At 71.6% G+C, this 48,164-nt stretch carries 45 protein-coding genes (1 of these 45 only partly in view); 31 read left to right on the top strand and 14 right to left on the bottom strand.

The genetic code is table 11. The features are described 5' to 3' along the window. The first annotated feature begins 148 nt into the window (after positions 1-148). From N4G70_RS31055 to N4G70_RS30980, 16 genes are all read left to right on the top strand, one after another. Positions 149-1,057 carry an RNA polymerase sigma factor SigF gene (locus N4G70_RS31055; protein ID WP_388722705.1) on the top strand — a complete coding sequence of 303 codons (909 nt, stop codon included), beginning with the start codon at positions 149-151 and terminating at the stop codon, positions 1,055-1,057. A gap of 108 nt (positions 1,058-1,165) precedes the next feature. Next, positions 1,166-1,585 carry an SsgA family sporulation/cell division regulator gene (locus N4G70_RS31050; protein WP_261716096.1) on the top strand — a complete coding sequence of 140 codons (420 nt, stop codon included), beginning with the start codon at positions 1,166-1,168 and terminating at the stop codon, positions 1,583-1,585. Positions 1,586-1,664: 79 nt separating this feature from the next. After that, positions 1,665-1,838: a CsbD family protein gene (locus N4G70_RS31045; RefSeq protein WP_261716095.1), complete on the top strand. Its 174-nt coding sequence runs from the start codon at positions 1,665-1,667 to the stop codon at positions 1,836-1,838. A 108-nt stretch (positions 1,839-1,946) separates the two neighbouring features. After that, positions 1,947-2,297 carry a PRC-barrel domain containing protein gene (locus N4G70_RS31040; protein ID WP_261716094.1) on the top strand — a complete coding sequence of 117 codons (351 nt, stop codon included), beginning with the start codon at positions 1,947-1,949 and terminating at the stop codon, positions 2,295-2,297. 163 nt (positions 2,298-2,460) lie between these two features. Continuing rightward, positions 2,461-2,931 carry a Dps family protein gene (locus N4G70_RS31035; protein WP_261716093.1) on the top strand — a complete coding sequence of 157 codons (471 nt, stop codon included), beginning with the start codon at positions 2,461-2,463 and terminating at the stop codon, positions 2,929-2,931. Between the two features lie 145 nt (positions 2,932-3,076). Beyond that, on the top strand, positions 3,077-3,691 hold the full coding sequence (locus N4G70_RS31030; protein ID WP_261716092.1) for a (2Fe-2S)-binding protein: 615 nt from the start codon (positions 3,077-3,079) through the stop codon (positions 3,689-3,691). Continuing rightward, positions 3,688-4,674: a xanthine dehydrogenase family protein subunit M gene (locus N4G70_RS31025; RefSeq protein ID WP_261716091.1), complete on the top strand. Its 987-nt coding sequence runs from the start codon at positions 3,688-3,690 to the stop codon at positions 4,672-4,674. The genes N4G70_RS31030 and N4G70_RS31025 overlap by 4 nt, the downstream gene beginning before the upstream one ends. A gap of 49 nt (positions 4,675-4,723) precedes the next feature. Next, the gene (locus N4G70_RS31020) at positions 4,724-6,817 is read left to right on the top strand and encodes a xanthine dehydrogenase family protein molybdopterin-binding subunit (RefSeq protein ID WP_261716090.1); all 2,094 of its coding nucleotides are present in this window, start codon (positions 4,724-4,726) and stop codon (positions 6,815-6,817) included. 174 nt (positions 6,818-6,991) lie between these two features. Continuing rightward, on the top strand, positions 6,992-8,212 hold the full coding sequence (locus N4G70_RS31015) for a PP2C family protein-serine/threonine phosphatase (protein WP_261716089.1): 1,221 nt from the start codon (positions 6,992-6,994) through the stop codon (positions 8,210-8,212). Between the two features lie 108 nt (positions 8,213-8,320). Then, positions 8,321-8,965: a flavodoxin family protein gene (locus N4G70_RS31010; RefSeq protein ID WP_261716088.1), complete on the top strand. Its 645-nt coding sequence runs from the start codon at positions 8,321-8,323 to the stop codon at positions 8,963-8,965. Positions 8,966-9,136: 171 nt separating this feature from the next. After that, positions 9,137-9,718: a DUF4142 domain-containing protein gene (locus N4G70_RS31005; protein WP_261716087.1), complete on the top strand. Its 582-nt coding sequence runs from the start codon at positions 9,137-9,139 to the stop codon at positions 9,716-9,718. Between the two features lie 247 nt (positions 9,719-9,965). Then, positions 9,966-10,766 carry a SigB/SigF/SigG family RNA polymerase sigma factor gene (locus tag N4G70_RS31000; protein WP_261716086.1) on the top strand — a complete coding sequence of 267 codons (801 nt, stop codon included), beginning with the start codon at positions 9,966-9,968 and terminating at the stop codon, positions 10,764-10,766. Between the two features lie 675 nt (positions 10,767-11,441). Continuing rightward, complete coding sequence (locus tag N4G70_RS30995) at positions 11,442-12,674, top strand: MFS transporter (protein ID WP_261716085.1); 1,233 nt, start codon at positions 11,442-11,444, stop codon at positions 12,672-12,674. Then, on the top strand, positions 12,671-14,545 hold the full coding sequence (locus N4G70_RS30990) for an alpha/beta fold hydrolase (RefSeq protein WP_261716084.1): 1,875 nt from the start codon (positions 12,671-12,673) through the stop codon (positions 14,543-14,545). Before N4G70_RS30995 ends, N4G70_RS30990 begins: the two co-directional genes overlap by 4 nt. Positions 14,546-14,747: 202 nt before the next feature. Next, the gene (locus N4G70_RS30985) at positions 14,748-16,685 is read left to right on the top strand and encodes a RiPP maturation radical SAM C-methyltransferase (RefSeq protein ID WP_261716083.1); all 1,938 of its coding nucleotides are present in this window, start codon (positions 14,748-14,750) and stop codon (positions 16,683-16,685) included. A gap of 38 nt (positions 16,686-16,723) precedes the next feature. Then, positions 16,724-17,401 carry a DUF5825 family protein gene (locus N4G70_RS30980; protein WP_261716082.1) on the top strand — a complete coding sequence of 226 codons (678 nt, stop codon included), beginning with the start codon at positions 16,724-16,726 and terminating at the stop codon, positions 17,399-17,401. Positions 17,402-17,464: 63 nt separating this feature from the next. Here the strand turns inward: N4G70_RS30980 and N4G70_RS30975 are convergent, their stop codons facing one another. Together N4G70_RS30975 and N4G70_RS30970 are read right to left on the bottom strand one after the other, a co-directional pair. Then, positions 17,465-18,535 (bottom strand): YihY/virulence factor BrkB family protein, encoded by a 1,071-nt coding sequence (locus N4G70_RS30975; protein ID WP_399037483.1) that lies wholly within the window; start codon positions 18,533-18,535, stop codon positions 17,465-17,467. 55 nt (positions 18,536-18,590) lie between these two features. Next, positions 18,591-19,247 (bottom strand): bifunctional 2-polyprenyl-6-hydroxyphenol methylase/3-demethylubiquinol 3-O-methyltransferase UbiG, encoded by a 657-nt coding sequence (locus N4G70_RS30970; protein ID WP_261716081.1) that lies wholly within the window; start codon positions 19,245-19,247, stop codon positions 18,591-18,593. A 360-nt stretch (positions 19,248-19,607) separates the two neighbouring features. Here N4G70_RS30970 and proP point away from each other — a divergent pair, with 360 nt between their 5' ends. Beyond that, on the top strand, positions 19,608-21,164 hold the full coding sequence (gene proP, locus N4G70_RS30965) for a glycine betaine/L-proline transporter ProP (RefSeq protein ID WP_261716080.1): 1,557 nt from the start codon (positions 19,608-19,610) through the stop codon (positions 21,162-21,164). Positions 21,165-21,256: 92 nt separating this feature from the next. On the opposite strand, the gene N4G70_RS30960 is transcribed toward proP, so the two are convergent. Continuing rightward, the gene (locus N4G70_RS30960; protein WP_261716079.1) at positions 21,257-25,996 is read right to left on the bottom strand and encodes a hypothetical protein; all 4,740 of its coding nucleotides are present in this window, start codon (positions 25,994-25,996) and stop codon (positions 21,257-21,259) included. 160 nt (positions 25,997-26,156) lie between these two features. On the opposite strand from N4G70_RS30960, the gene N4G70_RS30955 reads away from it, so the two are divergent. Further along, on the top strand, positions 26,157-27,347 hold the full coding sequence (locus N4G70_RS30955; protein ID WP_261716078.1) for an MFS transporter: 1,191 nt from the start codon (positions 26,157-26,159) through the stop codon (positions 27,345-27,347). A 102-nt stretch (positions 27,348-27,449) separates the two neighbouring features. On the opposite strand, the gene N4G70_RS30950 is transcribed toward N4G70_RS30955, so the two are convergent. Beyond that, the gene (locus N4G70_RS30950) at positions 27,450-29,186 is read right to left on the bottom strand and encodes an MFS transporter (RefSeq protein WP_261716077.1); all 1,737 of its coding nucleotides are present in this window, start codon (positions 29,184-29,186) and stop codon (positions 27,450-27,452) included. A gap of 304 nt (positions 29,187-29,490) precedes the next feature. Between N4G70_RS30950 and N4G70_RS30945 the strand changes: the two genes are divergently transcribed. Continuing rightward, positions 29,491-30,636 (top strand): winged helix DNA-binding domain-containing protein, encoded by a 1,146-nt coding sequence (locus N4G70_RS30945; protein WP_261716076.1) that lies wholly within the window; start codon positions 29,491-29,493, stop codon positions 30,634-30,636. Between the two features lie 32 nt (positions 30,637-30,668). On the opposite strand, the gene N4G70_RS30940 is transcribed toward N4G70_RS30945, so the two are convergent. Further along, positions 30,669-31,421 carry a YafY family protein gene (locus tag N4G70_RS30940; RefSeq protein WP_261716075.1) on the bottom strand — a complete coding sequence of 251 codons (753 nt, stop codon included), beginning with the start codon at positions 31,419-31,421 and terminating at the stop codon, positions 30,669-30,671. 182 nt (positions 31,422-31,603) lie between these two features. Between N4G70_RS30940 and N4G70_RS30935 the strand changes: the two genes are divergently transcribed. The 3 genes from N4G70_RS30935 to N4G70_RS30925 all read left to right on the top strand — a co-directional run bounded on the left by N4G70_RS30935 (position 31,604) and on the right by N4G70_RS30925 (position 35,596). After that, positions 31,604-32,485 (top strand): NAD(P)H-binding protein, encoded by an 882-nt coding sequence (locus tag N4G70_RS30935; protein WP_261716074.1) that lies wholly within the window; start codon positions 31,604-31,606, stop codon positions 32,483-32,485. Between the two features lie 267 nt (positions 32,486-32,752). Beyond that, complete coding sequence (locus tag N4G70_RS30930; RefSeq protein ID WP_261716073.1) at positions 32,753-34,033, top strand: phosphatase PAP2 family protein; 1,281 nt, start codon at positions 32,753-32,755, stop codon at positions 34,031-34,033. Positions 34,034-34,384: 351 nt separating this feature from the next. Then, positions 34,385-35,596, top strand: coding sequence for a serine hydrolase (locus N4G70_RS30925; protein ID WP_261716072.1), 1,212 nt, complete (start codon positions 34,385-34,387; stop codon positions 35,594-35,596). Positions 35,597-35,731: 135 nt separating this feature from the next. Here the strand turns inward: N4G70_RS30925 and N4G70_RS30920 are convergent, their stop codons facing one another. After that, positions 35,732-36,346, bottom strand: a complete 615-nt coding sequence (locus N4G70_RS30920) for a bifunctional 2-polyprenyl-6-hydroxyphenol methylase/3-demethylubiquinol 3-O-methyltransferase UbiG (RefSeq protein ID WP_261716071.1) — start codon at positions 36,344-36,346, stop codon at positions 35,732-35,734. Positions 36,347-36,422: 76 nt separating this feature from the next. Next, positions 36,423-36,737, bottom strand: a complete 315-nt coding sequence (locus tag N4G70_RS30915; RefSeq protein ID WP_261716070.1) for a cupin domain-containing protein — start codon at positions 36,735-36,737, stop codon at positions 36,423-36,425. 263 nt (positions 36,738-37,000) lie between these two features. Here N4G70_RS30915 and N4G70_RS30910 point away from each other — a divergent pair, with 263 nt between their 5' ends. The 8 genes from N4G70_RS30910 (at position 37,001) to N4G70_RS30875 (ending at position 42,690) form a co-directional block, all read left to right on the top strand. Then, positions 37,001-37,234, top strand: a complete 234-nt coding sequence (locus N4G70_RS30910; protein WP_399037465.1) for an Atu4866 domain-containing protein — start codon at positions 37,001-37,003, stop codon at positions 37,232-37,234. Then, complete coding sequence (locus N4G70_RS30905; RefSeq protein ID WP_261716069.1) at positions 37,231-37,968, top strand: SDR family oxidoreductase; 738 nt, start codon at positions 37,231-37,233, stop codon at positions 37,966-37,968. Before N4G70_RS30910 ends, N4G70_RS30905 begins: the two co-directional genes overlap by 4 nt. Positions 37,969-38,054: 86 nt before the next feature. Next, complete coding sequence (locus N4G70_RS30900; RefSeq protein ID WP_120720100.1) at positions 38,055-38,228, top strand: hypothetical protein; 174 nt, start codon at positions 38,055-38,057, stop codon at positions 38,226-38,228. A 317-nt stretch (positions 38,229-38,545) separates the two neighbouring features. After that, complete coding sequence (locus N4G70_RS30895) at positions 38,546-38,803, top strand: hypothetical protein (protein WP_261716068.1); 258 nt, start codon at positions 38,546-38,548, stop codon at positions 38,801-38,803. Positions 38,804-39,246: 443 nt separating this feature from the next. After that, a complete protein-coding gene (locus N4G70_RS30890) occupies positions 39,247-40,137 on the top strand; it encodes an NAD(P)H-binding protein (protein WP_261716099.1) in 891 nt (296 codons plus the stop codon). Positions 40,138-40,250: 113 nt separating this feature from the next. After that, positions 40,251-40,616, top strand: a complete 366-nt coding sequence (locus N4G70_RS30885) for a darcynin family protein (RefSeq protein WP_261716067.1) — start codon at positions 40,251-40,253, stop codon at positions 40,614-40,616. A gap of 95 nt (positions 40,617-40,711) precedes the next feature. Continuing rightward, positions 40,712-41,179, top strand: a complete 468-nt coding sequence (locus N4G70_RS30880; RefSeq protein ID WP_261716066.1) for an SRPBCC family protein — start codon at positions 40,712-40,714, stop codon at positions 41,177-41,179. 287 nt (positions 41,180-41,466) lie between these two features. Continuing rightward, positions 41,467-42,690, top strand: coding sequence for a GNAT family N-acetyltransferase (locus N4G70_RS30875; RefSeq protein WP_261716065.1), 1,224 nt, complete (start codon positions 41,467-41,469; stop codon positions 42,688-42,690). Positions 42,691-42,812: 122 nt separating this feature from the next. On the opposite strand, the gene N4G70_RS30870 is transcribed toward N4G70_RS30875, so the two are convergent. The 4 genes from N4G70_RS30870 to N4G70_RS30855 form a co-directional block, all read right to left on the bottom strand. Next, positions 42,813-42,935, bottom strand: a complete 123-nt coding sequence (locus N4G70_RS30870) for a hypothetical protein (RefSeq protein ID WP_261716064.1) — start codon at positions 42,933-42,935, stop codon at positions 42,813-42,815. A gap of 31 nt (positions 42,936-42,966) precedes the next feature. Then, complete coding sequence (locus tag N4G70_RS30865) at positions 42,967-43,422, bottom strand: hypothetical protein (RefSeq protein WP_261716098.1); 456 nt, start codon at positions 43,420-43,422, stop codon at positions 42,967-42,969. 92 nt (positions 43,423-43,514) lie between these two features. Continuing rightward, on the bottom strand, positions 43,515-43,691 hold the full coding sequence (locus tag N4G70_RS30860) for a hypothetical protein (protein ID WP_261716063.1): 177 nt from the start codon (positions 43,689-43,691) through the stop codon (positions 43,515-43,517). Beyond that, positions 43,688-44,017, bottom strand: coding sequence for a hypothetical protein (locus N4G70_RS30855; protein ID WP_261716062.1), 330 nt, complete (start codon positions 44,015-44,017; stop codon positions 43,688-43,690). Before N4G70_RS30855 ends, N4G70_RS30860 begins: the two co-directional genes overlap by 4 nt. Positions 44,018-44,512: 495 nt before the next feature. On the opposite strand from N4G70_RS30855, the gene N4G70_RS30850 reads away from it, so the two are divergent. Continuing rightward, a complete protein-coding gene (locus N4G70_RS30850; RefSeq protein WP_261716061.1) occupies positions 44,513-45,766 on the top strand; it encodes a transcriptional regulator in 1,254 nt (417 codons plus the stop codon). Here the strand turns inward: N4G70_RS30850 and N4G70_RS30845 are convergent. The 3 genes from N4G70_RS30845 to N4G70_RS30835 form a co-directional block, all read right to left on the bottom strand. Next, entirely contained in the window at positions 45,747-46,412 is a 666-nt protein-coding gene (locus tag N4G70_RS30845; protein ID WP_261716060.1) for an HAD family hydrolase, read from the bottom strand. The two genes, N4G70_RS30850 and N4G70_RS30845, sit on opposite strands and share 20 nt — an antisense overlap. A gap of 368 nt (positions 46,413-46,780) precedes the next feature. Beyond that, entirely contained in the window at positions 46,781-47,296 is a 516-nt protein-coding gene (locus tag N4G70_RS30840) for a hypothetical protein (RefSeq protein WP_261716059.1), read from the bottom strand. A gap of 101 nt (positions 47,297-47,397) precedes the next feature. Further along, positions 47,398-48,164, bottom strand: the 3' portion of a protein-coding gene (locus N4G70_RS30835) for an ABC transporter substrate-binding protein (protein WP_261716058.1). Its footprint extends 352 nt past the window's final position; the window shows 767 of its 1,119 coding nt (coding positions 353-1,119); its start codon lies off the right edge, out of view; it ends in the stop codon at positions 47,398-47,400.

The following is a 48,164-nucleotide window of genomic DNA, read 5'->3' as shown; positions in this document are numbered from 1 at the left end:
GCACTCCGGGACAGCTGCCGAAGCACTCCGGGACACCTGCCGAGTCGCCGGCCTTCGGCCAGTCGGGGGACTCTGTGCATGATCCGGACCGAAGGGGGCACCCGAGGGCTTCGACAGACGAACCACGGTGACTAGGGAGGTTGTCCTCATGGCAGCGGCGCAGGTGACGGGCCTGGATCGGACGGACCGGACGGCAGCCACGACCATGGATCCCGGGGTGGGGGAGTTGCCTTGGGTGGAGGATGCGGGAAAGGTCGCGCCGAAGGACGCCCGCGAGCTCTCGAAGGTGTTCTTCGAGCAGCTCCAGGTACTGGAAGAGGGCACGGCCGAGTACCAGTACGCACGCAACACGCTCATCGAGATGAACCTCTCCCTCGTGCGCTTCGCGGCCGGCCGCTTCCGCAACCGGGGCAGCGGCGAGATGGAGGACGTGATCCAGGTCGGCACCATCGGCCTGATCAAGGCCATCGACCGGTTCGAGCTGTCGCGCGAGGTGGAGTTCACCTCGTTCGCCGTGCCGTACATCGTGGGGGAGATCAAGCGCTTCTTCCGTGACACGACGTGGGCCGTGCACGTGCCCCGCCGCCTTCAGGAGCTGCGGGTGGACATCGCGAAGGCCAAGGAGAGCCTGGCCCGCGATCTTGACCGCGACCCGACGGTGCGCGAGCTCGCGACGCATCTGAACCGGGACGAGGAGGAAGTGGTCGAGGGCCTGGTCGCGGCCAACGGCTACACCGCCGGCTCCCTCGACATGTCCGCCGACGCCGAAGAGGCGGGCGGCACGGCCGGGGGCCGCAGCCGCACGCTCGTGGACTTCATCGGCACGGAGGACCCGGGGATGGAGAAGGTGGAGAACCTTCAGTCCCTGGCACCGCTGATGGGCGAACTCACCGAGCGCGAACGGCGCATCGTCAGCATGCGGTTCGGCGAGGAGCTGACGCAGGCCGAAATCGGTGCCGAACTCGGTGTCTCGCAGATGCAGGTGTCACGCCTGCTCTCGCGCATCCTGACCAAGCTCCGTGCCGGCATGACCGAGGACCAGCCCGCACACGCCTGAGCTCAGGCGGTGTCGCGGCGGGGCCCGAGGCGGACCGGGCCCCGCCGCGGATGGATTCCCCCACGGGCGGGTGCCCGTCCGCCCGAGCCCGGATGCTGGAGGCGATCCGTGAGTTCCCTGTGCGAGACCGTGTTCATGAACCTGGAGATCGACGGATCGGAGCGCGTCCCCGTGGTCACGCGGCTCCTCTACGAGGCGAACGACCCCTTCGCGGTCCGCGTCTGCTTCGAGCTTCAGGAGGACGTGGCCGTCGCCTGGACCATCGAGCGCGACCTCCTGGCCCGGGGCCTGTGGCAGGAGGCCGGCGACGGAGACGTACGCGTCGCGCCCCACACCCTCGCGGGGCGGCGCGAGGTGCGCATCGAGCTCGCCGGGTGCGGCCTCGACGGCGAGTGGGGCAGCGCCGTGTTCTGCGCCTGGGAGCCCGCGCTGCGCGGCTTCCTGGAGCGGGCGTACGACATCGTGCCCCGCGGCGAGGAAACGGTCGATGTCGACGCCTTCCTCGCCGAAGTCCTGGCCGCCGGGTGACCTTGAGACCCGTTTGAAGTCCGCCGAATCGGCCAGGCGCAAGCTGTACCCGCAAAGAAATCATTCTGGAGGCGACGCCATGTCGGCCGAAGAGAACGCCGGTGCCCGGGCCGAACAGGCCAAGGGCAAGGCCAAGGAACTGATCGGCCGCATCACCGGAAACGAACGGCTCACCGCCGAAGGCCGTATCGACCAGGTCAAGGGTGAGACCCGCGAGGAGAAGCAGAAGGCGAACGACGCCTACCACCGCTGATCCCGGGCGGCTCGCCCACCCGACGGACGTGTGAACGCGCGGGCGCCCGCTCATGAAAGCGGCGCGCGCCCGGACGCGATACCCGAAACGGAAAGGGGACACCCTGCGATGAACGAGGACCTGTGGGGTTTCAAGGACACCAGCGGCCATCTCGCCGGGGTCGACCTGCGCGGTTGGAAGGTCGAGGCGGCGGACGGCGACATCGGCAAGGTGGACAACCACTCCGATGAGGTCGGCTCCGCGCACCTCGTGGTCGACACCGGGCCGTGGATCTTCGGGAAGCGGGTGATGCTGCCGGCCGGCACCGTCACCCGGCTCGACCCGGACGACAAGCGGATCCATGTCGCCCTCACCCGGGAGCAGGTGAAGGATTCGCCGGAGTTCCAACCCGCGACCCATCTCGACGACCCCAGTTACCGCGATCTGGTGGGCCGCTACTACGGCGCCCCACTTCTCTGAATTGCCTTGCCGCACCGCTTGGTTGGTGGCCCGCCGGAATGTCCGGCGGGCCACTTCCTTTTTTCCGCACCGCCGGTTTGCGCCCCGCTTTTCGAGGAAGGCGACATATCGGACCGGATGAACGGTTCGGGCCAATAACCGTCATGCGAAATGGAGTGAAGTGGTGTCTGTCGTGAAGAGTTCGCTGTCGGATGCGGAACTGAAGGTCGTCGGCCCGGCCCTGCAGGGAGCCCTCGTCGATCTGGTCGACCTGTCGCTCGTGGCGAAGCAGGTGCACTGGAACGTGGTCGGCCCGCGCTTCCGCTCCGTACACCTCCAGCTCGACGATGTGGTGACCACGGCGCGCCAGCACTCGGACACGGTGGCCGAGCGCGCCTCCGCGCTCGGTGTGAACCCCGACGGGCGCGCGGCCACCGTCGCGGGGAGCAGCGCGATCGGCACGGTGCCCGAGGGCTGGATCAAGGACTCCGAGGCGGTCGAGGTCATGGTCGTGGCGCTCGGCAGGATCGTGGAGCGGATGCGCGAACGCATCGCGGTCACCGACGAGCCCGACCCGGTGAGCCAGGACCTGCTCATCGCCGTGACGGCCGACCTGGAGAAGCACGCCTGGATGTTCCGGGCGGAGAACAGCTGAGAGCCACCGGCCCACGGAACGGGGGCGACCCCGGACGGGTCGCCCCCGCCGGGCCGGCGGCCGCCGGGATGCCGGAGGGGGCGAGCTGTACGAGGCTGGTGATGCGGGCGGCGGCCGGCCGTCCGGATCGAGAGACAGAGGAACGATGGAAAGCAGCGAGGGGCCCCGCAGCGGCCCCGGGACGGCGGCGCGATACGCGCCCTGGCCCCGCCCCAAGGACTCTCCCCCCGGCGCCACCGGATCGCAGGTCACCCTGCGCGTGAACGGCGCCTCCCACGCGGTCGAGGTCGACCACCGCACCACCCTGCTCGACCTGTTGCGCGAGCGGCTCGCCCTGACGGGCTCCAAGAAGGGCTGCGACCACGGTCAGTGCGGGGCGTGCACGGTGCTCGTGGACGGCCGGCGGGCCAACAGCTGTCTCCTTCTCGCCATCGCGATGGACGGCTGCGACGTCGTGACCGTCGAGGGCCTGGCGGAGACGGACGGCACGGACGGCGACCTCCATCCACTGCAACGCGCCTTCCTGGAACGCGACGCCTTCCAGTGCGGCTACTGCACCCCGGGCCAGTTGTGCTCGGCCGTCGGCATGCTGGCCGAGGCCGAGTCCGGCGAGCCCTCCGTGGTCACCGACCCTGAGCGGGCCCCCGGCGACCCGGTGCCGCTGACCGACGACGAGATCCGCGAACGGCTGAGCGGCAACCTGTGCCGGTGCGGGGCCTACCCGCACATCGTCGAAGCGGTGCGGGACGTGATCACGTGAAGCCCGTGTCCTATCTCCGCGCCCACAGTGTGGAAGAGGCGGCGGCCGCGCACGGCGGCCGCGAGGAGGCCCGCTACCTGGGCGGCGGCACCAACCTCGTCGACCTCATGAAGCTGGGCGTGGAGCGCCCCGAGGTCCTCGTCGACATCACCCGCCTCCCCCTGGACCAGGTGGAGGAGCGCCCCGACGGCACGGTGCGCATCGGGGCGACCGTCCGCAACAGCGACCTCGCCGCCCACCCCCTGATCCGCGAGCGCCACCCCCTGCTCTCGCAGGCCGTCCTCAGCGGCGCCTCGGGCCAGTTGCGCAATATGGCGACCACCGGGGGAAACCTCCTCCAGCGCACCCGCTGCGCCTACTTCCAGGACCTGTCCAAGCCCTGCAACAAACGGGTACCGGGCAGCGGTTGCGCGGCGATCGAGGGCGTCCACCACGACCACGCCGTCCTCGGCCACTCGCCGCACTGCGTGGCCACGCACCCCTCCGATCTGTGCGTGGCGCTCGCGGCCAGTGACGCCGTCGTGGAACTGGCGGGCCCCGGAGGCGGCCGGACCGTCCCGATGACCGAGTTCCACCGGCTCCCCGGCGACCACCCCGAACAGGACACCGTGATCCGCCCAGGCGAACTGATCACCGGTGTACTGGTGCCGCCGCTTCCCGACGGCGCCGTCTCCCGCTACCGCAAGGTGCGCGAACGGGCGTCGTACGCCTTCGCCCTCGCCTCCGTGGCGGCCGTGCTCCACGTGGCGGACGGCGAGATCCGGCACGCCGCCATCGCCTTCGGCGGCCTCGCCCACCGGCCCTGGCGCGCCCGGCGCACCGAGGCCGCGCTGCTGGGCACCCGGCCGAGCCCCGAGGCCTTCGCGGAGGCGGTGCGCGCAGAGCTCGACGAGGCCGTACCCCTGCGGGACAACGCCTACAAGGTGTCGCTCGCCCGCGACCTGGCCACCCATGTGCTGGGCTCGCTGACCACTTCGGCCTGAACGCCTCCGACGAGGCCCGCCCCCTGACCCGTCCGGGAGGAGAACCGCCATGGCTTCGCAAGCGAACGCGCTCGGCGCACCCATTGAACGCCGCGAGGGCCGCGCGAAAGTGACCGGCGACGCGCTGTACGCCACCGAGTACACGCCGCCGGGGTGCGTCCACGCCTGGCCGGTGACAGCCACCGTCGCGCGGGGCCGGGTCACCTCGCTCGACACCGCGGCCGCGCTCGGCCTGCCCGGTGTGCTCGCCGTCCTCACCCCCGACACGGCGCCCCGGATCGCCGAGTCCGACGACCCCACGCTCGCCGTGCTCCAGGACTTCCGGGTCCCGCACCACGGATGGCCCATCGCCCTGGTGGTGGCCGAGACTCTGGAGGAGGCCCGCGCCGCGGCCCGGGCCGTGCGCGTCGAGTACGAGACCGAGCCGAACGCCTCGATCCTCGACGACCACCTGGCGGACGCCTACCGTCCCGAGGAGGCAAACGGCGGCCATCCCGCGGAACGCCGTCAGGGCGACCCCGAAGGCGCCTTCGGGGCCGCGCCGGTCACCGTCGATGTGCGCTACCGGGTACCGCCCCTGCACAACCACCCGATGGAGCCGCACGGGGCGACCGCCCGTTGGCACGACGGCCGGCTGACGGCGTACGACACCAGCCAGGGCGCCGACACGGTACGCGCGGTCCTGGCCCAGCTGTTCAAGCTGCCCGAGGACCGGGTCACGGTCGTCAGCGAGCACGTGGGCGGCGGCTTCGGCTCCAAGGGCACGCCGAGGCCCCATGTCGTGCTCGCCTCCATGGCCTCCCTGCACACCGGTCGGCCCGTCAAACTCACCCTCGCCAGGCGGCTGTTGCCGGAGCTGGTCGGCCATCGCGCGCCCACCGACCACCGGTTGCGGCTGGGGTCCGAACCGGACGGCACGCTCCTCTCCGTGATCCACGAGGTCACCACCCACACCTCGCGGGTCAAGGAGTTCGTCGAGCAGGCGGCGGTGCCCGCCCGCGTCATGTACGACGGCAAGAGCATGCTCACCGCGCACCGGGTCGCCGCCCTGGACGTGCCCACCCCTTCCTGGATGCGCGCGCCCGGAGAGGCCCCGGGCATGTACGCCCTGGAGTCCGCGGTCGACGAACTCGCCGACGCGCTCGGCATGGACCCCATCGAGCTCAGGGTCCGCAACGAACCGGGCCACGAGCCGGACAGCGGGCTGCCGTTCAGCAGCCGCCATCTCGTCGAGTGCCTGCGCGAGGGGGCCGAGCGGTTCGGCTGGGCCGAGCGCGACCCCCGGCCCCGAGCCAGGCGTTCGGGCAGCCTGCTCCTGGGCACCGGAGTGGCCGCCGCCACCTACCCGGTCCTCGTCTCGCCGAGCCGCGCCACCGTCACCGCCCACCCCGACGGCCTGTACGTGGTGCGGGTGAACGCCACCGACATCGGAACCGGGGCCCGTACCGTCCTCGCGCAGGTCGCAGCCCAGGCGCTCGGCGTCGGCGTGGAGGCGGTCCGTACCGAGATCGGCACCACCGGGCTGCCCCGCGCACCGCTCGCCGGCGGCTCCTCCGGCACCGCCTCCTGGGGCTGGGCCGTGCACGAGGCGTGCGGTTCGCTCTCCCGCCAACTCCGGGAGCGCACCGGCCCGTTGCCCCCCGAGGGCCTCACCGCCTCCGCCGACACCGAGGGCTCGGCGGACGCGGAGTCGCCGTACGCCCGGCACGCCTTCGGCGCCCACTTCGCGGAGGTGGCCGTCGACACGGACACCGGCGAGGTACGGGTGCGGCGGCTGCTCGGCGTGTACGCGGCCGGGCGCATCCTCAACGCGCGCACCGCCAGGTCCCAGTTCATCGGCGGAATGGTGATGGGGCTCGGCATGGCGCTCACCGAGCGCGGCAGTGTGGACCCGGCGTCCGGCGCCTTCATCGGCAACGACCTCGCGGGCTACCACGTGCCCGCGCACGCCGACGTCCCCGCCATCGAGGCGCACTGGATCGACGAGGAGGACGAGCACCTCAACCCGATGGGCAGCAAGGGCATCGGAGAGATCGGCATCGTCGGCACGGCCGCCGCCATCGGCAACGCGGTCCACCACGCCACGGGCGTCCGCTACCGGGAACTCCCGCTCACACCCGACCGCGTCCACGGCGGGCTGTGACCCGGGGGCCACACGTTCCCCATATGGCCGAGGCGCCCGGGAACGGCCCGTGGCACCGGTCCCGCACGGGCCACCGGGCCGCTCGGGCCCCCGCGCACCCGGGGGGCCCACCTCGCGGCAGGCGGGACGCGGGCCGGGGTGTTTGACTGCCTGACAAGAGGGAGGTGGTCGGCCATGAGCGGGCACGACGCCGGGCAGGCCGGTGGCGGGGAGCGTCTCTTGGAGGAGCTGCTCGCGCAGGCCCACAGCGCCTCACCGATGGGGCTTCCGGTCCTGGTCAACCGCTGCGCCGAGGCGCTGGGTCTCGGCGAGGTCGTCATCTATCTGACCGACCTCCAGCAGCGCCGCCTCGTCGCCCTCACCGACGGCCTCCCCACCCTGGACATCGACGAGTCCGTGGCCGGCTGGTGCTACCGGACCGTGTCCCTGCGCGTCGAGGACGTGGACACCGGCGTCCTGTGCCTGTGGCTGCCGGTGGTCGACGGAGCCGAACGGCTCGGCGTGATGGGCGTACGGACCTGTTCCACGGACACCGTGCGGCTGCGGCGCTGCCGCATGCTGACCGGAATCGTGGCGATGGCCATCACGTCCAAGCGCGCCTACAGCGACAGCTTCGCCCGCCGGGCCCGCGTCGAACGCATGCAGCTCCCCGCCGAGATGCTGCGGGCCTTCCTGCCGCCGCGCACCATCGGCAACGACCACGTCGTCTCGACCGCGGTGCTCGAGCCCGCGTACGAGATCGGCGGCGACGCCTTCGACCACTCGCTCACCCAGTCCACCCTGCACGCGGCGATCCTCGACGCGATGGGCCACGATCTGGCCTCGGGCCTGACGACCTCGGTGGCCCTCGCGGGGTGTCGCAACGCGCGGCGGGCCGGGCTCGGCCTGATCGACCTCGTCGAGACCATCGACCAGGCGCTCGCCCAGTGGCTGCCCGACAAGTACTGCACCGGCATCCTCACCCAACTCGACCTGGATTCGGGGACGTTCCGCTGGTGCAACTGCGGGCATCCGCCGCCCGTCCTGATCCGGGACGGGGGAGTGGTGCGGGGGGCCCTCGAACGGGTGGCCCAGCCGCCGATGGGCCTGCCCGCCCGGTTCAGCGACGAACCCAGGGCCGTCCACGAGGTGGTCCTGGAGCCCGGTGACCGTGTGCTGCTCTACACCGACGGCGTCACCGAGGCGCGCACCGCCGGTGGCAAGGAATTCGGCATGGACCGCTTCACGGACTCGATCATCCTCGCCACCGCCGCGGGCGAACTGGCCGCCGAGTCACTGCGCCGCCTCATCCACGCCATCCTCGACAGCGAGGACAGCGACCTGCGGGACGACGCCACCATGCTGCTCATCGAATGGTGGCCCCCCACGACCAAGCCCACCCCGCGCAGGGGGTGATCCGCCGCTGCCCGAAGACCGTCCACCCTGCCGACCGGCCTGTTCGCGAGAAATATCCCGTATGCACCAAAGTGATAGGAACGCGTGAGCCGGGGCACAGGCATCCGTATGGATACGACTCAGACCCAGGCCAACGCCTCGACCCGTGTTCCGCTGCGCGCCGTCGCGCTCGTGTGCACCCTGTCCCCGTCCCCCGCCCCGTCCAGCTCCCAGCTCCTCGCCGAGCAGACCATGGCCGCGCTCGCCGATCACGGCGTGAGCGGGAAGGTGATCCGGGTGGCGGACCACGACGTCAAGCCCGGCATCTCGACCGATCTGGGGGACGGCGACGCCTGGCCGGAGATCCGCGACAGCATCCTGGGCGCGGACATCCTCGTCATCTCGACGCCGATCTGGCTCGGCCACCCCTCCAGCATCGCCCAGAAGGTCATGGAGCGCCTCAACGCGGAGCTGTCCGAACAGGACGACCAGGGAAGGCCGTTGATGTACGGCAAGGTCGGCGCGGTGTGCGTGGTGGGCAACGAGGACGGAGCGCACAAGGTGAGCGCCGACATCTTCCAGGGCCTCAATGACATCGGCTTCTCCCTCGCCCCGGGAGCCGTCACCTACTGGGTCGGCGAGGCCATGCAGAAGACCGACTACCTCGACCTGGACTCGACGCCCAAGGCCACGGCCGAAGCCACCGTCGCCCTCGCGGCGAACGTGAGCCACCTGGCCCGGCGCCTCAAGGACGCCCCCTACCCGGCCCCGTGAGCCGGCGGTCCGGGGCGCCGCGCGCCGGTGGTGACGGTGAGTGATCTGGAGAGGCGGGCGTCAGGGAGCCGACCTAGGATGACTCGGGTCGGGCCCTGCCCGGACAGGCGTTGACACGCGGTCCGGATGCCGAAGCGGCCCTCATCCGATCCACGCACCCGTGGAGGTCCCATGCGAATCACCCAGACCTGCGCGACGGCGGCCGCCGCCGTGGCGCTCGCCCTCACCGGAACGACCGCGGCGTTCGGCGCGGCAAGCCCCGCCGCCAACCCGGACGCGGCGTTCCTCCAGGCCGTCCACCAGGCCAACCTCACCGAGATCGCCGCCGGCAAGGATGCCCGCGCCCATGCCAAGGGCGACTGTGTGAAACAGGTCGCCGACGTCCTCGTGCGTGACCACACCGCGCTGGACGCCAAGGGCGCCACCCTGGCCAAGACCAAGAACATCTCCATGCCGAAGGCCCCGAGCGCCGCCCAGCAGCGCCAGCTCGACGCGCTGAAGCCGATGAACGGCACGGCCGCCTATGACACCGCCTGGCTGAAGGCCATGAGCAGCGGGCACCGAGAGGTGCTCACGCTGATCGACAAGGAGCTGAAGTCCGGCAAGGACAAGGACATCCAGGCCGCCGCCAAGGAGGCCCGGCCGGTCGTGGCCTCGCACCTGGACATGGTGAAGGACGGCGTCTGCAACGCCTCGCCCCACAGCAGCGCCAGCCCGTCGGCCCACAGCTACAGCAGCCCGTCGCCGAAGTAACCCCGCCGCCGGTTCTGTTCGCGTGCCCCCTCGCCCCTCGTGGGCGAGGGGGCACGTCGTGGTGGGCCCACGGCATCGCTGGGCCGTTTGGGTGGCGAAGGTCAGGGCAGGCGCGCTGTGTGCTTCGGAACGGAGGCACGCCCGCAAGGCCGTTCTCCCGGTCCGTGGCGTGCCGTGTCCGGGCGCGTGCTCGGGGCGGGGCCCAGCGGGGGCCGTGACAGCCGACCCGACGCCCGAGGAGCTCCGTATGCCCACCACCGTCCGCAAGCGTACGAGGAACCACGACGACGCCCCCGACACGGTGGAGGCCTTCGCGCGCCTGGAGACGCTCGAACCGGGTCCGGCGCGCGACGCCCTGCGGGACGACCTGGTGGCGCGGTGGCTCCCCATGGCCCGGCGGCTCGCGGGCCGTTACCGCAACCGCGGCGCGGAGCTCGAAGACCTCCATCAGGTCGCCGCGATGGGCCTCGTCAAGGCCGTCGACCGCTACGAGGCGGCGCGCGGCGCGTTCGAGGCGTACGCGATCCCCACCATCGACGGCGAACTGAAGCGGCACTTCCGCGACCACCTGTGGGCGGTCCATGTCCCGCGCCGGGTACAGCAGTTGCGCAACAAGGTGCGGACCGCCCGCCGCGATCTCCTGGACGCCCGGCCCGGCGAGCCCACCATCTCCGAACTCGCTGTCCGGTGCGGGCTCGACGAACAGGACGTGCGCGAGGGCCTCGAAGCGCTGGAGTCCTACCGCAGTCTCTCCCTCGACGTGGAGTCCCGGGGCGGCGACGGCGACGGGCCGGCCCTGGCCGACACGCTCGGCGCACCCGAGCGGGGCTTCGACACCGTCGTCGACCGCGAGTCGGTCAAGCCGGCCCTGCGCGCCCTGCCCGAACGCGAGTGCCGCATCCTGCACATGCGGTTCTTCCAGGACATGACGCAGCATCAGATCGCCGCGGAGCTGGGGATCTCGCAGATGCATGTGTCGCGTCTGCTGAGCAGCACCTGCACCCGGATCCGGAACCAGGCGCTCGCCGAATACCGCCACGCCGCCTGACCTCTCAACTGCGCTGAGCCAAGGCGGCAGTTGATCGCCCGGGCGTCTCCTTCGGGACCGCGTACGCCCCCGGCGCGATGCTCCGGTGCGTATGTTTTTGGCCAATGAGTGCGCGGGACGGAACCGTTCCGCGCACTCGCGCTCGCGGGGCGCTCCGCGCGCTCGTGGTGGCCTCGCCGGCCGGCCGGGGTGCGTCCCGGGCGGCTGCCCTGCCGGGGCGGGAAGGCAACGGCGGGTTCGCCGCCGGGAAGGCGCATATGCCGGGCCGACTGCGCGAACTCTCCCGCGCGCCCCCGATGTTCGCCACCGCGAAGTGGAGGCGGGGGAGTGGCGGAGGCATCCGCAGACCCCCGGCGGCTCCGCCCCCTTTCCCTTTCGTCCCGGCCGCTGCCCGGGCCGGCGCCGGGCCGTGCCCCGGAGCCGGTAATCGGTTTCTTTGCCTGGCCCTTACGGAGTTCGATTCCGGCCTCGGTGGCGGAACCCTTGTGAGCCGAGCGGGCGCCTGGTTAGGCTCCCGCTCGTTTCGATTCCTGCACATATTCTTCGCAACTTGACCAACTGTGGGGTGGCTGTGCGTGAACCGGAGTCCCTGGGCCTTCCAGGGACCTCTGCAGGGGCGGCGCTCTGATGGCCCCCGGCACCACGGCCGCCGACAGACGGGCGGCCCGTCGGCCGATGTCCCGTGACGTCCGGCTGTTCTGGTGCGCGAGCGCCGGTGACGCGCTCGGCACGCAGGCGTCCGGTGTCGTCCTACCACTGCTGCTCCTCGGCCTCGGCCACTCGGCGGCGACCGTCGGCGTGGTCGCTGGGGTGTCCACGGCGGCCGGTCTGCTGCTCGCCCCGATAGCGGCCGTCCCGGCCGACCGGGGTGCGCGCAAACCCGTGATGTTCTGGTCCGCGACGGTCTCGGCACTCGCCATGGCCGTCCTCACGGCCGCCGTAACCTGGGGCGACCCGCCGCTCGCGCTGCTGCTCGGAACGGTTCTGGTGGAACGGTTCTCCACCGCGGTGTACGAGGCCGCGGCCGCCGGCACCGTGGCGATGATCGCCCCACCCGCGGACTGCCCCCGCGTGGTGGCCGGCCTCTCGGCCGGGGACCAGGGCGCACTGATCCTGGGCCCGGCCCTGGGCGGCGCCCTCTATCAGGCGTCCCGCGCCCTGCCCTTCCTCGCGGACGCGGTGTCGTACGCCGTCGCCGCCGGATGCGTACGGGCGCTGAGTTCGGACCTGAGGCCGCGGCCGGGCACGGGCCCGTTGGCCGCCGCCCCCCGTTCGGAAGCCGTGCCCCGGACCGGCACGGCACGCCGGGTGCGGGACGAGGTGGGGGCCGGGCTGGCCCTGGTCCGCTCATCACCCTTCCTGCGGCTCGTTCTGGCCTGGACCGCCACCGTCAACGGCGTGATCGTCGCGCTCTACTACGGCGCGGTGTTCACCCTTCAGAAGGGCGGCCACGGCGGTGGGCCGATGGGCCTGGTGCTCGCGCTCTCGGGGGCCGCGGGCCTCGTCGGGTCGCTGGCCGCGCCGCGTGTCGTGGGCCGGATCGGTGCGGCCCGGCTGCTGGTGACGGTGTCCTGGCTGCTCGTCCCGCTCGCGGCCGGACTCGCCACGGCCGAGGGGCCCTGGATGTACGGCGCGTTGTTCGGGGCGTTCTGTCTGCTGATGCCGCTGGTCGCCGTGGTGCTCCAGTCCCGCGCCCTTCAGGAGACCCCGCCAAAGCTCCAGGCCCGTACGGGCGCGGTGTTGGCGAGTGCCGCCGGCGGTTCGGCCGCGCTGGCGCCGGTCCTGGCCGGGGTCTTCGTGACCCGCGCCGGCACGGCCGCACCCGCCGCGGTCTGCGCCGGGTCGCTCGCGGTGCTGGCCTGGTGGACGACCGTCGTACGCGGCCGGCTGACGGCGGTGGCGGCATGACCAGGAACTACCAGGTCTACCGCGCCGCGCTGCCCGAGGTGTGCGCCGCCCAGCCCACCAAGATGGTGTTCACCGCCGACGCCGACGGGCGCTGCGAGGTCTTCACCTGGGACGCGTCCACGCGCCGGGCCCGGCAGGTCACCGACCGCCCGCACGGCACCCTGCACGGCGCGATCGACCGGGACGCGCGGGTGTGGTGGTTCGACGAGGACGGCAACGGCTCCGGACGCTGGCGGCACCAGGCCTTCGACGGCGGCCCCGACGAGCCCGGCCTGCTCGGTGTGCCCGAGGGCGAACCGCGCGGCCTCGCCGTCGGCGACGGCGGGCGCGTCGCGATGGGCCTCGGCGACACCCGCTCGACCACCGTCCACGTCGGCCGGCGCGGCGGCGCGGCCCGCGAAGTGACGCGCGTCGACGGGCACGCCACCCTGTCCGGAACCACCCCCGACGCCCGCCTCCTCGCCCTCAGCGGCCCGGCGGGCTCGGCGCGGGCCGTGACCGTCCTCGCCGACGACGGCACCGTCCGCGCGGTGCTGCCGGGCGACGGCCCCGACGGCCGGCTCTGGTCCCTCGGCTTCGCGCCCGTCGTCGACCGCGTCGAGCTCCTCCTCGTGCGTGAGGTCAACGACCGCTATCTGCTGGCCAGTTGGAGCCCGGACGCGGGAGTCGTCACCCACTCCTGGTGCGGCTTCGACACCGAGATCACCGCCCGCTGGCACCCCGAAGGCCACTCGCTCCTGGTGCGCCAGGACCGGCACGGACGCAGCGCCCTGCACCGCGTACACCTGGCGGAGCGCACCGTCGAACCCGTACCGACACCGCGCGGAACCCTTCTCGACGCGGCGCCGCGGAGTGGCTGTGACGTGCACTTCCTGTGGACGGACACGGCGACACCGCCCCGCCTGGTCTCCACCGCGGGCACCGAGCTGCCGCCCACCCACGACCTGCCCGAGCGGGTGCCCGGCGAGCACCGGGACCTGTGGACCCCCGGGCCCGACGGCCCGGTGCACTCCCTGATCGGCCTGCCCGAGGGGCGGCGGGGCGCGGTGCCCGCGGTCTTCCTGGTGCACGGCGGCCCCGCCGACCACGACCGGGACGCCTACGACGGGGTGGTCCACTCGCTGGTCGCCTCCGGCTTCGCCGTCGTCCGCGTCAACTACCGCGGCTCCACCGGTTACGGGCCGCGCTGGCGGCGGGCGTTCGGCGAGGGCGTCGGACTCACCCAGGTGGCCGACCTCGTCGCGGTCCGCGCCGATCTCGTCGAGCGCGGTGTGGTCCGCGCGGACGCGTGCGGAGTGTGGGGCACCTCCTGGGGCGGCTATCTGGTCCTGCTCGCCCTCGGGCTGCACCCGCGCCTGTGGCAGGCGGGCGTCGCGGTCAAACCCGTCGCGGACTGCGCCGCCGCCCACCGCACCACCACCGCGGCCCTGCGCGCCCTGGACGAGCGGCTGTTCGGCGGCGCCCCCGACGAGGTGCCCGAGCGCTACGAGCGAAGCTCGCCCCTGCGCTACGCGGCCGCCGTCGAGGCCCCCCTGCTCGTCGCCGCCGCGACCCGGGACGCCAAGTGCCCGCCCGGCCAGGTGCGCGACTACCTGACCGCCCTTCGACACGCGGGCGTACGCCACGAGTCGATGTGGCTGGACACCGGTCACGACGGCTACGAGGCCGACGACCACGTGGCCGTGCTGCGCCGGGCGGTGGTCTTCCTCGACCGCGAACTGCGGCACGGGCGGCCCCGCACCACCCCCCAGACAACCCGCTCCGACCGGAGCGGGGAGACCGGACGGGCGCGCACATCGGCGCCCGCCGGAACAGGCACCACCCACACAGAAAGGAGTTCCGGCCATGCAGAAGGACATCATCCACAATGACCCGCTCGCGGGTGACGAGGAAAACCGCAAGCCGAGCGTCGGCGTGACCATCAAGGTCCCGTTCCGTAACGCCGAGGACGGCGAAGAGGACTGATCCTTGCCGGCCGGCCCGGCGGTTCGCCGCCGGGCCGGCCGGCAAGACCCCCGACTCCGGCCCCCCGGGCCCCATTCCCTACGTCTCCGCACACCCCGAGGAGCCGACATGCGTGTCCTGCTGGTCAATATGCCCTGGTCGCCCATCGACCTTCCCTCGCTGGCCCTGGGAATCCTCAAGCGCAGCGTGGACGAACGCGTGCCGGGCGCCACCGCCGAAGTGCTGCACGCCAATCTCGAATTCACCGACTGGATCACCGAGCGCACCGAATTCACCGCCGACGACTACGAGTACTACGCGCTCTCCTCCTATTTCATGGGCTGCGGCGACTGGGTGTTCTCCTCCGCCCTCTACGACGACCCCGCCTGGCGCGACGAGGAGTTCGCGGCTGCGATGAAGGGCAAACTCCGCAAGTCGCGACTGCGTATGTCACAGGAACTCCACCGCCAGGTACCGGAGTTCGTCGCGATGATCGCCCAAAGGATCGTGGAGTACGCGCCCGACGTCGTCGGCTTCACCTCCACCTTCCAGCAGAACACCGCGGCCCTCGCCGCCGCCCAGCAGGTCAAGCGGCTCGCCCCGGGCATCGTGACCGTCATGGGCGGCGCCAACTGCGACGGCGAGCAGGGCGAGGCCGTCCACCGCAACTTCCCGTTCGTCGACCATGTCATCCGGGGCGAGGGCGAGTCCGCCTTCCCCCAGCTCCTGACCGCCCTCGCCGAGGGGGCCGGGGCCGACGTCCTGGAGAAGGTGCCGGGCCTGTGCCACCGGGACGAGGAGGGCGCGAGCATCGTCAACCCGATGGCCACGAGCCCCCTGCCGCCGGCCACGATCCTGGCTCCCGACTACAGCGGCTACTTCGAGCGCCTCGCCTCCTCCGTGGCCCGCAACTGGGTCGAGCCCAAGCTCGTGGTGGAGGGTGCGCGCGGCTGCTGGTGGGGCGAGAAGCACCACTGCACGTTCTGCGGCCTCAACGGCTCGTTCATGCAGTTCCGGTCCAAGAGCCCGGACACCTTCTTCGAAGAAATCATGGAACTCGCCCGCCGCCACCGGGTCCTGGACATGTACCTCGTCGACAACATCCTCGACATGGGCTACCTCACCACGGTGCTGCCGCGCATCATGGAGAGCGGCTACGACCTGCGGATGCACATCGAGATCAAGGCCAACATGCGCCGCAGCCAACTGCGTACGCTCGCCGAGGCCGGACTCATCTACGTGCAGCCGGGCATCGAGAGCCTCAACAACCGGGTCCTCGACCTGATGGACAAGGGCGTCAGCGGCTGCCAGAACGTCCGGATGCTCCGCGACGGCGCCGAGACCGGTCTCTCCGTCGCCTGGAACTATCTGCACGGCTTCCCGGGCGAGACCGCCGAGGACTACGACCCCGTCATCGCGCAGATCCCCGCCCTGGAACACCTCAACCCCCCGGTCGACCTGTCCGCGCGGATCGCGATCGAGCGCTTCAGCCCGTACTTCAACCGGCCCGAGCTCGGCTTCGACGGGCTGCGCCCCGAAGAGCACTACCGCTTCACCTACGACCTGCCCGAGTCCGAGCTGTACGACCTCGCCTATGTCTTCGAGGCCCCGCAGCGCGGCATCACCGAGCCCACCGTCACCGCCCTCAACGACGCGCTCGACGCCTGGAAGAAGCACCACGCCGACGCCCGGCTCACCCACACCGACCTCGGCGACCGCATCGTCCTGGTGAGCAGGCGGCGCGCCTTCGACTGGCGCGCGATGGAACTGACCGACCCCTTCGAGCTGGCCGTCTTCCGCCTCCTCGACCAGCCGCACACGGCCCCCGCGCTCACCCGCAAGGCCGCCGCCCGCGCCAAGGGCGCCGAGCGCGAGGAGAGCGCGGTGCAGCGACTCCTGGACTCCTGGCTCGCGCTCGGCCTGGTGTTCACCGACGGCGGCCAGTACGTCCACATCGCGCCCTCGGCCGTCAACGAGGACCTGCTGCGGCTGGACTTCATGCGCCACGCGCAGGCCGCGCTCGACGCCGCCGAACAGCCCGCCCGGCCCGAGCCGTTGAGCGTCTGAGCCCACGTGTCCGACACAGGAGCAGGAGGACAAGACCGATGAGCACCGCCCTCACCACCACGACCGAGTCCCTCACGGTCGCCGCCTGGCGCGACTACGACCCCGAGGCCTGCACGCTGCCCGGGATGTACCTCGGCGAGCGGGAACTGACCGGCTCCATGGGCGAGGAGAGCGACCGCCTGTGGGAGTCGGGCGCCCGCCGGGTGCGGCTGACCGAGCCCATCGACCTCGCCGAGCTCGACGCCCCGGGCGCGGCCGAGCGCGCCGTACGCGGTCTGAGCCTGGTGCGCGACCTGACGGCCCGGGCCGTCCTGGTCGAATGGAAACTGCGCCTGTCCCCGTCGGCCGCCGACGACACCTGGCGCACCCTCAGCCACCTCCAGCCGCCGCAGCGCCTGGAGGGCCCCGCCGACGCGACGGGTGACCTGCGCCGGTGGCGCGAGGGCCACTACCTGTGCAAGTGCCTGTGGCGGCAGGGCCCGGGCTTCGTCCAGATCCGGGACCGCCGATGGGGCGATCTGCGCCGCTTCACCGCCGACGAGCCGGAGTACCGCCACACCATCGAGGCCCTCGCCTACGGGGCCCCGGCGGCCTCGGTGCCCCCGTCCGTGCTGGCCGACTTCACCGGCGAGCGCCTGGTCCTGGAGGTCGGCGAACTCGCCTGGTGGATGCCGTACCGGGTGAACCGCTGGATCCAGGAGGCCATGGCGATCTGAGCACGGGCCGCCCCAACCCCCTTGCCACACCGTGGAGTTGGGGCAGCCGCCCGGCGTCATGGCTCAGGCCTCGACCCCGCCGTCGCGCCGCTTCACCTTGCGCCGCAGCCTGGCCGGCCACGTGCGGGTGTCGCGGGGCTGCACATAGGGCTCCTCGCCCTCGGGGTGCCCGTCGCTGATGGCGCGCTGACGCGCCAACTCCGCATCCAGCTCGAGCCCCAGCAGGATCGCCAGGTTCGACAGCCACAACCAGATCAGGAAGATGATGAGGCCCGCCAGCGTGCCGTACGTCTTGTTGTACGAGCCGAAGTTGGCCACGTACAGCGCGAAACCGGCCGACGCCGCCAGCCACAGCAGTACCGCGAGCAGGCTGCCCGGGCTGAGCCAACGCAGGCCCTGGCCATGGACGTTGGGGGCGCGCCAGAACAGCAGGGCCACCATGAGGACCACCAGTACCAGCAGCACCGGCCACTTGGCGATGTTCCAGGTCGTGACCGCCGCGTCACCCAGTCCGATCGCGTTCCCGGCGCGCTGCGCCAGGGGCCCCGTGAAGACCACGATCACCGCGCTGATGGCGAGCAGCACCATCAGCGTGACCGTCAACGCCAGCCGCAGCGGCGTCAGTTTCCACACCGGCCGGCCCTCCGGCAGGTCGTACACGGCGTTCGCGGCCCGGATGAACGCGGCGACATAACTCGACGCCGACCAGATCGAGGCGATCAGGCTCACCACCGCGATCACCCCGCTGGTGCCGCCGTTGTCCTGCAACTGACGGACCGCGCTGTCGAGCAGATCGTGCACCGGGCCCGGGGTGAGATGGCCCAGGTTGTCCAGGAGCGACTGCGTCGCGCTCCTGCCGACGACGCCCAGCATCGACACCATCACGAGCAGCGCGGGGAACATGGACAGCACGCCGTAATAGGTGAGCGCCGCCGCCCTGTCGGGGAGGTCGTCGTCGAGGAACTCCCGGCCGGTGCGGCGCAGCACCGCCATCCAGGACCGGGCCGGGAGATCGGTGGGGTCGCCGGGCTCCTCTTCCGGCCCCGGACCCGCCGTGTCCCGCTGCGCGGTGCCGGCCAGGTGGGCGCGGAATCGGGTCCAGTACGAACTCCGGGTGTGCGAGGTCTCTGTCATGAGCATCGAGTCCCCTGGAAGACGCCGCTCACGCGCCCGCGCGGCCGTTCCGATGTCACCGGTTGTGCCACACCAGCGTGTAGCGCCAGAACAGGCGCCGCCGCAGCCGGACTCCGGGCAGCACGGTGCGGGCCTCGTCGGCGATGTCGGCGAAGGTCATGGTGGCCGGGCGGGTGGGAGCCGTCATGGAGGCCGGACGCGGAGCCCTGCGGCCGCGGTTCTTGAGCCAGGCCATGGCGACGTTCATCACCAGGGCGGCCATGCCGAGCAAATGGTCGCCGACCGACCGCGCGCGGGCGAGCCCCACGACCACCAGCGTGCCGCCGGGGGAGAGGTGTTGGCGAAAAGCGGTGAGGGTGTCGGAGAACGGCAGATGGTGGAGGGTGGCGACGCAGGTGATGACGTCGTAGGGCCCCTCGGTGATCGCGGCCGGCGCGTCGCCGACGGCGAAGGTCACCGGTGACGCCGACGGGGTGAGTTCTCGCGCTCGGTCGACGATCGCGGGGTCGGCGTCCAGGCCCCGGACTGTGGCGGCCCGGCCGGCCAGAAGCCGGGCCAGGTCGCCCGTGCCCGAACGGACGTCGAGGGCTCTGTCGAAGCGCCGGGGCAGCTGTCTCATGATCCACCGGTGGTAGTGGGCGTTGTGGTCCCAAGGGCGTGCGGCATGGAAGCGGTCGAGGGCCTGGAAGAGGCGGACCGTCGGCGTCGTCATGGCGCAACCCCACCACTCCCGGTTCGCGCGCCGGCCCCCGGGGCCCGGCCACGGATCCCCGGTGCCGGCGATCACGACGGTGCCGGCCGCGAAACGGGCGCCTCGGCCCGCTCCGCGCCGACACGCCCGCGCCGCCGCTTGCGCTGCGCACACCGTGTCCGCAGGGGAGAGTTGAGGTACGTATGCCGGGTACGGGACACGCGGTCCGAAGGCCCGGCAGCACTCCGTACATCGCACCAGGCCTGGTGTGCCACCACCGACGACGACGCACAGGTGCCCATGAAATCAAGCAGGCGGGGGCCCACACCCCCGGGTGATCGAGGTCGAGGGTTCGGCTCGGGAAGCCCGCAGACCGAACGCATGGTCCGGACGCTGCTGCGCCGTCGGAAGATGAGCCTGAGCGCGGACGACGTCAAGGTGGCCGACAAGCCCGCCGTGCGCCGGGCCGTGTCCGCGGCCGCCCTCGGCAACACCATGGAGTGGTTCGACTTCGGTGTCTACGCCTATGTCGCCGCCACCCTCGGCAAGGTCTTCTTCCCGTCCAGCTCGCCGGGCGCCCAGGTCATCTCCACCTTCGCGACGTTCGCCGCCGCCTTCCTCGTCCGGCCGCTCGGCGGCCTGGTGTTCGGCCCGCTCGGCGACCGCGTGGGTCGCCAGAAGGTCCTCGCCGTCACCATGATCATGATGGCGATCAGCACCTTCGCGGTGGGCTTCCTGCCGGGCTACAAGTCCATCGGCCTCGCCGCGCCCGTTCTGCTGCTGATCTGCCGACTGGTGCAGGGCTTCTCGACCGGTGGTGAGTACGCCGGCGCCACCACGTACATCGCCGAGTACTCGCCCGACCGGATGCGGGGCTTCCTCGGCAGTTGGCTCGACTTCGGCACCTTCGTCGGCTACTCGCTCGGCTCCGGCATGGTCACCGTGCTGACCGGACTTCTGACCGAGGACCAGATGGTCGACTGGGGATGGCGGATCCCCTTCTACGTCGCCGGGCCGCTCGGGCTCATCGGCCTCTACATGCGGCTCAAGCTGGACGAGACGCCCGCGTTCCAGGAGGCCGAGGAGCGAGGACGGCAGGAGGCAGCGCGGGGCGGCGTCACCCCCGAGGAGCAGGAACGCCTGGAGCAGGCACGCATGTCGGGCAAGGGCCGGCTCAAGGAGGTCTTCACCCACCACTGGCAGGCCATGCTGGTCTGCATCGGCCTGGTGCTGCTCTACAACGTCACCAACTACATGGTGACGTCCTACCTGCCGACCTATATGAGCACCACCCTGGGCGAGTCCGAACTCACCGCGCAGCTCCTGGTCCTCGGCACCATGGTGCTCGTCGTCCTCACCATTACCGCCGTCGGCCGGTCCTCGGACCGCTACGGACGCCGGCCGCTCTTCCTGTGGGCCGGGGCCGCGATGGTCGTCTTCTCGGTGCCCGTCTTCCAGCTCATCCGCCAGGGCGGCATCGTCCTGCCCGCCATCGGCTGCGCCATCCTCGGCCTCTTCCTGGTGTGCTTCGCCGGGACCAGCGCGGCGACGTTGCCCGCGCTCTTCCCGACCCACCTGCGCTACGGCGGTCTTTCGCTCGCCTTCAACTTCTCCGTGTCCCTGTTCGGCGGCACCACCCCGCTGGTGGCCTCCGCCCTCGTCGACGCGACCGGCAACGAACTCGTGCCCGCCTACTACCTCATGGCCGCGGGAGTGATCGGTGTGATCTCGGCCCTGTTCCTTCGCGAGACCGCCGGCAAACCGCTGCGGGGATCGTCCGCCATGGTCGAGACCGAGGAGGAGGCCCGCGAGATGGTGGCGCAGAGCCGCACGCACGCGGGCCGCCGGGCCCGCGACATCTGGCTCCAGCTGCGCCAGGGGCATCTGCCGCATCTGCCCCACCGCTCGGACCGCGACCGCAAGGACCGCCGCGGCTGATTCCCCCCAGGACGCCTACCTAAGACGTCCCTCCCAGGACGTCCCTCCCAGGACGGCGCTCCTGTGACGGCGCTCCTGCGCCGGCGAGTACGTCAGGAGCGCACTCCCTGCCCGGCCGGGGCCAGTCGCTCCCACGCCTCGGCGAACATCTCGTGCGGTGGCGCCGTCGGCAGGATGCGGTCGAACGGGGCGAGGATCTGGTTGCCCCACAGCGGGCGCACCGCGTGGGTGGCCAGCTTCACCGTCTCCAACGGCAGGTGCGGAGCCTTGAGTTCGGTCCACTCGCCGGGCAGGAACAGGCCCCGGCCGGCCCGTGCCCGCTTCGCCTCCACCACCCTGCCCGTGCCGAGCAGCTCGGCGCCCACCTGTGTGTGGTGCTTGGCCGACCAGCCGTTCCAGCGCCGCACGTTGCGATCGGTGGGCGCGGCCAGCGTCGCCAACTGGAGGTAGAGGGCCGCCGCGTCCACACCGATCCCGAGCTCCCGAGCGACGTCCGCGACCAGCTCCGGGCAGGACCGGCGCGGATCCACCTCGTACGACCCCGCCGGCACGGCCCCCGACCGCGCCCGCCGCATCATGCGCTCCAGACCGCCTCCGGCCAGCAGGGGAGCCACCCGGCCGAGTGCCTCGGTGAGGTCGGTGACCGCGCTGACCCGCTGCCACACCTCGGGGTCGGCGACGGCAGCGGGCCGCAGGAAGCTGTCGCCGCCCGGGGCGCACACCACCAGCGGCCCGACGTCGTACGCGGTCGAGGGGACCGGGCCCGGCTCCTTGCGGGTGTCGGCGGCCACCGGCAACCGCGCGGGTCCGAACCGCTCCGCGATCCGCTCCGGGGTGTCCTGGACGCGGGCATGGGTCAGCGTCACCAGCAGTTCCGGACGGTCCAGCTCGGCCCGCAGCCGCTCGTAGAGAGCCGTCGCGCCTGCCACCGCGGGATCACCGACGGGCCGGTCCGTCCACGCCCAGACCAGCGCGCTCGCCATGGCCCGGTACGCCACGCCCACCGGTGTGCCGTACGGCAGTCGAGGTCCGGCCGGCGGCACGGCCCGCACCTCGACGCCCGTGCCGTACCGCGTCGCCGCCAGCTCCCAGCCGGCCGCCTCCACGGTGTCGTCCGAGGCCGCGTCGTACCCGCCCGCGAGGCGCCGGGCCCACACCTCGCCGAGGCCGAGGGCGCCCTCCAGGGTGTCGGCCGCCTCGTCGTGCACGGGGGGCAGCGCCCCGACGAGGTCCCGCCACACTCCGGCCATCCGCTCCGCGGCCGCCTCGACCCCGCCCGGCGCCCACAGCTGCGCCGGTTCCCCGGGCAGGGCGGCGGCGAGCACGGCCCGCCGGCCGGCCGGGCCCAGCCGCTCACGGAGACGGTCGTACGAGGCGGCCGTCATCGGCGTCGCCCGGTAGGGAGCCTTGCGCACCAGGGCGCCGTCCTCCTCCCGGTCCGGCCTGCCGGCGAATCCGGCCAGCACGAGCCGAGCCACCGGCCGCCGTACGCCCGTGAGTTCGGCGAAGCGCGCCACCGCCGACTCGGGCAGCGGGACGGGGCCGTGCGCGCCGACCGCCGCGACCAGGGCGCGCAGCCGCGCCGCGTCGTCCCGCTCCACCGTGACCAGCCGCGCCTGAGCGGCCGCCGGTACCGGGTCGTCGTCCGCCCCCGTCGCGGGCGCCACGAACCAGCGCTGCGAACCGCCGGCCCGAACTCCCGCCCACACCACGGCAGTTCCGGCCGCCTGCCATCCTTCCAGGGCCGCCGCATCGGAGGTGCGGCCCACCCACCACCGGCTGCCCGCCCGGGCGAAGGGCTGCTCGGCCCAGGTGTCCAGGAGCGCGAGCAGCGCGGCACGCTCGTCCTCGGGGGTCGGCGCCACCGCCGCCCGCCACGCGGCGGCGTCGATGGCACCCAACAACTGGGACCAGTCGCACGGCGGCGCGGGCGGCGAGAGCCGGCGCACCTCCTCGGTGATGCTCCCGGCCAAACAGGCGCCGTCCGCCGCGATCGCGCTGAGTGTCGCGGGCTGCGTGCTGTCCGCCTCCCGGCGCCAGGGATCGCGCTCGCCGTCCCGAACGAGCCCGAACAGCGCCGGCATCAGTTCACTGTCCGGCGCGGAGCCGCGCGGCAGAACCGGGGGAGCCTCGGCGAGGACCACGACGCGCCGATGCAGCGCGCGCCGCCGCTTCTCCACCCGGGCGGCCCGCGAGGCCACCGCCACGACGGCCCCGGCCAGCACCGGGTCCGTGATCTGCGGCAATTCCCGGGCCACCGCCGCGCGCAGCGCGTCCGCGCCGTCGAACGCGGCCGCAAGCAGGGCGTTCGCCGTCTCGTGCCGCACCGCCCGCAGCGCCCGGGAACCGGCCGCGTCCCGGGTCACCAGCAGGTACCAGAACGCCGGTGGCAGGGCCACGCCGGTCGACACGGTGACCCGCCGGGAAGGCCGCCCCTCGCGGTGGCGGGGAGAGTGGTGGCCATCCAGTTCCCACAGCAGGCCACCATCGGCCGCGTACGCGCGCACCCCGGTCCGGGTCTCCGCCTCGGCCAGCACCACGTCCTCGGCCGCCCCTTCCGGCGGCGCCCACAGCCCCCAGGGCGACTGTCCCGGGCGGTCGATGTCGAAGCGGGCGGTGCGCCCGTCCACGCTCTCCACCAGGAAGTGATCGGGCGCGGGGTGACGGTGCCGGGTGCGGAACAGCACCCGCGTCCCGACCAGACCGTCCCGGCAGCCCAGCGGAGAACCCGTCAACTCGGCCGGAAGCGGCGCCAGTTGAAGGAACTCCGTCGCGAGGGACATCCCCTCCTCCGATGGGTCGCCGCCCACGGCGCGGCCCGGGAAGCCGGGCAGCGGCGCCGGACCCTGCCGCTGCCCGGTGACCGGGTCCACAGCCTCCCAGGCGCGGTCCCCGAAGACGGCGTTGGTCCACACCCGGGAGCCGTCGCCCAGCTGCAACTCGTCGCGGTCGATGCCCTCCGTGCCGCCCGCGCGCAGCACCCGCAGGCCACCGTGGCGACCCTGCCCGTCGGCGGTCTCGAACTGGAAGCCGTACGCCCCGTCCAGCCTGCCGCCGAACGGCACCAGGCCTCCCGTCTCGTCCGGGGTGAACGGCTGGTCGGGACGGTCGGCCCAGAAGGCGGTGTCGCAGTGGTAGGGGCTGGGCCGCGCCGTCCAGCTCACGAGGAAGGAGCCGCCCACGTAGTGGACGGCGAACATGGTCGCGTCCGGGGGAACGGTGAAGCGGCACGAGCCGCGCTCCCCGTCCGGGCCGACGGCGACCGCCCGATCGGGCCCGAACACCGTGAGGACCGGCCAGGTGGAGGTCACCCCCGCCACGCCCGGCAGCGGCCGATCCGCCTCCTCGGGCCCGGCCTCCGCGGCGAACCGCGCGTACACCGACTCCAGGGCGGGCCAGGCCAGTTCCTCGGGCAGGCCCGCTGCCAGGGAACGGCGCAGCGCGCCCGCCGCGCCCGCGTCCGCCAGGGCGTCGACGATCCCGGCGAGGGCTCCGACCGTCGGCCGGTCCAGCAGTGCCTCCAGTTCGGCCACGGCCTCCTCCGCGCCGGCCATGCCACCGCCCGCCACCGTGTCGACGAGCTTGCCGACCCGAGCGGCCACCCCGTGCGCGATGCCCTCGTTGCCCGGAAGCAGCGTCACCGCCGACCCCGGCCTGCGGTGGGCGCTCGACCAGTCCGGAAGGAGACCCTGGTGCACGGTCCCCTCCAGGCGCGGGCCGAAGACGGGATCGGCGGCCAGTGCGGCAAGGTCGCGCCGGGACCGCTCGCCCCAGAACCGCATGCGGATCTCCGGGCCCGGATCGACGACCGCCACACCCGCCGCCAGCAGCGCGTCCAGCACGTCGGCATCGACGCCCTGGTGGTAGTGGCGGGTGGTGTGCACCGTCACCGGCGCGCCCGCCGCCCGGAGCCGGGGCCCCAACCGGTCCACCAGATCGAGGAATTCGGCAGGCAGTGGCTGCCGCCCCACCCCGCCGCCCGCCTGCGCGGCGTACTGGTACATATGGACGAACGTGCCCACCCAGTGGTGCGCGCCGCCCTCGGGGACGATCCGGCCCTCCTCCATGGCTCGCGTCGCGCCGCAGCCGATGAGCATCCGCAGCCATGGGCCGCCGTCGGTGGTGCCGGTCGGGAACATCTCGACGAGGCCGGCCGCGACCGCGTCCGTCGGCTGATGGGTCGTCAGAATCGGGAGGGCGGCGGTCAGGAGCGCGTCGGGCACCGACTTCTCGCGGGTGACGGACAGGAGCGCGCCCACCAGGCGTGCCACCTCCTCGTCCCCGTGCCCGGCCCCCTTGGCCGAGGCGCGTATCCGGCGGACCAGATCCGTCGGCAGGTCGGCGGCCGAACCCGCCCACGCCGTCAGGAACGCGTCCAGAGCCGCGTGGGCCGCGGCCGGCTCCAGCGTCTCGGCCAGGAAGCGCTGATGCGCCCCGAACTCCTTGGCGGGCATGGCCCCGCCCGCGGCGAACAGCAGCGCGTTGGCTCTGCGGTAGCCCGCGTCGACCGAGAGCCCGTGCTCGGCCTCGGCCGCTCGCGCCGCCGCGTAGGCCCGCCCGCCCGGGCGGCTGCCGTAACCGATCAACCGATGGCCCACCGTGTCCCAGAACCACGGCAGATGAGCCGGTGGCAGCCGCCGCGCCCGGGCGGTCATGGTGTCGACGAACCGGCCGGGCTTGTCCCAGGTCCGGGCGAGTTCGCGGGACATCTCCTCGACGAGGCCGCGCGCGGCATCGGCCGCGCCCGGGTCGTGGGCCGCGACCCAGTCGGCGTACGTGGTCGAGACATGCGTACCGGCGGTCGGCACCAGGGCGTCCAGCGAGGCGATCATGCTCTGGATGGTGGCATGCCCCACTGACAACACCGCGAGCGCGTGCGGGAGGCTGACCCACCGACCGCGAGGCGGCCGCGGGCGCCCGCCCGGACTCCCCGTCGGCGCGCCCCTCCCGCCGGGACGGAGCGAGGCCGCTCGCGGCGTTACCGTCGGCGGCATGGACGGTGATCTTCGAGGATGGCGTCAATGTCTGCTCGGCGGGGCGGTGTTCGCCGTGTGCATGACGGGCACCACGCTGCCGACCCCGCTGTACGGCCTCTACCAGGACGAGTTCGGATTCTCCGAACTGACCGTCACGGTCGTGTACGCCGTCTACGCCTTCGGGGTCATCGGCGTGCTCCTGCTGGCGGGCAACCTGTCGGACACCGTCGGCAGACGCCCCGTGCTGCTGTCGGGCCTGGGTTTCGCGGCCGCGAGCGCGGTCTGCTTCCTGTGCGCCGACGGTCTCGGCTGGCTCTACGCGGGCCGGCTGCTCTCCGGACTGTCCGCCGGCCTGTTCACCGGGGCGGCCACGGCGTACGTGATGGACCTGGCGCCCCGCGAGGGCGGAGCGCGGGCCACGTTCGTGGCGACGGCCGCGAACATGGGCGGCCTCGGCTGCGGCCCGCTGCTCGCGGGCGTGCTCGCGCAGTACGCCGGCCGGCCGTTGCTGCTCCCGTTCGCCGTGCACCTGGCGCTGGTGGCCGGCTCGGTCGCGGTGGTGCTGTGGCTTCCCGAGACCGTCCGTGAGCGACAGCCCCTGAGCAGTGCGCGGACCCAGCGGCCGGGACTGCCCTCGCAGGTGCGGCCGGTGTTCGTGCCCGCGGCGATCGCGTCATTCGTGGGGTTCGCGCTGTTCGGGGTCTTCACCTCGGTGAGCCCCGCCTTCCTCACCGAGGCGCTGAACGTCCACAACCACGCCGCGACCGGCCTGATCGTCGCGCTCGCCTTCTTCGCCTCGACCGCCGGGCAGTTGGCCGTCGGCACGGTGGGGCTGCGACGGTCGCTTCCCCTGGGCTGCGTGGCCCTGCTGTTCGGGCTCGCGCTGCTCGCCGGCGCCCTCCGCTGGGACCTGCTGCCGCTCATCGTGCTGAGCGCGCTGGTCGGCGGCTGCGGGCAGGGGCTGACGTTTCGCGCGGCCCTGTCCGCGGTGGCCGAGGCATCCCCCGAGGGCCGGCACGCGGCGGTCATCTCGACGCTCTTCGTGGTGGCCTATACGGGCATCTCGGTGCCGGTGATCGGGGTGGGCGTCCTGGTGGGACCCCTCGGCCTGGAAGGCGCGGGGCTCGCCTTCATCGCCTGCATGGCCGTCCTGGCCTCCGTCGCTGCCGTCTACCTCGTCCGCAGGCCGGTACGGGAGAAGGCGTGAGGACGACGTACTGCGCGCTTGCGACGCGGAACGGATCGTTGCCCGGCGTTCCGCAGTGGTGCCGGGCGATCCGAGGCGTTGTCCGGCGAACCGGAGCGCTGCCTACAGGGCGGGCATCGGCAGGGCCAGGTCCACGGTGACCGGGCCGTCGCCCCCGTGGTGGGTGGCCGAGGAGGCGCGGGGCGCGTGGCCCGCGGCCGTCGCGGCCAGCACATAGGCGCCGCCCCGGGGGACCGGCACCGCGTACCGGCCGCTCCCGTCGGTGTGCGCGGCGCCCGCCTGGCGGCCGTGACGGTCGATCAGCGTGACCTTGGCGTGGGCCACCGGCACACCGGACGCGCCGACGACCTGACCGTGGAAGGCGGCCAGCGCCTCGGTGACCCGCTCCAGGACCGCGTCCTCCTCGCTGCTCGCCCGCAACTGCGGCTTGGCGGCCGGACGGCCCCTGGGCAGGAAGAGGGCGAGCACCAGACCGCCGGCCACGGCGCCGGTGGCGATCAGGAACGAGACGCGGAAGCCGTGCATCGTCGGGAGCGTGAGCGGACCGAAGTTCTTCGACGTGTTGGCGAGCACCATGCCGATGACGGCGCTCGACACCGACGTACCGATCGAGCGCATCAGGGTGTTGAGGCCGTTGGCCGCGCCCGTCTCGGACGGGTCGACCGCGCCGATGATCAGCGCCGGGAGGGAGGAGTAGGCGAGACCGATGCCCGCGCCGACGATCACCGAGATCACGATGGTCTGCCAGGCCGCGCTCATCAGGCCGAGCCCCGCCCCGTATCCGATCGCGATGATCAGCATGCCGAGGATCAGGGTGGTCTTCGGGCCGTACCTGGCCGAGAGCCGGGCGTAGATCGGGGCGGTCAGCATCATCGTCACACCGAGCGGCGCGACGCACAGACCGGCGACGACCATGGACTGGCCGAGCCCGTACCCGGTGGCGGCGGGCAGTTGCAGCAACTGGGGCAGCACGAGCGATATGGCGTAGAAGGCGACCCCGACCATCGTGGAGGCGAGGTTGGTGAGCAGCACCTCACGCCGGGCGGAGGTGCGCAGGTTCACCAGCGGAGCCTGGACGCGCAGCTCCATCACGCCCCACAGGACGAGCACGAGGACGGCCGAGCCGAGCAGGCCGAGCGTGGTGGTCGAGCCCCAACCCCAGTCGCTGCCCTTGGTGATCGGAAGCAGCAGCAGGACCAGTCCCGCGGAGAGGCCCAGCGCGCCGAGCGCGTCGAAGGTGCCCTCCGCCTTGACCCTGCTCTCCGGTACGAACAGGAGGGTGAGCCCCATGGCGACCACGCCCAGGCCCGCCGAGCCGAAGAACAGGGCGTGCCAGTCGGCGTGTTGGGCGATCAGCGCCGCGATCGGCAGGGCGAGGCCGCCGCCGACGCCTATGGAGGAGCTCATCAGGGCCATCGCCGAGCCGAGCTTCTCGCGGGGCAGCTCGTCACGCATCAGGCCGATGCCGAGCGGGATCGCGCCCATGGCGAAGCCCTGGAGGGCGCGGCCGGCGATCATCACGAGGAGCTCGCTGGTGAAGCCCGCGACCAGTGAGCCGACGACCATGATCGCGAGACTGGTCAGCAGCATGCGGCGCTTGCCGTACAGATCGCCGAGCCGGCCCATGATCGGGGTGGACACGGCGCCGGCGAGCAGCGTCGAGGTCATGACCCAGGTGGCGTTGGAGGGCGAGGTGCCGAGCAGCGCCGGCAGGTCCTTGATGACCGGCACGAGCAGGGTCTGCATCACCGCGACCGTGATACCTGCGAAGGCCAGTACGGGGACGACACCGCGTACGCCGCGCGGTGCGGCCTGCTGGTCGGTCGTCGGGTGGGACATTGCGGAGCCTCCGGAGGCGGGGAGAGGTCGGCGGCGGCCCCCGAGAGGGGTACGAGTGGCTTGAACCCGTTTCCCCAGGCGACTATTCCGGCCGGGCCTCGATGATTTCCGTCCGAGAGTGAAGCTTGACCTGGATGAGAAACGCTTGACCCGTTCATTACGGCGAGGGGAAGGCCTCTTCACAGCCCCGTGGGGAAGACGGCCGCACCGCTTCGCGAGGGGAACTCGGAAGACACGGAGCGATTCGCTCACGCAAGCGGCCGACGGTGGCGGGCGAGGCCGGGCTGCGGCAGAATCCGGCGCCATGAAGATCACCGAACGGGAGCTCAACCGGGCCGGCTTGAGCCGCCAACTCCTTCTGGAACGGGCGCCGTTGACGGTCTCGCAAGGAGTGCGGCAGGTGGTCGCGCTCCAGGCGCAGCAGCCCGCCTCCCCGTACATCGCGCTCTGGAACCGCCTCTCCGGCTTCGAGCCGGCCGAGCTGGACGAGGCCTTCGCGCGACGCTCCGTCGTCAAGGCGACGCTGATGCGGCTCACCCTGCACGCCGTGCTCGCCGAGGACTACCCCGACTTCCGCGCGGCACTGCAAGCGACGTTGTACGGATCCCGGCTCGGTTACCGCTTCGCCGCGGCGGGCCTGACGCCCGCGGACGCCGAGGCGCTGGTGCCGGAGCTGCTGGCCTTCGCCGACCGGCCGCGGACCATGGCCGACATGCGGGGGTGGGTCGAGGAACGCGTCGGCGCCGAGAAGCGGGACGGGTGCTGGTGGGGACTGAGGGCGTACGCGCCGCTGCACCACGCCGCGACGGACGCGCCCTGGTCGTTCGGCTACCGGCCGTCGTTCGTCGCAGCCGGCACCGGACCCGCCCCCACCGGACGGACGGCGGACCCGGACGCCCTGCGGAGGCTGATCCTGCGCTATCTGGCCGGGTTCGGGCCCGCCTCCGTGGCGGACGTCGCACAGTTCGCCATGGTGCAACGCTCCCTCGTACGCGAGGCCCTGCGCGCCCTCGACGACACCGTCGAGCACCTCCAACGGCCGGACGGCACCGCGCTGTTCGACCTTGCCGACGCACCCCGCCCGCCCGCGGACACACCGGCCCCGCCCCGGCTCATGGCCATGTGGGACAGCGTCCTGCTGGCCTATGCCGACCGGGGCCGGGTGATCCCGCCCGCGTACCGCCCGCTGGTGATCAGGAACAACGGCGATGTGCTGCCCACCCTGCTCGTGGACGGGTACGTCGCCGGGGTGTGGCGGCCGCTCGCCGACGGCATCGAGGCGACGGCCTTCCACCCGCTCTCACGAGCCACGTGGGAGGGGCTCGCCGAGGAGGCCCGGTCCCTGGGCGCCCTGCTGGCCGCTCGCGAGCCGGCGCCCTACAGCCGCTACCACCACTGGTGGGTCAAGCTCCCCGAGGGTGAGGTACGCATGCTGCCCACGGCGGAGTGAGCGGGGCGGGTTCGTCGGGGCCGGGGGAGGAGTCACCCAGGGCCCTGCTGTTCCGGTGGTGCGCCCGGCCCGGGCGAAGGCGCGGACGCCCGGCCGAAGTCGGTGGTCAGCCAGTGCTCGATGGACTTGTCGGGGAATTCATGGGGCTGGTAGGTACCGGCGACCGCGGCGATGTCGCTGATCCGGTCCAGGCGGAACGTACGCCAGTCGTCCCGGTCGACGTCGAAGGCGACGAGGTACCACCGCCCCGCGCGCAGGAAGTGCCGGTAGGGCTCGACCAGGCGGGTCGAGGGTCGGCCGTTCCGGTCGGCGTACCGGAACCGCACCCTGCCGTCCGACGCCACCGCATCCGCGATCGCCCCGACGGTCGCCGCCGCGAGCCCGGCACCGGGCTGCTCCAGGACCTCCGTCGCCAAGTCGGTCGCCGCGGCCCGCCTGCGCAGCGGGCGCGGCAGGACCTGGTCGAGCTTGAGCAGGGCGCTCGACGCCACGGCCTCCTGCGGGAACCAGGCCCGGATCAGATGCAGCCCCGCCACCACCGCGGTGACCTCGTCGGCGGTGAACAGCAAGGGGGGAAGCGCGACTTCGGGGCTCAGTCTGTAGGCACTCCCCGGCCCTGGGCGGGCCTCGACCGCGTACCCGAGACGGCGCAGCCGCTGGGCGTCCCGCCGTACGGTGCGGATGCTGGCGCCGAGCCGCTCTGCCAGGTCCGCGGCGGTCCACTCGCCCCCCGAACGCAGCAGGGTCAGCATGGTCAGGGTCCTGGTCGTCGGATCGAGGTCCATGGCTCCAGCCTCGCAGGAGAGGAGGACACGTACGGGCCGCCTCTGCTCCTAGCCTGGGTCCGAGTCCTCGAAGGGACGCGCCGGTCCCATCCGGGCGGGCGGGTTCTTGCCGGGGCCGTGTCCGTCGAATGCGAGAAGGACGATGCCCTCATCGGGGCGTGTCCGCCGCAGGGGAGGCAGTCATGCAGATCGCCGTCACGACACCGACCGGCAACGTCGGCCGCCACGTCGTCTCCGCACTGGCCAGGGCGGGGGTCCGGCCGCGCGTCCTGGTGCGTGACCCGGGCCGGCTGGCCCCCGGCATCCGGGGGGAGGTGGATGCCGTGAAGGTCGACCAGTACGACGCCGACACCGTGGTGGCCGCCACCCGTGGGATCGACGCCCTGTACTGGGTGGACCCGAGCACCGGCGGCGAGGACCCCCTCGCCGACTACACCCGGGCCACCACGAGCGTCGTGCGCGCCGTCACCGAGAACCGGATCGGCCGGGTCGTCTTCCAGAGCAGCGTGGGCGCCGAGAAGCGTCGGGGGGCCGGAGAGATCGACGGGCTGGCCCACACGGAGAAGGCGTTGGACGACACCGGCGTCGACGTCACCCACCTTCGCTGCGGCTACTTCTTCACCAACCTCGAACTCCAACTGGACGCCGTACGCGCCGGGCTCCTCCGCGTGGTCCTTCCGCTGGACCAGCCGATGGCGTGGGTGGCGCCGCGGGACATCGCGGAGGTGGCCGCGTGCCGCCTGCTGTCCTTGGCGTGGTCCGGGCGCTGCGTCCAGGCCGTGCACGGGCCCGCCGACCTCAGCTGGCGTCAGGTGGCCGGCATCCTCACCGCCGCGACCGGGCGGCGGATCGGCGTCGAGCGGATCACGGACGACGCCATGCGCGCCCAGCTCCGCGAGGCCGGAATGCCGGACGGGATGGTCGAGGCCGTGCTCGGTATGTCGACGGGCCTGCGCGAGAACTTCGTACCCGAGCAGCCCCGCACCGTCCGGACCACCACCCCGACCACCTTGGCGGCCTGGGCCTACGACCACCTCCGCCACCGCCTCCAGGACGCGTCCTAGCCCTGTCCTGGCCCCGGCGATCTGACGACGAGCATGTACCTGCTGAAGGCAGGGAAACCCACCCGGATCGCTCGGATAACATGATCGGCGCTGATGACAACCGTCATCGGCGCCGATCTTCACCGGAGCCACGCAATCCAACACGAAGAGTGACCTGTTATCTAAACAATCTTCTAGCAATCGGCCAATGAATTGACATCGATATCATCGCGAAACCCTTCGCGAATAAACGGCAGAATTTCTTCCGTGTGGCGTCAACCACGGGCGATGCTGTGGACTGCGGCGGCTGTGGTGGCCCTGGGGTTCCTCGTCGCGCTGGAGATCGCCGCGCGTCATTACGGCCTGCCCGGGCCGATCACCAACCAGGCGAAAGAGGTGATATTCGCCCCGAAGTCCGGGCCCCTCCTGTACGCCAGCATGGCGTTGATGATGGTCGTGCTCACCTGGCGGCAACGCTTCATCGCGATCGCGGCCGCCGTCGGCATCGACATCGTCTTCTTTCTGGTGCGCTGGGCCGTCGACGCCAAGATGATGTTCGGCAATGGCGCGCTGTGGGTGATTCTGGCCTGCGTCGTCATCGCCGTTACGCGCCGCACCGGGCAGGAACGGGTCCTGCTCCTCAAGGGCGTCGGCCTCGGCCTGCTTCTCGTGGCGGGGCGCAAGACGGGCGACACCTGGCTGCTCATCACGTCGAAGACCCGCCCGACCGTGCTCGACCAGTACGTGGCGACCGCCGACCACGCCCTCGGCAACCCGTCCTGGCTGATAGGCCGGTTCGTCAGGTCCACCGGCCCGGTCGGCGCCCACATTCTCGACTACGTCTACATTCAGCTTGCGGTGATGGCGGTCATTGTCGCCCTGTACCAGCTGCGCAACGTATCGACCGAACGCCGTTTTCCGGCCCATCATCTGGTGCGTACGTTCCTGGTGATCGGTCTTCTCGGGCCGGCGTTCTACATGATTTACCCGGTGGTCGGACCCATTTTCGCCTATGGCGCCGACGGCGGGCACTGGGCGGTCGCCAACGTGTGGCCGAATTCGGCGTCGATCAGCGTCCCGCACCATATGCGATTCAATGAATTCACCCCTCGCAACTGCATGCCAAGTCTGCATACCGCGTGGGCGACGACCATCTTCATCCATTCCCGCAAGGGTCCCCGAGCCCTGCGATTCGCGGGCGCCTTCTGGCTGATCGCGACACTCGGCGCGACACTGGGATTCGGCTACCACTACGGCACGGACATCATTGCCGGAGTGGTCTTCGCGCTCACCATCGAGGCGGGTCTGCGCTCGCTCGCCCGCGGGTGGGACCGGTCCGGAACGCAGCTGGTCGCGTACGGTTCGGCGGTCTTCGCCGCGCTCCTGCTGTCGTATCGCTATCTGTCCATGCCCATGGCAGAACATCCGTGGGTCTTCGGGCCGCTGCTGATTCTGGCGATGCTCTCCGTGATCCATTATTTCGTGCGGACCACCAGGGCCTGGGAGCCACAGGCCCAGCCCGTACGGCATCTGGAGCCGCAGGCAGGGCCGCAGCCGGAACTCGTCTGAGTCGTCGGCCGACTCCGCCGCCCGGGCCCTCCTGGCCACCCCGCCCCGACCGCCTCGCATCCGGCTCCCTGCCGCAGATGCCGACCGGTCGGCGGCGGGGTTTTCGCATGGCGGGCTCGCCTCCCGGCAGCCGCCTTCGGCCACCTGTCTCGGCGCGGGACCCGGGGGGCGCGACCGCCTCCGGCCGGGCCCAGCCGGGTTGGGCCTTCGCGCATGGCCCCGAACGAGTGGACTCGCTGAGCACGTTTCGGGCGCGAAGCCACACCCCGCCGTCGCGTGGTCATGCTGCTGTCCGATCGTCACAGCGATCATCATCGCGATCGTGACCATGACCGAAAGAGGCGTCCCCACATGCGTCGAATCCCCCGCCGTCGGTTGTTCGCCGCCACGCTGCTGGTGGCGTCCGTCCTGGCCCCGATGACACCGGCCTCCGCCGGCGTCGGTCACGCCGCCGCGAGCGTCGCCCGGCACGACCAGGACGAGCGGGACGACCGCTCGCCCGGCCGCCTCGACCCGCGTCTGGTCGCTCGCCTGGACAGGACGATCGAGGACGTCCGGCACCAGGCGAACATCCCGGGTGTCGTCGTCGGCCTGTGGATGCCCGGCAAGGGGAGTTACGTCCGCGCCACCGGGGTCGCCAACACCGAGACGCACCGGCCGATGGCCGCCGACTCCTACGTCCGGATCGGCAGCGAGACCAAGACCTTCACGGTCACCGCGCTCCTCCAGCTCGTGGACGAGCACCGGGTCCGGCTGGACGACCCCATCGCCAAGTACGTCGACGGCGTGCCGAACGGCCGCCGGATCACGCTGCGCCACCTCGCCGAGATGCGCAGCGGCCTGTTCCCCTACAGCGCCGACCCGGACTTCTCCCATGACCTGCTGAGCGACCCGACGCGCTACTTCACCCCCCGGGAACTGCTCGCGTACGGCTTCAAGCACGACAACACGGCCGCCCCGGGCCAGCAGTTCCAGTACTGCAACTCCAACCTCATCCTCCTGGGCCTGGTGATCGAGAAGGTGACCGGTCACCGGCTCGCCGACGTCATCCACCACCGTGTGCTGCGCCCGGCCCACCTGGACAACACGCTGTTCCCGCACGGCCCGGAGTTCCCCGTGCCGCACCCGCGCGGCTACACCGACCAGACGCTGAGCGGCGAGGTCGCCGACGCCACGGACTGGAACCCGAGCTGGGCCTGGGCGGCCGGGGCGATGATCTCGGACCTGCACGACCTGCGTCACTGGGCGGAAGTCGTGGCCACCGGACAGCTGCTGAGCCGCGAAACCCAGGCGCAGCGCCTGAAGACCCTGCCGACCGGTTTCCCCGGCACCAGCTACGGGCTCGGCATCCTCGAAACCAACGGATGGATCGGACACAACGGCTCCATCCCCGGCTACGAGACCGTGACCGTCTACCTGCCCTCGCAGAAGGCCACCCTGGTCATCATGATCAACACGGACTCGACCCATCAGGGCCAGGAGCCGTCGACGCTCCTCGCCCAGGCGATCACGGCCGTCGCCACGCCGGAGAACGTCTATGACGGCGCGGCGGTGTCGCACTAGATTCGCCGCTCCGCCGCTCCGCCGCTCCGCCGCTCCGCTGCTCCGCCGATTCGCCAATTCGCCGAAGTCCGGGTCCAGTTGATGGACCCGGACTTCCGCGTACGGCGCGCCGGCGAAGGGGGAGGATCCCGTGGTTCAACTGCCGGGCTTCTGCCACGTCAGCGAGTACCTGCGCAGGACATGTCGCCGGTAGCGCACCCCGGGTAGCAACTGCCGTGCCACTGACCGGACTTCGCCGTAGCTCATGAGCGGGTCGGCGATCGGCATGCCCTCCGGACCTCCCGCGCGCCGCACCGTCTTCGCGATACGTACGATCGGCGCGGCCGCGATCAGGGCCGCCCATTCCACCGCGCTCGCCTCCCGGGCCAGCCCGACGACCACCAACCTGCCACCGGGGCGCAGGAGTTCGCGCATCCGGAGGAGTGCCGCCGTGAAGTCCATGTGGTGGATCGTGGTCACCGAGCAGATGAAGTCGTAGCCCTGGGCCGGCAGTTCGGCGGTGAGGAAGTCGTCCTCGATGAAGTCGAGACGATCGTGGCCCGCGGCGGTCCCGCGTGCCTGGGCGATCATCTCGGGCGACTTGTCGATCCCTGTCACGCGCCTCGCCCGCGCGGTGAGCTTCCGGGCGAGCAGCCCGTCCCCGCAGCCCACGTCCAGCGCGGCGCCACACCCGGCGGGCACGGAACGGAGGATGCCCGGGTGCCGGGCGACGTTGGTGTTCCAGTACGGGTTCGGTACGGCGTGGGGCATCGGGTCATCGTAGGGGTGGGGCGTGCCGCTGCGGCCGTCATCGTCATTTTCGTCGCCGCCCATGACGACTTGCCTGCTATGCCGTGACATCCTCTCCGAGTTCCACGATCAGCAGGGTTCCCCGGCTGCCGGAACGTACTGCGTGGCTCGTACCTGCTGGAACGATGTAGAGCTCACCCGCGGAGACCGGCACCGCGTGCCCGTCGACGTCGAGTCGGAGCTGACCGTCGAGCACCAGCAGGACCTCGGTGGTCGTGTGGCTCTCCGTTTCGACGGGCATCTCGTCCATCCGCAGCACCTTCACGCAAGCGGTGCCCACGTTTCCCAGCACGACGGAGCGCCACCCTTCCGGGAGTTCCGCAGCGGTGTCGATCAGGTTGAACAGGCTCATGACGTACGTCTCCTACCGCCCGGCGCAGACCGGGGCCATGGGTGAACAGGGGATGCCGTGGACGCTATCCGAGCTGGGGCGAAGCCTGGTTGACCGGAAGGCAAAGGATGCGGACGGTGCGAAGCCGTGGGTCTTGGACGCCGTCGACTCCGGCCGCCGCCTGCGTCCCGGGCTCCTACCAGCCGGGCCGTTGTCGCATCCCGTGCCCGGCGGCGCCGTGGCCACATCCAGAACCGGGCGGCACCGGGACGGACATCCTGGGTGTGGGGCACCCAGCCGGGACGCGTCCTGGTCGGAGGCCTCTCACCTGCCCAGACTCGGTGGGCAAGCCAGACCGTAGCCATGGACGGCCCGGCGCGTACACGGGCAGCTACACGCTGACGGGTAGTCACATCGGCCACGCCGACGACTCCGGGTTCACGGCGACGGGCGACATCCGGGACGGCGTGCTGCACCACCAGCACCTCGTCCCGCACCGAGAGGACAACCACGCATGACAGGGACGACGACCAAGGTCGTGGCCATCACCGGGGCGAGCAGCGGGATCGGCGAGGCGACGGCGCGCCGCCTCGCCGCCGACGGCCACCGCCTCCTCCTCGGAGCGCGGCGCACCGAGCGACTCGGTTCGCTGGCCGAGGAGATCAACTCGGCAGGCGGAACAGCGGTGTTCCAGCAGCTGGACGTGACGGACGCGGCAGCCGTACACAGCTTCGTCCACGCCGCCCGCGAGCGCTACGGCCGACTGGACGCGCTGGTCAACAATGCCGGAGTGATGCCGCTGTCGCCGCTGGAGGCACTCAGGACCGACGAGTGGGACCGCATGCTCGACGTGAATGTCCGCGGAGTCCTGCACGGCATCGCCGCCGCCCTGCCCGTGATGCGCGCCCAGGGTGCGGGCCATTTCGTGAACATCGCCTCCGTCGGCGCCTACGAGATCTCGCCCACCGCGGCCGTCTACTGCGCGACCAAGTTCGCCGTCCGGGCGATCTCCGAGGGCCTCCGACAGGAGTCCACCGGGGACATCCGGGTCACTCTCGTCTCCCCGGGAGTGACCGAGTCCGAACTGGCCGAGCACATTTCCGACCCCGCCGCCCGCGAGGCCATGAAGACGTACCGCGCCGTGGCACTTCCGGCGTCCGCCATCGCCGACGCCATTGCCTACGCCCTCGCCCAGCCTCCGCAGGTCGATGTCAACGAGATCGTCGTCCGCCCCGCCGCGAGCATGCAATGACTCCCGGGTGAACCGTCGAACGGGTGGGGGTTCCGGCTGGTGAGGTGGGGGTACTCGGCGGGCACCAACCGGATAGGGGAGATGCCATGCTGGCGATAGGCGCCGCGGTTCTGTTCGCGATCGCGTTTCTGATCAACGCTGCGGACATGTCGACCAACGACGTGTTCACGTCCACGAACGTCATGCTCATCGGGCTGGCCCTGCTGGCTCTGCACGTTGCGGGTATCGGAAACGGCTGGGCGGGTCGCCGTCGCCGCTAGGCGGGTCCGGGCGGGGTGCCGGGCGACCGGTCGATGGCTCGCCGAGCCACCAGGGCCGGGGGGAGGCAGGTGTCGCCCGGCCCAGCTGCGGAACGGCACCGCTCCTGGATTCGCTCCGGAATTGGACCCGGCATCGAAGTGAACCTGAAATAAGCGCCCCTAATTTCTGGGGGCGCGCGTGGTTTAAATCGCAACTGCTTAATGCTCCCGCGCGCCCGATCGGCACCCGTATTGCGTCCTGGCATCGGTGATAAAACTGTCGTTGTTCAACTCGTCGGGTGCTGAAAAAGCAGAATGGTGGGGTCATGATTCAAGGCGTGAAGCGCGTGATCGCTCTGGGGGCCGCTACTGCCGCACTGGCCGGGGGAGTCGCCTTCTCCTCCGTCGGCGTCGCGGAAGCGGCTTCGCAGCACACGGTGGCGGTGGCGGATCACGGCGGTAAGCACCGCTGCCACGTGGTCAAGGGGCACTGGACGAAGACCTGGCACAAGGCCACGCGCGACCGGCACGGCAAGGTGCACCCCGGGTACTGGACCAAGACCTGGCACAAGGCGCGCAAGGTCTGCGACCGCTAATACCGCGGGCTCGCGCAAAGAGTTTGCGAGGCCTCGATAAAGAGGTCCTAAAATACGGCGCGGCGCCATATCCGTCGGAAACTCTCGACGGGAGGCGTCGCGTCGTATTTCTTGTACGCATCGACCGGCGGGTGGCCTTTCCGTCGAATTCGATTCGGCGTCGAAAGGCTCAGGAATCCGGTGCGCATCTGGCGAATGGCCCGCCCGGGCTCCACCGGGGGACAGAGCCCCTGACAGAGCCCCCCCCGAACGCACCCCCTCTCCGCCTCCGGGGCCGCACTCCGCGTCACCGCGCCCGCTAAGACCTCGGCGCCACGTCCGGCCTGCTCACCAGGGTCATTCCGTTTCAGGCAATGATTCCGTGCCGAAGTTCCCATTGTGGCAGCGCTGTTGCCCTCCGCAGGATGAGGGACGTACCGAACAGCACGAGCCACGAGGTTTTCATGATCGTCATTACCGCTCCCACCGGGAACATCGGCAGTCGTCTGCTCGCCGGCCTTCTGGATTCCGCACCCGCCGCCGGGGAGAGGCTCCGCGTCATCGTGCGCGACCCGGCACGGCTTCCCGACGAGGTACGCGAACGAGCCGAGGTGATCACCGGATCGCACGGGGACGCCGATGTCGTCGACCGCGCCTTCGAAGGTGCGGACGCCGTGTTCTGGCTCGTCCCGCCAGATGCCTCCCTGACTCCCCAGGACGCGTACAGCACGTTCACGCGCCCTGCGCTCAAGGCGCTCGCCGCCCACCGGGTGGGTCATGTCGTGGGCGTTTCCGCGCTCGGTCGCGGCACGCCGGTCGCCGACCGGGCCGGTCTCGTCACCGCCTCCCTCGCCATGGACGACCTCATCGCGGACAGCGGAGTGGCGTACCGGGCCCTGGCCTGTCCGTCCTTTTTCGAGAACCTCCTGGAGGAGGCCGCTTCGATCCGCGAGGGCGTCTTCACGGACGTCGTGGCCCCCGACCGCAGGGCACCGCTCGTCGCGGTCGCCGACATCGCGGCCGTCGCGGCCGGACTCCTCCTCAAGCGCTCCTGGAGCGGCGTCGACAGCGTGCCGATCCTCGGACCGCAGGACCTGTCGCCCAACGACCTCGCTCGCATCATGACCGAGCAGTTGGGCCGCCCTGTCCGCTACGAACGCCGGCCGTTCGACGAGCTGTACACCACCCTCCTCGGGTACGGCCTCAACGACGCGTTCGCCCAAGGCGTCGTCGACATGAAGCGGGCCAAGGACGACGGCCTCGACGCCGGCGTCTCCCGCACCCGGGCCACGGCGACGCCCACCACCTTCGAGCGCTGGTGCGCCGAGACACTCAAGCCCGCCGTCCTCTCCTGAACGCGGCACCCACCACCCCTGTCCCGGTGGCGCGCCCCGCCATGCCCGGTGCCACGAGTGCCGCACCGGCCCCAACCACCAACGAGATAACGCCCTTTGGAGGCTGCACACCGATGACCGTCGAGAAAACCGAACCGCCCGTCACCGCGTTCATGCTGGTCAAGACGACACCCGAGTGGCTGGCCCTGACCGTCCAGGAGAGGGTGGATGCCTTCACGACCCAGGTCCTGCCGGTCATCAAGGCCAGGACCACCGGTGTCCGATCGCGCTTCTACGACACCGAGTTCTACTCGGCGCGGGTCACCGACGTCTGGGTGTGGGAGGCGGAGAGCCACCACGCCTACCAGCTCCTGATCGACGCGCTGCGCGAAACCCCGTTCTGGGACCGCTACTTCGAGATCGTGGACCTCCTCGTCGGCACCGAGAACGGTTATGCCCGCACGTACGGGGTGGAGGCCGTCGCCACGGTGGCCACCTGACGCACCGGACACGTATGACGCGTCCTGACACATTGCCGTCCCCGACACAGATGACGCACCCCGGCGAGGTGGCGCCCCCGCCCTAGACTCGGCCCATGAGCAGGACAGACCGCGCCTCCCGGGTGATCGCCGTACCGGCGGAGGCCGTTTACCGTGCGCTCCTCGACCGCGAGGCCCTGGAGAGCTGGCTGCCGCCGGACGGCATGGGCGGGCGGATCGAGCGGTGGGACCCGCGCCCCGGTGGCGGGTTCCGGATGGTGCTCACCTACCTCGACCCCACCGGCAGCCCCGGCAAGGCGTCCGCCGCGACGGACGTCGTCGAGGTCGCGTTCGCCGCGCTGGTGCCGGGGGAACGCATGGTGCAGCGGGCGGAGTTCGCCTCCGACGACCCGTCGTACGCGGGCATCATGACCATGACCTGGAACCTCACCACCACCGCTGCCGGGACCGAGGTGACCGTGACCGCCGAGGATGTGCCGCCGGGCATCGACCAAGCCGTCCACGAGGCAGGCATCGCCTCCTCGCTGGCCCACCTCGCCTCGTACCTGGAAGCCACCGCCTGACGGTTCGTTTCCGATGCGGCCCGATGCGGCCCGACGCGGACCCGATGGTCTCGGCGCCGGGGAGGCAGAAAGCAGCCGCGACTTCCCGATCCCGGCCTCGCCGGCCACCAGCGCCACCGCGGGCCCCTCGGCGACCGAGGCGTGCCACACCCGGGTGAGGGCGGTCAGCGCGTCGTCGCGGCCAACGTGCACCGAGCTCACCACGCGATCCGCCACCATGCGGGCCAGCAGATGAATACCGAACTCGACCGATGCCCCGGCCCTGTTCACCCGGACAGACTCGACGTATGACGACAGCGCATCCCCTCCGCACCATCGAGGCCCACGAGTTCGACGCATTCGCCCGAATGATCACCACGGCGTACGGCCAGGGCGGGCGCGAGGGCGCCCTCAGAAACGCCCGCTCGTCCATCGAGCCGGGGCGCACGCTCGCCGCGTACGACGGCCGGGACATCGTCGGCGGCGCCGGGATCTACGGCCGCACCATGACCGTGCCCGGCGCGCTCGTCCCGGTCGCCGGCATCACGCTCGTGGCCGTGCTGCCCACCCATCGCCGGCGCGGCATTCTCACCGCGATGATGCGCGGCCAGCTCACCGAGCTGCACGAGACGGGCGGCGAACCCATCGCCGCGCTCAACGCCGCCGAAGCCACGATCTACGGCCGGTTCGGTTACGGAATCGCCTCCCACCTCGCCGCCCTCCACATCGACAAGCCAACCGTGGCCCTGCGCCCCGATGTCGACCTCGGCGCCGGCACCGTCCGCCTGCTCACCGCCGACCAGGCCCGCCCGTCCCTCGAAAAGGTCCATGACACCGCCCGTCGGCAGACGGTCGGCTGGGTGGACCGTACGGAGAAGTACTGGAACGCCCGTCTCCACGACGCCGAGCACGTCCGCGACGGCGCGAACGCGCTGCGCGTCGTGCTGCACACCGACCCGGGCGGCGCGGCCACCGGCTACGCCCTGTACCGGTCCAAGGGGGCCACCGCGCACATCGTCGAAGTGGTCGTCGTCGGCCGGTGGGCGTACGCCTCCCTGTGGCACTACTTCCTGAACCTCGACGGCCACGACCACCTCACCTATGAGGGGGCGCCCGACGAAGTGCTGCCGCATCTGCTGGCCGACCCACGTGCCGCGCGCACGACGCTGGTCGACAACTTGTGGGTACGCCTGGTCGACGTCGAACGGGCTCTCGCCGCCCGCCGGTACACGGCCGCACTCGATGTGGTCCTGGGGGTCGAGGACGCCTTCTGTCCCTGGAACGCCGGCCGCTACCGGCTGTACGCCGACAGCTTCACCGTCACCTGCGAACGCACCCGATCCCGCCCCGACCTGCGACTGACCACCACCGAACTCGCCTCGGCGTACCTGGGCGGCCCCACCCTGTCGGCGCTGGCGGCAACGGGCCGCATCGAAGAACTGCGCCCCGGCGCCGTGGCCGCGGCCTCACGCGCCTTCCGGGGGGAGCGGGAACCGTTCCATCTGTCCGGCGCCGCGTTTCCGGCGTTCTGAGGGCGGGGGTCGACTCGGTCTCCTGCTCCGCATCAACGTCGCGATGGGCGTACCCCTCGCGCACCCATCGTGCGGCAGCAGGAAACCCCGGCCCCCACACCGGCCGACCGGGGCGGTGTACGTCAGTCGTCGGACCCCGGCGGCACGAGGAAGACCCGCACCTGTCGGTCCTCGGCTTCCCGCTCCGCTCGGCGCCACTGTGCAACGAGTTCGGCGTAGCGCGGATCGGTCCACTGGTCTGCCATGCCCACCTCCTGGCTCACAGGTTAGCGTTGTTCAGCCCTTCGGTTTGGGGATGATGACGATCGGACCGCTGTCGTCGGAGTGCTGGCACTTCGCCGCCACGGAGACGAGTTGATCCTCGGGGGACCGCCACAGATCGGTGTCAACGCTGTATCCGGCGCTCTCGATGGCTGCGATGGTCCGTTGCAGGACGGCGGAGTCGAACCGGCCCGGGTCGGGGCGCTCGGGGATGTGGTGGACGAAGCCGCCGAGCCGGGCACACAGGTTCTGGTAGAGGCCGGTGTGCAGGATAAGGGCGTGCCAGCCCTCATCCACGACGCGGCTCGGGACCAAGCCCCGGCCACCCCGCGCAGCCGCGACCGCGATGAAGGCAAGTGCGTCGGTGAGGATGCGGGACGCGAGGTCGGGCTCCATGCCCGGGTTGTTGTCGAGGATCGTCGCGCGGACGTCGTTGAACTGAGCGTCGGTGAGGAGCGCTCGCGCTGTCATCCGGTGCACGTGGTGTCTCCGTTCGGTGATGTGATGGTGCTGGGCCCCATCCCAGCTGCGGTCCTGCCAGGAAATGTCGGCTGGGCGGGGAGTCACTGGGGCGCGTGGCAGGGGCAGGCGCACATGAGCACCTCCATCGCCCCGCCGCTCGACGGCTGCCGTACCTCGTACGGGCCGGGGCAGAGCAGGTGTCCGCCTCGCCAGTACAGATGGCGGGCTTCCCGGCATTCCGGGGTGACGTAGGCGTTCATGGGCGGCGCGTTCGTCACGACTGCGGCGTTTGATTGAGCAGCGCCGTGGCGGCCTTGACCAGGCTCGTGACCCGGTGCGGATTGCACAGGCGGCCCGGCGCGGACATGGGCACGACCCAGTAGCTCGACCACGTCTCGGTCTGCGTGCTGTCTCCCACACGCGGTACGCCAATGTAACTGCCCAGTCCGAGGAGCTCGGCGTGCCGGCCGAGGCTCGGGCCGGGCGGGGAGGACGGCACGAGGGCGTAGAAACGCTGGTTGCGCGGGTCGTGGATGACGGGGCCGTTCAGGGCCCGCAGGACCGTGCCGGCCGTCGCCAGGTCAGGATGTGCTGCGGCGTGCACCAATGCCTCGTCGAGGCGAACGGCAGAGAACTGGCGACCCAGAGCGAGAAGGGCGGCACGTCCTTCCGCCCATTGCTCACGGGCGTGGCGGGCCTGTTGAGACTGTCGGCGAGCCATGTGGAGACGGCTGCCCATTGGCCTTCGTCAGCAGAGGTGCTCACGAAGGCTCCTGTCCAGCGGCCGAGGTTCGGGCGTCGGCGTCGTCGAGTGCGGCGCGTAGTGCCACAGGCTCGGTGTGCCGGTTCGTTCGTGGAGTGCGCACCCTCCTGCCGGGGGCACTCTTGTCGGGATGGTGGCCACGGTGCTTGGCTCCTCGCTTCCGTCCCCTGTCCCAGTGGGAGACCAGAGTGGGCCCGGGCGTGCTGCAACGCGAGGACTTTGAAGGGGCTTTCGCTGGCCCCAAAGCGGACTTCCATCAACTCATTCGAGCGATGTCTGGCATTCAACCGGACCTGGGACGACACTGAAGGAGCATCGACGTACCGGAGGTGAACTATGCCGCGCTCCGCCGGCAACACACGACTTCGAGCCGCCCGGGTGGCGGCCGGATACCACTCGCAACAGGCTCTCGCCGATGCCCTCACCAAGCTCGGCTTGTCGGTCGGCACCCGCCAGCTGCGGCGCTGGGAGTCATCCAACCCCCCTTGGCCGCACCCGGATTGTCAGCGAGCCCTCACACGCCTCCTCGGCTCGGACATGCGGGCTCTCGGTTTCACGCCGCCCGACGGCCGCGACGAGGCCCGTCCCGTTCCCTCACGGCGCGTTGTCGTCGGCGGGGCGATCGCCGCACTCGGTCTGTCCACCGTCCCGGCCCAAGCACAGGCCGCCATGCAACCCCACACCGTCGCCGCCGACTTCGCGGCCGTCACCCGGTCCCACCGCCGCATGTACTGGTCTGTCGCACCCGCCGAACTGCATCCCTCAGTGCTGGCCCACGCCCGGCTCGGCTGCGCCCTGCTCGCCGAGACGGCAGGAGACACCCGCAGAACCGTCGCCGCGGCGCTGGCCGAGAGCTATCTCCTCGCTGGCCGCGTCGAGTTCTTCGACCTGCGTGAGCCCGACTCCGCAGACTCCACTTTCCTGCGCGCGCTGCAAGCCGCGGGCGAGGCGGACGACCCGCTCCTCGGCGCGGCAGTCCTCGCCCACATGGCGTTCATCCCCGGGTGGGCGGGCGAGCGGGAAAGGGCCGTTGAACGGATGATTGCGGCGAGGACGTACGCGCGGCGCGGCCCGGCCAGCGCGGAACTCCTGGCCTGGCTGGACGCGGTCGAGGCAGAGTGTGAGACCCGATGTGGGAACACCCGCACAGCGCTGCACCTGATCGGTCACGGCGAGGATGTCCTGGCGGCGGGGTCGGAGCATGTCTCTCCGGAATGGATGGATTGGTTCAGTGCTGCGCGGCTCGCAGCGTTCAAGGGCAACACCCAGTTGAGGGCGGGACACCTGCCTCAGGCACGGGAGACACTCAGCCGGGTCCTGGACGAACTGCCTTCCGAGTCGGACAAGCAGCGGACTGTGATCCTCGGCGACCTCGCGGCCGTAGAGGCGGCCGCAGGGTGTCCTGAGGAAGCGTGCCGGTATGCGTCGCTCGCGCTCGACCAGTTGGCGGTCACCTGGTACGCGACTGGCATGGACCGGGTCCGTGAGGTGCGGCGCACGTTGACGTCGCACCAGCACGAACAGTGCGTCCGGGACCTCGACGATCAGTTGTACGGATGGACGACTACGGTCAGTGCGCTGACGCGTTGAACTTCGCGATCAGTTCGGGGAGTTCGGTGAGCTTGTCGATACGCATCGTCGGCAGGTTCCTCGCTTCTTCACTGCCCCACTGGATCGTGGCCCATGGCCCGCGGTGAATGAGCGCGGTGTGCATACCGGCCAGCTTGCCGGGCCGAAGGTCGTTGTCGACACGGTCGCCGACGTAGAGGATCTCGTCGTTGGCGAACGGCACCGCAGCGGCGACCCGGACAAAGAAGTCGAGGTCCGGCTTGGACGCACCCCAGTCGTCCGACGTGCCGATCAGGTCGACGTCGTCGGTGAACAGGTCTCGAAGGATGCCCCCGGCCCGCACGGTCTGGTTCCCGGCGATGCCGAGCCACAGTCCGTCCGCGCGTAGTCGTGCGAGTGCGGGGCGGACGTCGGGGTAGAGGTCGCTCTCGTCGAAGTGCTCGGGCCGGCCGGCGTCGGCGCGTGCCTGCCGCTGCTCGTACAGGTCGAAGCCGGGCCGGAACTCTTGGAACACCTCGCGGTAGTCACGGCCTTGGGCGATGACGGCGCCGAACATGGCGGCGAAGGTGTGGCGGGGTACGCCGAGCCAGTCCGCCCATGTGCCGTACTCGCGGGTCTCGTCTACGAGGCACTCGCCGACGTCGAATACCACTGCACGAATCGTCATGGGCCGGATCCTAGGCGGTGGTATGGGGGATGGTGCTCGGTAGCCTCGGTCCACGCCCCGGACTCGTGCGGAACCTGGCCCCGCGAGGCCTGCGCCGATGGTCAACGATGAGGTGCGGGAGCTTGCTGCGCGGGTCCGTGGACGGATGTCGAGCCTGCGGATTACGCGTGGTTACGCGTCGAGTGGTCGGCCGCGGTGAGGGCGCAGGGTGCGGCCAGCACGGCTCAGGGGGACTGAAACGTTGAGGCGCTCGGCGTGTTGTCGGCGGCCCTGGTAGTGGGGTCAGGACAGCCGCGTGCAGTCGGCCTGCCGAGCAGGTGCCTCAACCAGCCCGCGCGCAAAGCCCGTTGGGGCGCGCCCCGCACCCGTTACTCGTCCTCGATCCCCAGATCCTGTCTCATCAGCGTCCGCATGGCCACGAGCCGGGGCTCCGCCTGTCGCATCAGCACGATGAGGCGCGCGGCGCTCTCGCCCTCCCCGGCGAGGCCGCGGTCTATTCGCTTGGCCGTCGCGTCGACTTCCGCCAGCACCTTGTTCAGCTCTCGTGACGCCTCCATGATGCGCAGCGGGACGATCATCTGGGCCGCCGCGTACCGGTCGCGGTACTCCCTGCGCGACTCCTCCAGGTGCGTGCGGTCGTCCTCGGTGTAGACGCCGTCACGCATCCGATGCAGGGCGTCCTTGAGGAGTGTGTTGAACTGCTCGCTGGCGCGGTTCATGGCCGTGTACGCCTCGCGCCGCTCGTCGAACGACCGCCGCCGCGCGGCGAGTTCGGCCTCGGCGGCCCGTTCGCGGGCGTTGTAGCGCTGCGGGAGCACGGCGCCGAGGAGTGCCCCACCGAGCCCCGCCGCCGCGGTGATGGCGGTCGTCAACGCGTCTGACATGCGGTGACCCTATCGCCCTGGGGTGATGGGCCGAGGAGGGTGTCCGCGTTCTTCGATGTCCTGCCCGGCGAGGGCATAGGCAGGGCGCGGGGAGCGCCGGGTCACGCTTTCGGGTGCAGGACCCTGAAGCGACCCGGTGCGGCCGGGTCCCGGTCCACCACCTGGACCGGCGGCCAGGCCCACTGCCACACGCCGATGCCCGCCGCCCGGGAGAACCGGATCGTGCCGCGGGTGCCCTCGACCGCGACGTCCGGCCAGGCCGCGGCGATGCGCGCCCGGTCCGGGCCGTGGGTGCGCAGCACGTCGGCGAGGACGGTGATCGTGTCGTAGCCCTCGAAAGCGACGAAGGAGGGGGCCGCACCCAGCCGGTCCCGCAGGGCGGCCCCGACCCGCGTGCCGAGGGGGCCGGGACGCTCGGGCAGATAGCGCAGGAAAGGGATCGCGGCGCCGTCGGTGCCGAGCAGCGCCGTCCATTCGGCGAACTCGGGCTGTCCGGCCGGGGCGCCGATCAGTATCGCGCTCAGGCGCTCGTCGCGGCGGACGGATGCGACGATCGGCGCGGCCGGCTCGGGATGGCCGACCAGGAGAAGCAGGGCCGTCGCGTCCTCCGCGACGAGCCGGTCGCACAGGGCCGAGGGGGTGAGCGTGCTCATGTCGAGCTCGACCACTTCGCCTCCCCGCGCAACGAGATGGTCGCGCAGGACGCGGGTCCCGGACGCCCAGTAGAGGCTCGGCTGCGTTGCCACGGCGACGCGGGTGTGGCCGGCGCCGAGGAGGAAGTCCGCGTAGAGCCGCCAGCCGTGGGACTGTGCCGGGGCGATGCGCGCGACCCGGTCCGTCGGCCGGTCGGTCAGTGTGTCGAGAACCG

The organism is Streptomyces sp. ASQP_92 (assembly GCF_025399895.1).
GTDB lineage: Bacteria > Actinomycetota > Actinomycetes > Streptomycetales > Streptomycetaceae > Streptomyces.
This window is presented reverse-complemented; position numbering and strand designations above follow the sequence as displayed.

Bases quoted from the DNA above. Each gene is read 5' to 3' on its own strand.
- N4G70_RS31055 (WP_388722705.1), top strand. From the start codon at position 149: ATGGCAGCGGCGCAGGTGACGGGCCTGGATCGGACGGACCGGACGGCA.
- N4G70_RS31045 (WP_261716095.1), top strand. From the start codon at position 1,665: ATGTCGGCCGAAGAGAACGCCGGTGCCCGGGCCGAACAGGCCAAGGGC.
- N4G70_RS31040 (WP_261716094.1), top strand. From the start codon at position 1,947: ATGAACGAGGACCTGTGGGGTTTCAAGGACACCAGCGGCCATCTCGCC.
- N4G70_RS31030 (WP_261716092.1), top strand. From the start codon at position 3,077: ATGGAAAGCAGCGAGGGGCCCCGCAGCGGCCCCGGGACGGCGGCGCGA.
- N4G70_RS31020 (WP_261716090.1), top strand. From the start codon at position 4,724: ATGGCTTCGCAAGCGAACGCGCTCGGCGCACCCATTGAACGCCGCGAG.
- N4G70_RS31015 (WP_261716089.1), top strand. From the start codon at position 6,992: ATGAGCGGGCACGACGCCGGGCAGGCCGGTGGCGGGGAGCGTCTCTTG.
- N4G70_RS31010 (WP_261716088.1), top strand. From the start codon at position 8,321: ATGGATACGACTCAGACCCAGGCCAACGCCTCGACCCGTGTTCCGCTG.
- N4G70_RS31005 (WP_261716087.1), top strand. From the start codon at position 9,137: ATGCGAATCACCCAGACCTGCGCGACGGCGGCCGCCGCCGTGGCGCTC.
- N4G70_RS31000 (WP_261716086.1), top strand. From the start codon at position 9,966: ATGCCCACCACCGTCCGCAAGCGTACGAGGAACCACGACGACGCCCCC.
- N4G70_RS30995 (WP_261716085.1), top strand. From the start codon at position 11,442: ATGTCCCGTGACGTCCGGCTGTTCTGGTGCGCGAGCGCCGGTGACGCG.
- N4G70_RS30990 (WP_261716084.1), top strand. From the start codon at position 12,671: ATGACCAGGAACTACCAGGTCTACCGCGCCGCGCTGCCCGAGGTGTGC.
- N4G70_RS30985 (WP_261716083.1), top strand. From the start codon at position 14,748: ATGCGTGTCCTGCTGGTCAATATGCCCTGGTCGCCCATCGACCTTCCC.
- N4G70_RS30980 (WP_261716082.1), top strand. From the start codon at position 16,724: ATGAGCACCGCCCTCACCACCACGACCGAGTCCCTCACGGTCGCCGCC.
- N4G70_RS30975 (WP_399037483.1), bottom strand. From the start codon at position 18,535: ATGACAGAGACCTCGCACACCCGGAGTTCGTACTGGACCCGATTCCGC.
- N4G70_RS30970 (WP_261716081.1), bottom strand. From the start codon at position 19,247: ATGACGACGCCGACGGTCCGCCTCTTCCAGGCCCTCGACCGCTTCCAT.
- proP (WP_261716080.1), top strand. From the start codon at position 19,608: ATGGTCCGGACGCTGCTGCGCCGTCGGAAGATGAGCCTGAGCGCGGAC.
- N4G70_RS30960 (WP_261716079.1), bottom strand. From the start codon at position 25,996: ATGATCGCCTCGCTGGACGCCCTGGTGCCGACCGCCGGTACGCATGTC.
- N4G70_RS30955 (WP_261716078.1), top strand. From the start codon at position 26,157: ATGGACGGTGATCTTCGAGGATGGCGTCAATGTCTGCTCGGCGGGGCG.
- N4G70_RS30950 (WP_261716077.1), bottom strand. From the start codon at position 29,186: ATGTCCCACCCGACGACCGACCAGCAGGCCGCACCGCGCGGCGTACGC.
- N4G70_RS30945 (WP_261716076.1), top strand. From the start codon at position 29,491: ATGAAGATCACCGAACGGGAGCTCAACCGGGCCGGCTTGAGCCGCCAA.
- N4G70_RS30940 (WP_261716075.1), bottom strand. From the start codon at position 31,421: ATGGACCTCGATCCGACGACCAGGACCCTGACCATGCTGACCCTGCTG.
- N4G70_RS30935 (WP_261716074.1), top strand. From the start codon at position 31,604: ATGCAGATCGCCGTCACGACACCGACCGGCAACGTCGGCCGCCACGTC.
- N4G70_RS30930 (WP_261716073.1), top strand. From the start codon at position 32,753: ATGCTGTGGACTGCGGCGGCTGTGGTGGCCCTGGGGTTCCTCGTCGCG.
- N4G70_RS30925 (WP_261716072.1), top strand. From the start codon at position 34,385: ATGCGTCGAATCCCCCGCCGTCGGTTGTTCGCCGCCACGCTGCTGGTG.
- N4G70_RS30920 (WP_261716071.1), bottom strand. From the start codon at position 36,346: ATGCCCCACGCCGTACCGAACCCGTACTGGAACACCAACGTCGCCCGG.
- N4G70_RS30915 (WP_261716070.1), bottom strand. From the start codon at position 36,737: ATGAGCCTGTTCAACCTGATCGACACCGCTGCGGAACTCCCGGAAGGG.
- N4G70_RS30905 (WP_261716069.1), top strand. From the start codon at position 37,231: ATGACAGGGACGACGACCAAGGTCGTGGCCATCACCGGGGCGAGCAGC.
- N4G70_RS30900 (WP_120720100.1), top strand. From the start codon at position 38,055: ATGCTGGCGATAGGCGCCGCGGTTCTGTTCGCGATCGCGTTTCTGATC.
- N4G70_RS30890 (WP_261716099.1), top strand. From the start codon at position 39,247: ATGATCGTCATTACCGCTCCCACCGGGAACATCGGCAGTCGTCTGCTC.
- N4G70_RS30885 (WP_261716067.1), top strand. From the start codon at position 40,251: ATGACCGTCGAGAAAACCGAACCGCCCGTCACCGCGTTCATGCTGGTC.
- N4G70_RS30880 (WP_261716066.1), top strand. From the start codon at position 40,712: ATGAGCAGGACAGACCGCGCCTCCCGGGTGATCGCCGTACCGGCGGAG.
- N4G70_RS30875 (WP_261716065.1), top strand. From the start codon at position 41,467: ATGACGACAGCGCATCCCCTCCGCACCATCGAGGCCCACGAGTTCGAC.
- N4G70_RS30870 (WP_261716064.1), bottom strand. From the start codon at position 42,935: ATGGCAGACCAGTGGACCGATCCGCGCTACGCCGAACTCGTTGCACAG.
- N4G70_RS30865 (WP_261716098.1), bottom strand. From the start codon at position 43,422: ATGACAGCGCGAGCGCTCCTCACCGACGCTCAGTTCAACGACGTCCGC.
- N4G70_RS30850 (WP_261716061.1), top strand. From the start codon at position 44,513: ATGCCGCGCTCCGCCGGCAACACACGACTTCGAGCCGCCCGGGTGGCG.
- N4G70_RS30845 (WP_261716060.1), bottom strand. From the start codon at position 46,412: ATGACGATTCGTGCAGTGGTATTCGACGTCGGCGAGTGCCTCGTAGAC.
- N4G70_RS30840 (WP_261716059.1), bottom strand. From the start codon at position 47,296: ATGTCAGACGCGTTGACGACCGCCATCACCGCGGCGGCGGGGCTCGGT.